Here is a 57,671-nt window from a genome sequence, read left to right on the forward strand (position 1 = left end):
GTCGTAGTAGAAACCGTCGTCGATGGGCGGCCCGATGCCCAGGCGTGCCTTCGGGAAGAGCTCCTGGACCGCCTGGGCGACGACGTGCGCGGTGGAGTGCCGGACGATCGCCCGCCCGGCCGGCGAGTCGATCATGATCGGCTCGACGACGACCCCGTCGGCGAGAACATGAGCGAGATCACGCTGCTGACCGTCAACCAGAGCCGCGATCACGTTCCGGTCGTCGGCGAACAGCTCGGCGGCCGTCGTCCCGGTCGGCACCACCCGCGGATCGCTGCGCTGGGCGTGCTGAACGGTAACGCGGACGTCGGACACCGAATCTCTCCTGTTGCGCTGGGAACACGGATGCGGGGATCGCGTCGCCGGTGCGTCGCCGGCCGGCAGGCGGCCCCGCGGCGGGCCTTCCTGGCCCGTTCGCGATGCTACTCGCGGACGCATGGTGCCCCCGGCGAGCGGGATGCTCAGCGTGACGGGTGCGGCTCAGCGTGACGAGCGTGGCTCAGCGTCACGCGGACGCCTCCGCCGTCGGCCGCGCACCCTGCCGGCAGCGGATGCCACCGAGGATGGTGTCGACGATCTTCGCGATCCGCGTTCCGCTCACCTCGCAGTCACCACTCATGTACTGCCGATAGGCGACCGGCCCGACCAGCATGTCGACGACGAGGTCGACGTCGACGTCCGCGGCGAGTTCCCCCGATTCGATGCCGCGCCGGAGCATGGCGGCCGCTTTCTCCCGCGACGGCTCGATCACCTTCTGCGAGTAGGTGGCGAACAACTCCGGGTGCGTGCTCCGCTCGGCGACGAGCTTCGGCATGATCCGCCCGGACAACGACTGGAGGTTGTGCCGGCGCAGCGCGTTCAGCCAGGCCACCAGGTCGTCGCGCAGGGAGCCGGTCTCGACCGCGTCGAGGCTGTCGGCCAGGGTGTCCAACGCGTCCCCGATCAGGGCGTCCTTCGTTGGCCACCGGCGATAGACCGTCGCCTTGCCGACCCCGGCGCTGGTCGCCACCGCCTCCATCGACAGGCTCGCGAAGCCGACCGTCGCGAGCTCGTGCAGCGCGGCATCGATGATCGCCTCATCGCAGCGGGTGTCCCTCGGACGACCGGGAGCGCGGGAGACGCGGACCCCGGAGGGCACCCGGTCGGACGGTCGCCGAGGATGCGCAGCGCGCACGTCCCGGGTGGCCATCAGGCGGGACACCGGCCTGATCCCCCGCCCGCTCCGTCGCCGCCGTGCCGATGCATCCGCATGGAAAGGCCACCCGCCACCTTGATCGCGCCGCACGTTCTCGCCGCACTTCAAGATCAGCATACGTCCCAGCCGGTCAAGACGCATCCGTTTGCCATGGCAGCGGCGTGGCGTGCGTCGCGTTCCACCCCGATCGGGCCACGGTCCACCACGAAACCACCGCCCGAACGCCCCAGCCCGAACAGCCACCTCGGGGCTGGGTGGATCTGCTCCACCACGGGCTCTCCGCGTGGCGGCCGTTGGTGGCAGCATGAGGGGGACGCCGGGACGCCCAGCGCCCGGACGGACGTACAGGAGCGCTCATGGATGCTTCAGACACACCCACCCACCCGGCGCCCCACCCGGCGGACCCGGCGGCGACGCCCTACGGCGCGCCGACCACGCCGCCGCGGCCACTCCGGTCCCGTTTCACAGTGCGCGACGTCGCCGCGGCGAAGAACCGGGGCGAGAAGTGGTCGATGCTGACCGCGTACGACGCCACCACCGCCGCCGTCTTCGACGAGGCGGAGATCCCCGTCCTGCTGGTCGGGGACTCGGCCGCCAACGTCGTCTACGGCTACGACACGACCGTGCCGATCACCGTCGATGAGCTGCTGCCGCTGGTCCGGGCGGTGGTCCGCGGAGCACCGCACGCGATGGTCGTCGCCGATCTGCCCTTCGGGTCGTACCAGGGGGGGCCTGCCGAGGCACTGGCGAGCGCTACCCGCTTCCTCAAGGAGGGCGGGGCGCACGCGGTGAAACTCGAGGGCGGTTCCCGGGTGGTCCGGGCGGTGGACGCCCTGGTCGGCGCCGGCATCCCCGTTATCGGGCATCTGGGGCTGACCCCGCAGAGCATCCACACCATCGGGGGCTACCGGGTCCAGGGCCGCGACGAGGCCGGCGAGATCCTGCTGGCCGACGCGCTGGCGCTCGAGGCGGCCGGCGCGTTCGCGGTCGTGCTCGAGGTGGTTCCCGCCGATCTGGCCACCCGGGTGACGAAGGAGTTGCGCATCGCCACCGTGGGTATCGGAGCCGGCTCGGGATGCGATGCCCAGGTGCTGGTCTGGCAGGACATGGCCGGGCTGAGCGGCGGCCGCACGCCACGGTTCGTCAAGCGGTACGCGGATCTGCGCACGATTCTCGCGGACGCCGCCCGAGCCTACCGCGCGGACGTCCGGGACGGCAGGTACCCGACGATCGAGCACAGCTACTGATCAGTCACCCGGCCGGCGGTGCCGGCGGCGCTGTCACCCCGGTCCATCGCCGGTCCGGGCCAGCGCCGCCGCGAGCACGGACCACGCATCGACCAGGGACGGGCCGTACCAGGTCAGCAGGCGGCCGGACACGCAGACCGCGGGCGCGCTGAAGGTCTCGGGCCCGTCCGACGGGCTGAAGGGGTACGGCTCGTCGGGCAGGACCACCAGGTCATGGGGCGGGACGGCCGCGGGATCGATCCGAGGGTAGCGGTCCGGCGAGTCCGCCAGCACGTTGTCGACCCCCAGTCGGCGCAGCACGTCGCCGGTGAAGGTGTCCCGGCCGACCGCCATCCACGGCCGGCGCCAGATCGGCACCAACGCCCGCCGTCGCGGTCCGGCGGCCGGCACGGCCCAGGCCTGCCGGGCGACGTCGAGCCAGCCGGGACGAGCCAACCCGCAGGCCAGGCGCAGCATCCGGTCCAGGCTCACCAGAGCCTGATCGACCGTGGTGGGGGCGGTGACCCACACGGCGAACCCGGCCCGGCGCAGCGCGGCGAGGTCGGGTTCCCTGTTCTCCTCGGCGTTCGCGCAGACCAGGTCCGGGGCCAGGGAGACGATGGTGTCGAGGTCGGGGTTCTTCGTCCCCCGGACCCGAGCGACGGCCAGCCCCGCGGGATGGCTGCACCAGTCGGTGGCACCCACCAGCAGACCGGGCGCGGTGACGGCGATCGACTCGGTGAGGCTGGGAACGAGCGAGACGATCCGTTCCACCCGCGCCGGAACCGCCACCGGGTGGCCCAGGTCGTCCCGGGGGGCCGTCCCCGCCTCTCCTTCCCGCCCATTCGCCACCGCGGCCACATCCAAACGGGCCACATCCAAACGGGCCACGTCCGGACGTAGCCCGTCCGGACGCCGCTCAGACATCGGTGACCCGCAGGCCGGCGTGTGACTTGTACCGGCGATTGACCGAGATCAGGTTCGCGGTCAACGCCTCGACCTGACCGGCGTTGCGCAACGCGCCGGCGTAGATGCCCCGCATGCCGGGAATGCGCTCGGCGAGCGCGGCCACCAGATCGGTGGCGGCCCGATCGTCGCCGAGGACCAGGACGTCCGTGTCGATCTTCGTGACCGCGTCATCGGCCAGCAGCACCGCGGAGACGTGGTGGAAGGCCGCCACGATGGTGCTGTCCGGCAGGACGGCGGCCGCCTGCTGCGCGGCGCTGCCCTCGGGCACCGCGAGCGCGAAGGCACCCCCCTTGTCGAAGCCGAGGGGGTTGACGCAGTCGATCACGATCTTCCCGGCCAATGGCTCCCGCAGGGCGGCCAGGGTCTGGCGATGGCCCTCCCAGGGAACCGCGATGATGACGACATCGGCGCGCTCGGCGACCGTGGCGTTGCCCGCGCCCTCGATGCGCAGGCCGGGGCGCGCGAGCGCGGCCGCGGCCTGCTGGCCGCGTTCGGTCGAGCGGGACCCGATCAGTACGAGATGGCCGGCGGCGGCGAACCGCAGGCCGAGGCCCCCGCCCTGCGGACCCGAGCCGCCGAGGATACCGATGGTCAGCGCGGGGACGTCCGGCCGGACGCGGTCAGTCGAAGCCACCCTGCCATCCTGCCCGATCCGGGCTTTGGCCGCCCGGCTGCGTGACACCCGTGAAAGCGTTCCCAGAACGGTGGGAACCAACCCGTTCACCCTCCGACATGACGATGCATGACAAGTACACCCCCTTGCGGACAGCTCCTTGCAATGAGGGACTATGCAGAGACAACGGGACAGCTACGTGCCCGATTTTTCCGAGCTCGCCCCCCGCGGGGAGATCCGGATCGACCGGGTCCATACACGTCGCCACCGGCAGAGGAGCAGCCCACGTGACTGACAGCTACAGCTCTTGGACCGCGACACTTGGTGAGCGAGTAGACACGAAAAGCGAAACCGCCGGTACTTCCAGGAACCCCGCGCGCGCATTGGTCTCAGATGGGCCGTACCGTTCCGTTTCACACACATCGAGCAGATCTTCGGAGTCAGGCGAGAGAGGTCGAGCAATGGCGGACGTGTCGGTTCGCTTCGCGATGACAAACGACAGCGAAGTGGTGCTGAACCTGTCGCTGCCGCAGGCACTGCGCCTGATGGAAGCGATCGCCCGCAAGGTGGGCGAAACCCTGGCCGAGCGCAGCACGCAGACGGTCGGCGGTGTCGGCGGTGTTCCCGCCTCGGCCCCTTCCAACGGGATGCCCAGCCTGGGGCCGTACACCCCATCCTGAGCATCCACGTGCCGCGCCGGTCCACCTGTCCCCACGCGACGGCATCGCGCCACTTGGCGCGTTCTCACGGGGACAGTCCCGGGTGGACATCCGCCCGGGACACCGACCATCGCTCAGAACCGGGGCGGTGCCCCGGCGAAACTCACGGGTCCGTCATGCACGGGCCCGTCACGCACCGGTCCGTCCGCGGGCCCCAGGTCCGGGAGTGGTGACCGATCGAGCCCAGGGCCGCGCCCAAGGCGCGTGGATGCGAGGCCGCGTACACCTCGCGAAGCCGGTCCACCGTCACCAGGGTGTAGATCTGGGTGGTACTGACCGAGGCGTGTCCCAGCAGCTCCTGCACCACCCGGACGTCGGCGCCGCCGTCGAGCAGGTGGGTGGCGAAGGAATGGCGCAGCACATGGGGTGAGACCCCCTCCACACCGGCCGCGAGCGCCGCCGTACGCAGCACCGACCACGCGCTCTGCCGGGACAGGCGATTACCGCGGCGGGACAGGAAGACCGCGGGCCCCGAGCGGGGGGCGACCAGCGTCGGCCGCCCCACCCGCAGGTAGTCGGCCACCGCGGCGATGGCGTACCGACCGAGCGGGACGATCCGGTCACGTCCGCCCTTGCCATGCAGGCGCACGGAGGCGGCCTCCAGATCGAGATCGTCGACGTCGAGACCGACGGCCTCCGAGATCCGGGCCCCGGTGCCGTAGAGAAGCTCCAGCAACGCGGTCGCTCGCAGACGACGGACGGCCTCGGCCGGTTCCACCGGCTGCGGTCTCCCGGACGGCTGCGGTCTCCCGGACGGCGGCGGGGATCCCGGCGGGGGCGCACCCGCGGCCGCGGCGAGGACGGCCACCACCTGGTCGATGCTCAGGGCCTTCGGTAGCCGCCGGGGAGGCGTCGGCGGTCGAACCGGCCGGGACACGTCCTCGGGGACGTCACCCTCGTCGGCCGCGAAGCGGTGCAGCGACCGGACGGCGACCAGCATCCTCGCGACCGACGCCGCGGCAAGCGGCGGGTGCGTGTCGTCACCGGTGCGCAGCACGGCGGCGAATCCGGCAACCTCCGCCTCACCGACCGCGTCCAACGAGGGCAGACCGCATGCGGAGAGATGATCACAATAGCGGCGCAGGTCGCGACGGTAGGCGAGTACCGAGTTGCGCGCGAGTCCGCGTTCGCCCTCCAGATGGTGGAGATAGCGCTCGATGACGCCGGCAGGCGTGCCACGCAGCTGGGACAGCTGGGACCCGGCTCGATGATCCGCAGGCCGGGGCGGGTCGTCCGGGCCAGCCAGGTCGTCCGGGCCAGCCAGGTCGTCCGGGCCAGCCAGGTCGTCCGGCCCAGCCAGGTCGTCCGGCCCAGCCAGGTCGTCCGGGCCGGGCCGAGGTGCCGACGGACGATGATCCGAGGACCCGCCGACGCCGGATGCCGAGGCCGCGGGGGGGCGCAGCCGGAATACCCGGTCGCCGTCGGTGACTCCCATCATCGAACTGATAGTAGGACCTGCCCCCCGTTCTCCGTTGGTGCCTATCCACATACCGCGTTTCCGCGGCTATCCTGGCGACTTGTGCGGGCGGGCAACGGGTCGTCACGGTACGCCGCACGGCTGGGGGTCGTCATCGCCATGCTCGTCATCCTCACGGGCGCGGGCTGCGGCGGCGACCAGCACGAGCCGTCCGGGGCCGCGATCCCGGCCCGCCCCGGTTCCCAGAACCGGGGCACGGCCGTCTCCGGCGGCCCTTCCGTCTCCGGTTCGGCCCCCGGTTCGGTCGATGACACGCCCGCAGCCGCCACCCGCACGGTCGAGGGCTACTTTCACGAGATCAACGAGGCCGCGCGGGCCGGTCGGGTCGCGGTTATCGCGCCGACGGCGCTCGGTGGCTGCCAGCCCTGCGCCCTCGACGTCGGGGTGACCCGCTCGCTCCAGCAGCGGGGGCTGCGCGCGGACGGGCCGGCCTATCAGCTGAGCGACGTGCTCGCCCGGCCGCGGGCCGGGCTCGTCACCGAGGTGGACTTCACCGTGCGGACCCGGGCGGTGGGGCTGCTGGACCCGGCGGGCCGGCGGGTCTCCGACGCCCCGGCCGTGCCGACCCGGGTCGGCACGGCCGAGCTGTCGCTCACCGACCACGGCTGGCGTATCCAGACCCTGCGCTACGCCCCGGCCCAGGCATGACCACCGGCCCGGGGACGACCGGCCCGCACGCGACCACCGCCGCCCGCACGACCACCGCCGCCCGCACGACCACCGCCGCCCGCACGACCACCGCCGCCCGCACGACCACCGCCGCCCGGCGCCGCACGATCCCGCGCCCGGCGCTGATCGCGGTCGGCGCGCTGCTACTGGTCGGCCTGACCGGCCTCGCCGGCGGCGCGACGCCCGCCGCCGCGGCGCCCGGACGCACCGTCCCGGTGCCCTGCGTCGGCGCGCTGTGGGGTACCTGTGACACTCGGGCCACGGACAACGGCTACCAGTACCGCTACCACGACGGAGCGCTGGAGCGCGTCGGGATCCCGACCGGCTCGGGGGCCCGGCGGAGCGCGGCCTGCGGCCAGGACTGTCCGGACGACCCGGCGGCCGTCTGTGACCTGCTGACCGCGGTCGGGCCGGATCCGGCGATGGACGCGCAGGCGCGGGCCCAGTACGACCAGGCGGTGGCGGGCTGCTTCAACTACCTGCTGCCCGCCGGCGCGGTGCCGATCGCCCAGGTGCAGGCCGCGCTCGCCAACTACCTGCGCGAGAGACTCCTGCCGAAGCCGTCCATCGTCATTGCGCCGTCCGGCCGCAGCTTCGCGAACCTGGCCACGATCCTCTACACCCCGGTGCCCGACTCGTTCACGTTCAACGTCGACCAGCCGGTCGTGGCGACCATCAGTGCCGTTCCCCACTATCACTGGGAGTTCGGCGACGGCGAGACCGGCCCGGACGCTCCCGGCCGGCCCTACGACCCGGCGATCTCACCGCGCGATCATCCCGAGGCCTACGTGGCGCACGGCTACGCCCGGCCGGGCCGGTACCAGGTGACCCTCGCGGTGACCTGGGATGGCACGTTCACCGTTCCCGGGGTCGCGCAGGCGTTCCCGATCGCCGCGGTGACCCTCGCCGCCGCGGCGGGCCTCGTCGTCGACGAGGCCGCCGGCGTGCTGGTCCACAACGACTGACGCCACCGCGGGACCGACGCCACCGCGGAGAAACGGGGGCCGCGGCGCGGCGGTGGCTCAGCCGCGGTGGGCGGGACGAGCGGGCCAGGGTGCGTCGGGTGGGCGCAGACCGGCGTAGTTCTCGGCGCGTGCCCGGGCCGTGGCCAGCAGCCCGATGACCGCCATCGCGTTGGTGATCTCACCGCGCAGGACCCGTTCGACGGCGTCGGTGAAGTCGATGCGGGCGAGACCCATCTCGGCCTCCTCGTGCACCGGCACGTACCGCTCGGCGGCCGGGATCTCGTGCAGCCCGCGGGCCAGGAAGAGGCGGTAGGCCTCGTCGGTCATCCCTGGCGAGGCCCACACGTCAACCAGCAGATCGTAGCGGTCGGCGCGCAGCCCGGCCTCCTCGGCCAGCTCCCGCGCGGCGGCCGAGGACGCCGGCTCGCCCGGCACGTCGAGAATGCCGGCGGGCAGCTCCCACAGCGGACCACCGACGGGATGACGGTACTGATGGACCATCACCACCCGATCGGCCTCGTCGAGGGCGACCACCCCCACGGCGCCGGGATGCACCACCACATCACGCTGCGAGATGTCGCCATCCGGCATCCGCACCTGATCGCGGCGGACGGAGATGACCCTCCCCTGGTAGGCCAGGGTGCTCTCGGTGACCTCGTACCGGTGCGGGGTCGCCGTCACGGGGACACCAGCGCGGCGGTGCCGTTGGAGCTGACGCTCGGCCGGGACGCGCTCGCGCCCCGGCGGATACTCCCGCCGGATCGACCAGCCGTGACGCCGCGGGTCTGCGCGGCGCCGTTCTCCGGGACGCCGTTCTCCGGGGTGGGGGCGTCCTCGCTCGGCAGGTCCACCGGCAGCATCCCGCGGCGGCGGTCCGCATGCGCGACCGCCGCGGCGACGAGACCCCGGAACAACGGATGGGCCCGGGTCGGCCGGGACCGGAACTCCGGATGTGCCTGGGTGCCGACGTAGTACGGATGCACATCGGCGGGCAGTTCGACCACCTCGACCAGGCGGCCGTCCGGTGACGTCCCGGAGAAGACCAGCCCGGCGGCGGCCAGCCGGTGCCGATAGTCGTTGTTCACCTCGTACCGGTGCCGGTGGCGCTCGGCGACCTCGGCGGCGCCGTATTCACGCTGGGCGAGCGTGCCGGGCGCCAGCACGCACGAGTACAGGCCCAGTCTCATCGTGCCGCCCATGTCCCGGGTGCCGGCCACCACCTCGTGCTGGTCGGCCATCGTGGAGATCACCGGGTGGGGGGTCTCGGGGACGAACTCGGTGGAGTTCGCCGCCTCCAGGCCGGCGAGACTGCGGGCCGCCTCGATGACCATGCACTGCAGGCCGAGGCAGATACCGAGGGTCGGAATGCCGTTCTCGCGGGCGTGCCGCAGCGCGGTGAGCTTGCCCTCGATGCCCCGCACCCCGAAACCACCGGGAACGATGACCCCGTCGATCCCGTCGAGCAGGGTGGCCGTCGCATCCGGGGAAGAGCACTCGTCCGAGGTGACCCACCGCAGGTCCACCCGGGTGTCGGTGGCGAAGGCGCCGGCGCGCAGGGCCTCGGTCACCGAGAGGTAGGCGTCGGGGAGATCCACGTACTTGCCGACGATCGCGATCGTCGCCGTGTTGGCCGGGTGGTGCACCCGCCGCAGCAACGTGTCCCACTCCGTCCAGTCGACGTCGCGGAAGGACAGCCCGAGCCGACGCACCACGTAGGCGTCGAGGCCCTCGCGGTGCAGCACCCGGGGGATGTCGTAGATGGAACTCGCGTCCGGCGCCCCGACGACGGCCTCGTCATCGACGTCGCACATCATCGCGATCTTCTTCTTGAGCGAATCGGGCAGCGGCCGGTCGGACCGGCAGACCACGGCGTCGGGCTGCAGGCCGATGCTGCGCAACGCCGCGACCGAATGCTGGGTCGGCTTGGTCTTCAACTCTCCGGAGGGGGCGAGGTAGGGGACCAGGCTCACGTGCACCGTCAGGGCGTTGTCCCGACCGACCTCGTGGCGTACCTGACGGATCGCCTCCAGGTAGGGCAGCGATTCGATGTCCCCGACGGTCCCGCCGACCTCAGTGATCACCACGTCGACGGAGTCATCGGCCAGCCGCCGGATCCGGTCCTTGATTTCGTCGGTGATGTGCGGGACGACCTGGACGGTCTGGCCCAGATAGCCGCCGCGGCGTTCCCTGGCGATGACGGCCGAGTAGACCTGACCCGTCGTCACGTTGGCGCTGCCGTCGAGGCTGACGTCGAGGAACCGCTCGTAGTGGCCGATGTCGAGGTCGGTCTCGGCCCCGTCGTCGGTCACGAACACCTCACCGTGCTGAAACGGGTTCATCGTTCCCGGGTCCACGTTGAGGTAGGGGTCGAGCTTCTGCATCGTGACACGAAGTCCACGAGCCTTGAGTAGTCGACCAAGGCTCGACGCGGTCAGTCCCTTGCCGAGACTGGACGCAACCCCGCCGGTGACGAAGATGTGTTTGGTGATATGCGCCTGACCCACCCGAAGCTCCCGTGGTTACGCCGCCGGTCCGGCCCCGGCGCCTCCACGGGACTTCACGGTAACAGCTCCCCCGCGCGACGCCTCCAGCGCAATGCGGGGACTCTGCCATAAGGGTGAGTCATGGCCCTCGGTTATCACCTTCGGTGACTGCCTGGACCACCGCAGGATGTCCGACCTCCCGACCGCGGTGGCACTACGGCAGCGCCTTGTCGGCCTCCGCGGCGGCGAGCAGCTCCTCGGCGTGCCCACGGGCCAGCGGGCTCTCCTCCTGGCCGGCGAGCATCCGGGAGAGCTCCCGCACCCGGCCGGCGTCGTCGAGCGTGACGATCCCGCTACGGGTGACCGATCCGTCGTCGGCCTTGTGGACCACCAGATGACGGTCCGCGAAGGCGGCGACCTGCGGCAGATGAGTGATACAGATCACCTGATGGGTGCGGGCGAGGCGGGCGAGGCGCCGGCCGATCTCCACCGCGGCCCGGCCGCCGACCCCGGCGTCCACTTCGTCGAAGACCATGGTCGAACCGGTGTCGGCGGCGGCGAGGACGACCTCGATCGCGAGCATGACCCGGGACAGCTCACCGCCCGACGCGCCTTTCTGGACCGGCCGCGGCGGCGCCCCGGGATGCGGTATCAGCCGCAGCTCCACGTCGTCGACGCCGAACGGTCCGAACGCGACGACCCGCAGGCCGACCGGCAGACCGGCTGGATCGTCGCGCTGCGACACGGCGGCCTCCACCCGGGCCCGGGGCATCGCGAGCCCGGCGAGCTCGGCGGCGACCGCCGCACCGAACCGGGCCGCCGCCTTGGTCCGGGCCTCGCTGACCTCCTCGGCGAGCCGGGCCAGCTCGGCGGTCAGGCTGTCCCGCCGGGCGGTGAGCGCCTCGACGCTGTCCCCGGCGCCGTCGAGTTCCAGCAACCGGCGCCCGGCCTGGTCCGCCCAGGCCAGCACGCCGTCAATGCCGGTGCCGTGCGCCCGGGTCAGGCTGGTGAGGGCGGCCTTGCGCGCCTGGGCGTCGGCGAGGCGCACCGGGTCGGCATCGATGCCCTCCGCGTAGGAGGCGAGGTCCGCGGCGACGTCGGTGAGCAGCATCCCCACCTCCGTGAGCCGCGTGCCGAGGGCAGCGAGCTCGGCGTCAAGGGCGGACTCGCCGGCGATGACCCGCTGGGCCGCGGCCACCAGATCGACCGCACCGGGCTCGTCCGACCCGGTGGCCGGATCGCTCATCAGCGCGGCGTGCGCGGTCCGCGCCGCCCGCACCAGGGTCTCCGCGTGCTCCAGCTTGGTCAGCTCGGCGTCGAGGGTGACGTCCTCACCGGGGCTGGGGGCGATCCGTTCCACCTCGTCCAGGCCGATGCGCAGCAGCTCCGCCTCCTGCTCGCGTTCACGCACCCGGTCGGTGATCTCGGCGAGCTGCCGACTGACCCGGGTCAGCTCCCGGTACACACCGCCGTAGCGGGCCAACGGCCCGGCGACGGCGGAACCGGCGAACCGGTCCAACGCGTCACGCTGGGTGGACGGCTTGAGCAGGCGCTGCGCCTCGGACTGGCCGTGCACGGCGATCAGCTCCTCGGCGATCTCGGCGAGGACACTCGCCGGAACCGAGCGGCCCGCGACCTGCGCCCGGGACCGGCCCTCCGCGGTCAGGGTCCGACCGACGACGAGGACGGCGCCCCCCGGATCCTCGTCGAGGTCGCCGCCGACTTCGCGGACCCGGGCCGCGACAGCCGACTCGGCACCGATGACGAGCCGACCCTCGACAAAGGCGCGATCGACCCCGGGCCGGACCAGACCGTAATCCGCCCGCCCGCCGGTGAGCAGTCCCAGCCCCTGGACAATCATGGTCTTGCCGGCTCCGGTCTCGCCACTCACCACGGTGAGGCCGGGAGCGAGGTCGAGGGCGGCATCGTCGATGACCCCGAGGCCGCGGATGCGAATCTCCTCGAGCACGCCCCGAACTCTAGCGTCACCAGGACGGAGGCCGATATCGCAGAGGCGGAAGATCCGACATCGCTGTCCCCGCGTCGCGGCGAAGCCCCCCGACAATCACCCCAGGAAGCTCGCCGAAGGCGAGCTGACGGAAACCCCGAACGGCGCCCAGGGCCAGGGGTCCCCGCGTCGCGGCGAAGCCCCCCGACAATCACCCCAGGAAGCTCGCCGAAGGCGAGCTGACGGAAACCCCGAACGGCGCCCAGGGCCAGGGGTCCCCGCGTCGCGGCGAAGCCGCTACGCGGGGGAGGCACGCTGGTTGCGTCCCCGCCAACCTTCCACCGGAAGGCCGAACTTGGCAACAAGACGATCAGTGAACGGCAGCGGGTGCACCACGGCGAGCCGCACCGGTCGGCGGCCGCGGACCACCTCGACCCGCGACTCGGGGGGCACCTCGACGGACCGCCGGCCGTCACAGTAGAGGACCGCGGGCACCGGCGGCAGGATCTCCACGGCGACCGCGGAGGTCGGCGCCAGCACGAGCGGCCGGGCGAACAGCGCGTGCGCGCTGATCGGGGCGACCAGCAGGGCCTCGACGCCCGGCCACATCACCGGACCACCGACCGAGAAGGCGTAGGCGGTGGATCCGGTGGGCGTCGAACAGATCACCCCGTCGCAGCCCCACCGGGACAGCGGACGCCCGTCAATCTCCAACACGCATTCCAGCATCCGAGCGCGCTCGGCCTTCTCCAGGGACATCTCGTTGAGCGCCCAGCCGGTATAGGTGACCTCGCCACGCCGCCGGACCGTGACGTCTACCGTCATGCGTTCCTCGACCGTGTAGTCCTTGCGGACGACGTGCTCGATGGTGGATTCCAGCGCGTCGGGTTCGGCCTCGGCGAGGAACCCGACATGCCCGAGGTTCACGCCCAGCAGCGGGGCGTCAGCGGTGCGGGCCAGCTCCGCGCCGCGCAGCAGGCTGCCGTCGCCGCCGAGGACCAGCACCAGTTCCACCCCGACGGCCGCGTCGGCGTCGTGCGGCACGCTGTTGGCGGCGGTCAGGTCGAGCATCTCCGCCTCGTCCCGCAGCACCCGCGGCGACACCCCGGCGGCGGCCAGGCCCTCGATGACCCGATGGGCGCTCTCCCGGACCACCGAGCGGCGGGGATGGGTGACGACGAGGATCTCCCGCGTCATGCCCGGCGCCCCGGTCCCGCGGGGCCGGCGGCGATCGCCCCGGCCAGGACGTCCGCGTCGAGCGGTGGGGCCCCGGCGGCCAGCCACAGCAGGTACTCGACGTTGCCCGCCGGGCCGGGCAGCGGACTCGCCGTGACGCCACGCACGCCGAGATCCAGCATGGCCGCGGACGCCGCCACGTCGTGGACCGCCTCGGCGTGCAATGCGGTGTCACGCACCACCCCGCCGGGCCCGAGCCGCTCCCGGCCGACCTCGAACTGGGGCTTCACCAGCAGCACGAAATCGGCATCCGGGACCGCGCAGGCGCGCAGCGCGGGCAGCACCAGGGCCAGCGAGATGAACGACAGGTCCCCGACGACCAGGTCGACGCGGTCACCGATCTCGGCGGGCGTCAGGTTCCGGGCGTTGGTACGGTCGAGCACGCGGACCCGGGGGTCGCAGCGCAGCCGCCACAGCAACTGCCCGTAGCCGACGTCCACGGCCACGACGGTCCCCGCCCCGTACCGCAGCAGCACGTCGGTGAAGCCGCCGGTGGAGGCACCGACGTCCAGGCACCGACGACCGGCCACGACCAGCGTGGGGCCGGTCGAACGCGGGATTTCGGCACCCGGCCCCGGTTCCGGCCCCGGTGCGGGGACCCCGAAGGCCTCGAAGGCACCCAGAAGTTTGTGCGCGCCGCGGGAGGCGTAGCCGGGATCGTCCCCCTTCGTCACCGCGATGGAGGTGGATCCGTCGACCACCGTGGCAGCCTTCGTGGCAGGAATGCCGCCGACCAGCACCCGACCCGCGGTGATCGCCGCAACGGCCTGCTCCCGGGACCGGGCGAGACCACGACGGACAAGTTCGCTGTCCAGACGTGTCCGGCGGGACATCGCGACCCCGGAGCGACTCACCGCGCCGGCCGGATCATGCCCGGCCCGGGCCGCGGCCCTCCCGTGGGACGCGCCCCGCAACGCGCCGGAACGGGCACGCCCGGCCCGGCCGCGCCCCCGACGCCCTTGACCTGGTCAGCACCCTTGACCTGGTCAGCGCTCCCGTCCAGGTCCGCCAGTGCCCCGGCCAACCGGCGGTTTATCTCCTCGAAGACCTCGACATGCGCGGCCGTCGGTAGGACGTCGAGCATGTCCAGCCGGCCGAGGGCGCCGCGAACCTCGGCAGGCAGATTCTCGGTGTTCACGTTGTCAGCCTCCCGCACTCACGGCCGCTGACGCGACGGACCCTGGCGACGTGCGTCATGCGACGAATCTCATGTCCTGTCCACTCCTCGTCCGGCCGGATCCGCCCTCGGCCGGCCCGGGACCTCACCCCGGGTCCGTCAGGACCACCGGAGATCGGCTCGCAACCGGTGTAAACTCGCCCACCACGCGGGTCGTCCCGCCCGGAACACCTACTCTCACGCTAGTGTCCCGGCACGCCGGGCCGAGAGGGGCGCAGGTCGAACAGGCCGACCGGAACACCTACTCTCACGCTAGTGTCCCGGCACGCCGGGCCGAGAGGGGCGCAGGTCGAACAGGCCGAGAGGAGGACCGGCCGGGATGGCCGACAGGTCGCAGTGCGAGGCCGCGCTCCATGCTCTCGCCGCCCGCCTGGATGGGCTCTCCGCCGACGGCCGTCCCCCGCGCGCCCCGGATCGCGTCATCGTCTGTCGTATCCCCGATCTCGGCGCTGTCTTCTCCGGGGAGCTGCGCGACGGCTGCCTGCGGCACATTGGCGAAGGCAGCCGCGACGACGCCCAGATCACCCTGACGCTGGAGAGCGACGACCTGGTGGCGGTCGCCGAGGGAAGGCTTCCCGCGATGACCGCCTGGGCCAGTGGGCGGCTGAAGGTGGACGCGAGCGTGTGGGATCTGCTGCGGGTCCGCTCGCTGCTGTGACGATGCGCCTGTTCACCGACGATGCTCCAAGGCGCCGGGACTCAGGCGAGCGCCACGGGCTCCGGTGCCCGGGGCGCCGGAGCCATCAGGTCCTCGCAACCCGGTGGGCGTCGCGCCGCGATCGCGTGGACGGCGACGCCGCTGTCCAGGGCGGACCAGACCGTGGCGCAGGCGGCCCGCAGCCCGTCCAGCCCGTCGGTGCCGTCCCCGTTCCACGTGTCGTCACCCGACATATCCCGGTCTGACGCATCCCCACCGGAATGACCGCCGCCTGAACGATCGCCATCCGACGCGTCATCGCCCAGCCCGTAGCTTTCACCCGACCAGTGCAGCGTCCCCTCCTCGACCCGGCTGCTCCAGGCGCCGCAACGATAGGCGTGGTTCCCCAGCTCCGGGACGGCCTCCACCGGTGGCGCCGCCCGGAGCAGCCCGCGCAGGTCCGCGGCGAGGAAGTCGGGACGGTGCGGAGCGGGAGCTGCGAGCAGGTCTCCGGGGGTCGTCACCCCGGTGAAGACGAGCAGGGTCGGCGTCGACGTCCGGTGACCGGCCTCGATGTCGGTGTCGAGCCGGTCACCGACGATGAGGGGTATCCGGGCTCCGCTGCGCCGCATCGACTCGCGGTGCATCGCCGACTCGGGCTTGCCGGTCACCACCGGCTCGCGGTCCGTAGCGGCCCGCAGGAAGGCGATGACGGATCCGTTACCAGGCGCGACGCCCCGCTCGGTTGGCACGGTGCGATCGGCGTTGCTGGCGATCCACAGTGCTCCGGCCCGGATGGCATAGGCCGCCTCGGCGAGGCGGGCATAGGTGAGATCCGGGTCGAACCCCTGGACCACCGCCGCCGGATCGTCCTCGGCCGAGTCCACCGGGACCAGGCCCTCCTCCATCACCGCCTGTCGAAGTCCCCGCCCTCCGGTAATGAGCACCCGGGATCCGGTGCCCAGCCGTTCGGCCAGGACGTGCGCCGCTGCCTGCGCCGAGGTGACGACGTCCTCGGTTTGCGCCGGCACGCCGAAGCCGCGCAGGCGGGCGGCGACCTCGGCCGGCGGGCGCAGTGCGTTGTTCGTGACGTACACCGTGCGCATCCCCCGGCGGCCCGCGGCTGCGATGGTGCCGGCCGCGTGTGGCACGGCGGCGGCCCCACGGTTGACGACACCGTCGAGATCCATCAGGGCGACGTCGAACAGGTCGGCCAGCGGCCGGTCCGTCCCGCGCAACGGCCCGGGGAAGCCGCCGGAAGACACGGAGAAACCAGAGGACACAGAGGACACAGAGGAACCGGACAAGCCGCAGGACGACGAAGCGGAGGAGACCGCGGAAGGGCTGACTGACGAAGGGCTGGTTGACGTGGTCTCGTGCGCCGGCGCGGGCACGGCGGCCGGCCGGGTCATGCTCGAGCCAACGCCGCGCGGGCGCCACGCAGCGCGACACCGTAGTGTCGGATGTCGGGACGCATCGCCACGGCCAGCGCCAGATGCTCCACGGCCGCCCGGAGATCACCGATCTTGCGGGCGGACAGCCCGAGGCCGAACTGGGCGTAGTCGTCGGTGGGATGCCGGTCCACGATCCAGGCGAAAGTCTCCCGGGCCGCGCCGTACTGACCGGCGGTGAACTGTGCCCGGGCCAGCGCCTCCCGCACGCTCGGTGAGGCGGGTTCGGCCGCGACGGCGTGGGCCAGCAGCTGCACCGCGGCATTGGCGTCCCCGTGGCCGAGCAGCGCCATCCCCCGGGTGTACCAGTCGTAGACCTCACCCGCCGGTCCCGGCCGGGACCGGTCCGCACTGTCATCCACCCAGGACGTCACATCGGACGGCACCGAGCTGGATCTATCACGTCGTCTGCGGGCGGGCAGCCCACCGGGCGTCTCGTCCGGTACATCCCCCGGAGGGCCGGTCTCCTCGGACATCTTCACCTCCACGACACGGACGATCATCTGTCTCCTCGCCACACCAATCCTGAGCACCGGGCACGGACCTCGCGCCAGGCCACGCGCCGGACCTCGCGCCGGGCCTCGCGCCGGGCCTCGCGCCAGGCCACGCGCCAGGCCACGCGCCGGACTCCGCCGCACCGTGGCGCCCTCGATGCGCATCACCGCCTCTCACCCGAGGAACACCGCCAGATCCGGAATCACTCCGTCCGGCTTCGCCACCGCGGGCGCCAAGCGCCAGGCACATCCTCGAGGTCCGCAGCTCCAGTGTCGCCGCAAAGCCGCCCAACGTACCTCGAGATCCCCATAACGATCAGGTGTGCGCTGTCCACCGTCCCGCCGCTCCGATGGCACGCTCGCACTACGGGAAGGTGGTGAAATGTTCCTCTCGCCCGGTCGGGCCGGCCGGAACACGGGCGGTCAGCAGCGAGGGCACTCCCGGGTCACACCGGGTCCGCACTCTCGGGGCCCTACGATGCGGCTCATGGTTGACGCCGATCGTCCCGTTCCCGCTCCGGCGGGTCTCGTGCTCGCCCCGTTCCGGGCCGCACGATTTCCGTCCTCCGGGCCGGACCTCGCCCCGCTGACCTCCCCGCCCTACGACGTCATCGACGACGCCGAACGGGCGGAGCTCCAAGCGCGCGACGAGCGCAACGTGGTCCGGCTCATCCTCCCCGGGGAGGACTACGACGGGGCCGCCCGCACGCTGCGGGCATGGCTGGACAGCGGAGTGCTGCGTCGCGACGAGAAGGCCTCCGTCTACGTCTACGAGGAGGAGCGGGCCGGCCACGCCCAGCGCGGGCTGATCGGGGCGGTCGCGCTGACCGATCCGGATGCGGGGATCATCCTCCCGCACGAGAACACCATGGCGGGCCCGGTCTCAGACCGGTTGGCGCTGACCCGCGCGACCCGCGCGAACCTGGAACCGATCTTCCTGCTCTACGCCGGCGGCGGCGAGACCAGCCGGGTGGTCTCGATGGTGATCGCCACGACGCCGCTGGTGGAGACGTCCACGGACGACGGGGTGACGCACCGGCTCTGGGCCATCGACGATCCGGCGGTCCTCACCGCCATCGCCGCGGACCTGTTGCCCCGGCGCGCGGTGATCGCGGACGGCCACCATCGGTACGCCACCTACCGCCAGTACCAGGCGGAACGGCACGCCGCCGGGGATGGTTCGGGCCCCTGGGACTTCGGTCTGGCCTTCCTCGTCGACGCGACCGTCTCGGGGCCCCAGGTGCACGCCATCCACCGGGTAGTGCGTGGTCTCGGGCTCACCGAGGCGGTGCGGCGGGCCGCCGAGGTGTTCACCGTGCGTCAGCTCGCCGGGCCCGGCGAGGGTGGTACCGCCGCCGGGGATGCCGGTGGCGTGGGGCCGGCAGGCGCGGACCCGGACGCGCTGGTGGAGGAACTGGCCAAGGCCGGGCAGGGCGGGCACGCGTTCGTGGTCACCAACGGCACCGCGGCCTACCTGCTCACCGAGCCCGACGCCGACCTGCTCACCCGTAGTCTGCCCCCCGAACGGTCGGCGGCCTTCCGTGGACTCGACGTCACCGTCGCTCATCTTGCGTTGATCGTGGACGTCTGGGGGTTGACGGACACGGTGGGCGTGGTCGACTACCACCACGACGCGCCGGCCGCGATCGCCGCGGCGGCTGCGGCGGGAGGTACCGCGCTGCTGCTCAACCCCACCCCGATCGCCGGTGTGACGGCCGTCGCCGAGGCCGGCGAGCGGATGCCGCGCAAGTCGACGTTGTTCACCCCGAAGCCGCGCACCGGACTCGTGCTGCGTCCACTCGACGACTGACCGGCGTACGTAGGACCGGCGTACACACGGTCCGTCTCCCCGCGGACCCACGGATACCGGGCGGAGTGGTCCTCGGCCGAACGGTCCTACCTCCCGGTCTCCGTCGCCTCGGCCTCGGGAGCAGCCTCGGTGCCGGTGCCGGTGCCATGATCAGTAAGATCATGGCCGGTGATGTCCTGATCGACGTTCGCCTCGGTCCCGGCGTCCGCGTCGGGATCGGCCCGATCCGAGAGCAGGAGATCCGCGCCGTCCTGGGCAGCCTCCTCGTCCTCCTCGGGGAGAGGCCGACCAGTCATGATCAGATACGCACGGGCGTCGGCGTCGGTCTCTCCCTCGTCGATCGCAGCCGTGGAGGTGAACCAGCGTGCGGCCTCCTCTGGACGACCGGCGGCAAGCAGCGCCTCGGCATAGGCGTACCAGAGGCGGGCGGTCCACGGCGCGGGCGGCGTCTTGGCCGTGGCCAGATCCCGCAGCAACACGACGGCGGCCTCCGGCTGACCGAGGTCCCGGCGGGCCCCGGAGACGACGATGAGCATCTCCGCCCGAGCGGCCGGATCAAGCTGGTCGATCTGCGGATCCCGCAGGTAGGCGACGGTACGCTCCGGCCGGCCCAGTCCCCGTTCGCTGTCCGCCATCAGCGGCAGGTTGTGCGCGGAACCGTCCATCCGACGAGCGGCCCGAAGTTCCACCAGGGCCGTCGCGTACTCCCCCGCATGGTAGGCCGCGATACCGACCGCCTCGCGCACCGCAGGCAGGCGCGGCACCCGATCGGCGGCGGCGCGGGCGTGGGCGAGCGCGCGGGCGGGATCGTCGTCGAGCAGCAGGGCGGTCGCGACGAGATGGCGGGCGATCGTGTCGGCGAGCGACGATGGCAGCCCCCGAAGGGACCGGCGCACGTCGTGGTCCAGCAGGTCCGCGCGGGCCTCGTCGGGAAGTGGCGGAGCCGGCACCCGGGCCCGCCGGCTGCCCTGCTCAGTCTGATCAGTCCGGCCAGCCCGGTCGGTTCTGTCAGTCCGGCCAGGCCCGGTCGGACGGCCGCCGCGGGGGCCGCCGCGGGGGCCGCCGCCCCCGGGCCTGGAAGCCTCGGTGAACGGCCGGCCACGGCGCTCGGCGCGAGCGGCGCCGTCGCGGCGGTCCCCTCCACCGCTGGTGTCCCGGGGCCCCCGGGACTCCCGGCCTCGATCGCCGCCGGGCCGCGGGCCGGCCGAGCGCGTACCCGCGGGACGGTCGCCATCGGAACGCCAGACTCTGCCGTGAGTCGGCCGTTCAGGGCCGTCGTGCCGGGGCCGCGGGCCGTCGCTGCCGGCCCGGGCCTGCCCGGGCCGATGGGATACCGAGGAGTCGCGCCCCGGTCTGCCGTGGTCGGGACGGCTACTCGGCCTTCCGGACCGGCCGGTCTCCTCCGCTCCCGGCCGACCCCGACGCTCGCGCCAAGCCGCCTCGGCGGCGACCCGGTTGCGGGCGGAGGCTCCGCTCGCGCCCCGGTCACCGCTCGCGCCCCGGTCACCGCGCGGGCCGCCGGCTCGGGAAAAGCGCTCACCGCCAGCCGCCGGAGCACGCCCACCGCCGGTCCCCGTCCCCTCCGGACGCCGAGCCCCACCCGGGCGGCGGTCGACGAACGAGGCGGCCGAGGAGGAAGAGGAAGTGGCGGATCCCGCATCGCCCGCACGCGGCGATGCGCCGTACCGGGCGTTGCCGTACCGGGTGTTGGAGTCCGAACCCCTGGAGCGGTCCGGCCGGCCCTGGCCCTCCGGGCCGCGGCGGAACTGGCCCGCCCCGCCCCGCGTTCCTCCCCGCGCACCGCCCTGCCCGCCGCCGCGCGCACCCTGGCGCGCGCCCTGAGAGGGACCCCCCTGTCCGCGCGACGCGCCGGTCTCGGATCCGCCGCCCCGCCTTACGCCCGGGGCATCGCCACGCACCGGGCGCCCGGCGCGACGTCCCTCTGCCGGCGTGCCACGATCACCTGAAGCGTCCCGATCACGCCGCTGCGGGTGTGGGGACGTGAACGGCGTCGTCCCGCCTCGCTGACTGGATCTGTCTTCCCTCGGCATGACCGGCAACTTCCCTTTCATCCCGCAGGTACCGCGGTTGCGGCTGCGGGTCCCTCGTGATCCGGAGGCGCCCTCAGGCCGCCGGGCTTCCGACGCGGACACCACGGCGCCCGAGATCGTCGGCTGTGCTTCGGATGTTGCGTAGGTACGTCGGTCCGGGTTCACCCGGGTCCACGACGTTCACCCGGGTCCACGATGGTGCGGTGATGCCACAACCCTCAACGATACGACGTCCGGACCGGTGATGACCGGGTCCACCCGGTGACCATGCCGAAAAAGGGCGTGACAAAGGGTGTGGGGCTGTCTCCCTAGGGAGACAGCCCCACACTCGTATACGTCCGGCGGCGTCCTACTCTCCCACACAGTCCCCCATGCAGTACCATCGGCGCTGAAGAGCTTAGCTTCCGGGTTCGGAATGAGACCGGGCGTTTCCCCTTCGCCAAAACCACCGAAACACTATCCAGATATACCAGCCGAACCGGCCGTACACCCGAGAACCGCACAGTGGACGCGTAGCACCTTCGAAGACAAGCCCTCGGCCTATTAGTACCGGTCAGCTCCATGCGTCACCGCACTTCCACCTCCGGCCTATCAACCCGATCATCTAGTCGGGGGCCTTACCAGGCTACCCTGTGGGAGACCTCATCTCGAAGCAGGCTTCCCGCTTAGATGCTTTCAGCGGTTATCCCTTCCGAACGTAGCCAACCAGCCATGCCCTTGGCAGAACAACTGGCACACCAGAGGTTCGTCCGTCCCGGTCCTCTCGTACTAGGGACAGCCCTTCTCAAGTCTCCTGCGCGCGCGGCGGATAGGGACCGAACTGTCTCACGACGTTCTAAACCCAGCTCGCGTACCGCTTTAATGGGCGAACAGCCCAACCCTTGGGACCTACTCCAGCCCCAGGATGCGACGAGCCGACATCGAGGTGCCAAACCTTGCCGTCGATATGGACTCTTGGGCAAGATCAGCCTGTTATCCCCGGGGTACCTTTTATCCGTTGAGCGACGGCGCTTCCACAAGCCACCGCCGGATCACTAGTCCCTGCTTTCGCACCTGCTCGACATGTCTGTCTCACAGTCAAGCTCCCTTGTGCACTTGCACTCAACACCTGATTGCCAACCAGGCTGAGGGAACCTTTGGGCGCCTCCGTTACCCTTTAGGAGGCAACCGCCCCAGTTAAACTACCCACCTGACACTGTCCCTGATCCGGATCACGGACCCAGGTTAGACATCCAGTACGACCAGAGTGGTATTTCAACAACAACTCCACCAGAACTGGCGTCCCAGCTTCACAGTCTCCCACCTATCCTACACAAGCCGAACCGAACACCAATATCAAGCTATAGTAAAGGTCCCGGGGTCTTTCCGTCCTGCCGCGCGTAACGAGCATCTTTACTCGTAATGCAATTTCGCCGAGTCTGTGGTTGAGACAGTGGGAAAGTCGTTACGCCATTCGTGCAGGTCGGAACTTACCCGACAAGGAATTTCGCTACCTTAGGATGGTTATAGTTACCACCGCCGTTTACTGGCGCTTAAGTTCTGAGCTTCGCCCCGAAGAGCTAACCCGTCCCCTTAACGTTCCAGCACCGGGCAGGCGTCACTCCGTATACATCGTCTTACGACTTAGCACGGAGCTGTGTTTTTAGTAAACAGTCGCTTTCCCCTGGTCTCTGCGGCCACTCCCCGCTTCGGAGGTAAACCCCTACACGGAGAACGGCCCCCCTTCTCCCGAAGTTACGGGGGCATTTTGCCGAGTTCCTTAACCACAGTTCACTCGAACGCCTCGGTATTCTCTACCTGACCACCTGTGTCGGTTTAGGGTACGGGCGGCCCTGACACTCGCTAGAGGCTTTTCTCGGCAGCATAGGATCACCCACTTCGCCGCAATCGGCTCGGCATCAGGTCTCAGACACACAAGACGCGGATTTACCTACGCCTCGTCCTACACCCTTGCCCCAGGACAACCACCGCCTGGGCTGGACTACCTTCCTGCGTCACCCCATCGCTTGCCTACTACCAGCCGGGATCCCACCCTCCCGAACACACCTCCGAAGAGACACATCCGATCAGATGGTTAGCACAAACCAGGTTCAGCATGGCCGCGTCAACGCCGGTACGGGAATATCAACCCGTTATCCATCGACTACGCCTGTCGGCCTCGCCTTAGGTCCCGACTCACCCTGGGCGGATTAGCCTGCCCCAGGAACCCTTGGTCATCCGGCGGACGGGTTTCTCACCCGTCATTCGCTACTCATGCCTGCATTCTCACTCGTATGGCATCCACGGCTGGGTCACCCCGCCGCTTCACACGCCACACGACGCTCCCCTACCCACACACAAACCTGGACACCAAAGTGCCGGGAAATTTTGTGCATGCCGCAGCTTCGGCGGTGCGCTTGAGCCCCGCTACATTGTCGGCGCGGAATCACTTGACCAGTGAGCTATTACGCACTCTTTCAAGGGTGGCTGCTTCTAAGCCAACCTCCTGGTTGTCTATGCGACTCCACATCCTTTTCCACTTAGCGCACGCTTAGGGGCCTTAGCTGGCGATCTGGGCTGTTTCCCTCTCGACTACGAAGCTTATCCCCCGCAGTCTCACTGCCGCACTTCACTTACCGGCATTCGGAGTTTGGCTGACTTCAGTAAGCTTGTGGGCCCCCTAGGCCATCCAGTGCTCTACCTCCGGCAAGAAACATACGACGCTGCACCTAAATGCATTTCGGGGAGAACCAGCTATCACCGAGTTTGATTGGCCTTTCACCCCTACCCACAGCTCATCCCCCAGGTTTTCAACCCTGGTGGGTTCGGTCCTCCACACGGTCTTACCCGCGCTTCAACCTGGCCATGGGTAGATCACTCGGCTTCGGGTCTTGGACATGCGACTCAACGCCCTCTTCGGACTCGCTTTCGCTACGGCTACCCCACACGGGTTAACCTCGCCACACACCGCAAACTCGCAGGCTCATTCTTCAAAAGGCACGCGGTCACCAGACCACAGTCCAGCTCCCACGGATTGTAGGCACACGGTTTCAGGTACTATTTCACTCCCCTCCCGGGGTACTTTTCACCTTTCCCTCACGGTACTAGTCCGCTATCGGTCACCAGGGAGTATTTAGGCTTAGCGGGTGGTCCCGCCAGATTCACACGGAATTACACGGGCTCCGTGCTACTTGGGAACACGTCCGGGAGGAACACTGCTTTCGGCTACAGGGCTATTACCCTCTATGGCGGCCCATTCGCATGACCTTCGCCTAACAATGCTCTTTCTGACTCCCCGATGGAACGGCAGCTCCACCTGGACGATCCCACAACCCCAGCATCGCAACACCTGCCGGCTCTCACACGACACTGGTTTAGCCTGTTCCGCTTTCGCTCACCACTACTCGCGGAATCACGGTTGTTTTCTCCTCCTGCGGGTAATGAGATGTTTCACTTCCCCGCGTTCCCTCCACATGCCCTATGTGTTCAGGCACGGGTGACAGGATTTAAAGCCCTGCCGGGTTTCCCCATTCGGAAATCCTCGGATCACAGCTCGGTTGACAGCTCCCCGAGGCATATCGCAGCCTCCCACGTCCTTCATCGGCTCCTGGTGCCAAGGCATCCACCGTGCGCCCTTAATAACTTGGCCACAAAGATGCTCGCGTCCACTGTGCAGTTCTCAACGTACGGACGGCCCCAGCCGACCCGGCGAAACCCACCCCCACCCAACGGGAAGGCAGTCCTCCACCACGACCGGTCCGTTCCACCAGCAGACCCCCCCACCACGATCCCCACCAGGACCACAGCACAGGAACCCACCAGCCGAGAGAGCCTCACTCCCTCAGGACCCAACAGCGTGCCACGGACCCCAGCCACCCACCCGGACCGTTCCACCCCCCACCCCACCCGAAGATAAGGACAGAGGAGTACTAGACCCCGGACAACCAGCCGAAACCCCATCGTCAGCGTTCCACCCACGAGCAACCAGACCGGCATCCACAGCCGGCCCTGGCTCTGCACCAGCCCACCCCACTACAGGACAGACCAGCCAGACGCTCCTTAGAAAGGAGGTGATCCAGCCGCACCTTCCGGTACGGCTACCTTGTTACGACTTCGTCCCAATCGCCGGTCCCACCTTCGACGGCTCCCCCCACAAGGGTTAGGCCACCGGCTTCGGGTGTTACCGACTTTCGTGACGTGACGGGCGGTGTGTACAAGGCCCGGGAACGTATTCACCGCAGCATTGCTGATCTGCGATTACTAGCGACTCCGACTTCACGGGGTCGAGTTGCAGACCCCGATCCGAACTGAGACCGGCTTTTTGGGATTCGCTCCACCTCACGGCATCGCAGCCCTTTGTACCGGCCATTGTAGCATGTGTGCAGCCCAGGACGTAAGGGGCATGATGACTTGACGTCATCCCCACCTTCCTCCGAGTTGACCCCGGCAGTCTCCTATGAGTCCCCGACACGACTCGCTGGCAACATAGGACGAGGGTTGCGCTCGTTGCGGGACTTAACCCAACATCTCACGACACGAGCTGACGACAGCCATGCACCACCTGTGCAGGACCCTTACGGACCCCGTATCTCTACGAGATTTCCCTGCATGTCAAGCCCTGGTAAGGTTCTTCGCGTTGCATCGAATTAAGCCACATGCTCCGCCGCTTGTGCGGGCCCCCGTCAATTCCTTTGAGTTTTAGCCTTGCGGCCGTACTCCCCAGGCGGGGCGCTTAATGCGTTAGCTGCGGCACGGAGGCCGTGGAAGGTCCCCCACACCTAGCGCCCAACGTTTACGGCGTGGACTACCAGGGTATCTAATCCTGTTCGCTCCCCACGCTTTCGCTCCTTAGCGTCAGTTCCGGCCCAGAGACCCGCCTTCGCCACCGGTGTTCCTCCTGATATCTGCGCATTTCACCGCTACACCAGGAATTCCAGTCTCCCCTGCCGGACTCTAGCCTGCCCGTATCGACTGCAGGCCCGGAGTTGAGCCCCGGGTTTTCACAGCCGACGCAACAGGCCGCCTACGAGCTCTTTACGCCCAATAATTCCGGACAACGCTTGCATCCTACGTATTACCGCGGCTGCTGGCACGTAGTTGGCCGGTGCTTCTTCTGCAGGTACCGTCACTCTCGCTTCGTCCCTGCTGAAAGAGGTTTACAACCCGAAGGCCGTCATCCCCCACGCGGCGTCGCTGCGTCAGGCTTCCGCCCATTGCGCAATATTCCCCACTGCTGCCTCCCGTAGGAGTCTGGGCCGTGTCTCAGTCCCAGTGTGGCCGGTCGCCCTCTCAGGCCGGCTACCCGTCGTCGCCTTGGTAGGCCATCACCCCACCAACAAGCTGATAGGCCGCGGGCCCATCCCGAGCCGATAAATCTTTCCACACCACCAGATGCCCGGCAATGTCATATCCGGCATTAGCCCCGGTTTCCCGAGGTTATTCCAGAGCTCGGGGCAGGTTGCCCACGTGTTACTCACCCGTTCGCCGCTGAGAGCCGAAGCTCCCCGCTCGACTTGCATGTGTTAAGCACGCCGCCAGCGTTCGTCCTGAGCCAGGATCAAACTCTCCATCAATGCATTGAGAGCGCCGATGCAAAAACATCGACAGACCCCGACATCGACAGCAGACCCTCACAGGCCCACCACCGTGTCCAAAGGAATCCCTCACAACCCAACCAGACAGCCACCCCACCACGTGGGACACCACCCAGCCAGGCCATGAACGGGGTAAAACAATTGGCACTGACAATCGGCACGCTGTTGAGTTCTCAAGGAGCAGGCGCTACTGAGTAGACGTCGCAAGACGTCGCCCTCAGGCGGCTTGCTGGCTTCTTACAAAATTCTGGAGGATGCTCGTCAGTTACTCCCCAGACGGGGGCTGCCGTACATCTGCCACACGCGCCCCTCGGGGGGGCAGTCACCGACCGCATCCGTGGTACTCGGCGGATCCGGTGTCTCGCTGACAGAGAGAACATTACGGGTGGATGACGGGGGACGTCAAATCAATCCCTTACCAAGATATGTGATGTACGTCACACCTTCTCAAGACCAGTTCGTTGTGATCTTCTGATATGGGACGCTTGATGGTCTGGGCCGGAAGACTGACACCCGGAACACGGGCCAGAGCATCACCGGGTCGACTCACCTGGGTCGACGCGGCGGCCGCGGGCCGCTGACCGTCGCCTCGCCAGCGAGCCAGAATCGCCAGGGCCATTCGGTCGCCACCCGAATCCCCGCCCGGGGGCCGCGGCGGACCCGGCCGCCGGAGATACCGGGCGGGCCGGGAGGACGGATCCCCCGGCCCCCGGCCAGTGCCACCGTGACCGGCCCCGGGCCGGTGATCGTGGTTCCGCTCAATGCGCCGGTCACGGCGAGCGCCCGTCCCAACCGGCCGGGGCCACGCGCCAGGTCCGCCTCGACCAGGCGCGGGAAACGGCCCGCCACGAGGTCACGACCCGCCACGACCTCTCCGGAGCGCAGGAGCACGGCCGACGCCGAACCGACCGGTCCGCACACTACGTTCAGACACCAGTGGACGCCGTAACTGAGGTAGACGTAGGCCCGTCCCGGCGGTCCGAACATGACGGCCGCGCGCGGCGTCGGGCCGCGGTAGGCGTGCGAGGCGGGATCGTCCAGCCCCCCGTACGCCTCGACCTCGGTGATCCGAACGGCGACCGGCCCGTGCCAGACCGTCGCACCAAGAAGAGCCGGTGCGACGGCCAGAACGGGCCGGTCATAGAAGTCCACCCCGTCCGGCGCGGCACCGTCCGTCGGTGCCATGCCGGGCGAGGATTCGGGTAGTGCCGTCAGCCCACCGCCCAGGCCTGGTCCCGGTCCAGCACCGGACGCAACGCGGCGATCTGCTCGCGGACCCGGTCGGGAGCGGTCCCGCCGGGGGCCGAGCGGGCCTCCAGCGCTCCCCGCACCGACAGCACCTCGCGCACGTCCGGGGTGAGCAGGGGGTTGATCATACCGAGATCGTCGTCCGACACCTCGTCGAGATCGACGTCGTGGGCCACGCACCACGACACGAACTGGCCGACCGCCTCGTGCGCCTGACGAAACGGCACCCCTCGGCGCACCAGGTACTCGGCGACATCCGTGGCCAGCGCGAAGCCGTCGGGCGCCGCGGCGACGAGCCGCTCGCGACGGACCCGCATGGTCGCAACCGTGCCGGTCAGCGCGGGCAACACCAGCAGCAGGGTGTCGACCGCGTCGAAGACCGGCTCCTTGTCCTCCTGCAGATCGCGGTCGTAGGCGAGCGGCAGTCCCTTGAGGGTGGCCAGGAAACCGGTCAGATCCCCGATGAGCCGGCCGGACTTCCCCCGGGCCAGCTCCGCGACGTCCGGGTTCTTCTTCTGCGGCATGATCGAGCTACCGGTCGCGAAGGCGTCGTCCAGTTCGACCCAGCCGAACTCCCTCGTCGTCCAGAGCACGATCTCCTCGCCGAGCCGCGACAGGTGCACCCCGATCAGGGCCGCCACGAACAGGAACTCGGCGGCGAAGTCCCGGTCGGAGACCGCGTCGAGGGAGTTGGCGAACGCCCGGTCGAACCCCAGCTCCGCGGCCACCCCCTGCGGGTCGAGCGGCAGCGAGGAACCGGCCAGTGCCCCGGCCCCCAGGGCGCTCACCGACGCCCGGACGTCCCAGTCGCGCAACCGGTCGATGTCCCGGACGAACGCCTGCACGTGTGCCAGCAGCTGATGACCGAAGGAGATCGGCTGGGCGTGCTGCAGGTGGGTCATCCCGGGGGCCGGGGTGTCGACGTGCTGCTCGGCAAGCACGACCAGCGCGTGGGACAACTCGGTCAGCCGCGCGGCCACCTCGCGGGCCGAGTCCCGCAGGTAGAGCCGCAGGTCGGTGGCGACCTGGTCGTTGCGGCTCCGGCCGGCCCGCAGCTTTCCGCCCAGCGTTCCGAGCCGTTCGAGCAGACCACGTTCGAGGGCGGTGTGGACGTCCTCGTCCTCGACGGTCGGGCGGAACCGGCCCTGGGCGACCGCGTCGGAGAGCTCGTCCAGGGCGGCGAGCATCGCCGCGAGCTCGTCGGCGTCGAGCAACCCGGCCCGGTGCAGGACCCGGGCGTGCGACTTCGACGCGAGCAGATCGTAGGGCGCCAGCCGCCAGTCGAACTGGACGCTTATCGACAGCCGGGCGAGCGCCTCCGCCGGGCCGCCGGCGAAGCGCCCGCCCCACAGCCGCATCGGCGCCCCGTCACCGGGCGCCCCGTCACCGGGCCCTCTGCGCGTCGTGTCGTTCCCGCCGGGCGGGTGCGTCGCGGTCACGGGTTCAGCCGCTGCTCGCGCGCCGCCCAGACCTTCGTCGGCAGACCCCAGAGCTCGATGAACCCGCGGGCGTCGCGCTGGTCGAACTGGTCGCCGGCGTCGTAGGTGGCCAGTGCGTGGTCGTACAGACTGGCCGGGCTGCGCCGGCCGACGACCTGGGCGACGCCACCCACGAGCCGGATCCGCACCTCCCCGGACACTCCGGCGCTGGCGGAGTCGACGAAGGCGTCCAACGCGCTCTTCAGCGGCGAGTACCACAGACCGTCGTAGACGATCTCACCCCACCGCTGGTCGATGCCCCGCTTGAACCGGGCGACGTCCCGCTCAAGCGTGAGGTCCTCGAGGTCCCGGTGGGCCGTTAGCAGCGTGATCGCCGCCGGGCACTCGTAGATCTCCCGGCTCTTGATGCCGACGAGCCGGTCCTCGATCAGGTCGATCCGGCCCACGCCGTGGGCGCCCGCCCGGACGTTGAGCTCGGCGACGAGATCGGCGAGCGGGAGGGAGCGCCCGTCCAACCCCACCGGGACACCGTCGATGAACGAGATGGTCACCTCGTCGGGGATCCGCGCGACGGTGGGGTCCGCGGAGTAGACGAAGACATCCTCCGGCGGCTGGGCCCACGGGTCCTCGAGGACGCCGCACTCGGCGGTGCGGCCCCACAGGTTCTGGTCGATGGAATACGGCGATTTCTTCGACACGTCGATCGGCAGGCCGCGTTCCTCCGCGAAGGCGATCGCCTTGTCCCGGGTCATCCCCGAGTCGCGCACCGGGGCGAGCACGCTCAGCCCGGGGGCGAGCGCCGCCACCCCGACCTCGAAGCGCACCTGGTCGTTGCCCTTGCCGGTGCAGCCGTGCGCGATGGCGTCCGCCCCGTGCTCGCGGGCCGCGGCGACCAGATGCCTGACGATGACGGGTCGCGACAGGGACGAGATCAACGGATACCGGTCCATGTAGAGCGCATTGCTCTTAATCGCCGGAGCGACGAAGGACTCGGCGAACTCCTCACGGGCGTCGACGACGATCGACTCGACCGCGCCACAGGTGAGGGCGCGCTGCCGGATGGCCTCGAGGTCCTCGCCGCCCTGGCCGACGTCAACCGCCAGCGCGACGACGTCGGCGCCGGTCTCGGCGCCGATCCAACCGATGGCCACGGACGTGTCGAGGCCGCCCGAGTAGGCAAGCACGACGCGTTCGGTCACAGTACTTATCTCCTTATGTCGTTTTATATCAGAATCATGTTGAATTATTGAAAATCACGCCAGGCTGGTTAAAGAAAAACCGATGAGTGCTATTTTTAGCAAAAATTAGCGCTATGTTCATCAAGGATGCCGGGAAGGCCGGTTCACGGCGTCGCCGGCGCACCGCTACGCATCCTGGTCTGGCACGGCGGACGATCCCGTCGACGCTCCCCGCGCCCGGCCGTCGGCGAGCCACAGGAGATGAGCGGCGAGTGCCGGACCCCTCGGACCAGCATGCCCTCCCTGACCAGCGGGATCTCCCGGACCGACCGAACTCTCCGGACGGACCGAGCTCTCCGGACGGACCGAGCTCTCCGGACGGACCGAGCTCTCCGGACGGACCGAGCTCTCCGGACGGACCAGGGCCTCGGCTGCGGGAGCCGACCGGCAGACGACGAGCACCGTGTCATCCCCCGCGATCGTGCCCATGACCCCCGGAAGCGCCTCCCGGTCGAGCACCGAGGCGAACAGCTGCGCGGCGCCCGACGGTGTGCGCAGCACGACCAGGTCGCCGTTGGCCTCCGCGGAGACCAGCAGTTCCTCGCAGAGCCGGGTGAGCGACAACCGGACGATCTCCGCCGGCGCGAGGTTCGCCTCGACCGCGTAGACCAAGCCGCCGTCCGGACCGCGCACCTTGGTCGCCCCGATGTCCTCCAGATCACGGGACAGGGTTGCCTGGGTAACCTGGACGCCCTCGGCGGCCAGCAGACGCGCGAGCTCGGTCTGTGAACGCACGCCGCGCTGACCGATCAACGCCGCCAGCCGAGCCTGGCGGGCGTGCTTGGTCAACGGCGCGGCACGCGCGGCCTCCGCGCCTGCTTCCGAGGTCATCGCCCGGTGCCCCCCACCGACGATGCGCCCCCCACCGACGATGCGCCCCCCACCCCGGACGCGCTTCCGGCGGTGCCGGTCGGACCGACGCCCTCGGACAGCAGGATCGACAGCAGGGCCTTCTGGGCGTGCAGCCGGTTCTCGGCCTGGTCGAACACGACCGAACGGGGTCCGTCGATCACCGACGTGGTGATCTCGAGCTCCCGATGCGCGGGCAGGCAGTGCATGACGATCACGTCGGGCGAAGCGGCCTCGACGGCCTTCTCGTCGAGGCGGTACGGCTGGAACACCAACGCGCGGCTGTCCGACTCACTCTCCTGACCCATCGACGCCCACACGTCGGTGTAAAGCACGTCTGCCCCGGCGGCGGCCTCCAGCGCGTCGTGCATCACCAGCGCCTCCCCCCCGGTCACCATGCCGATCTCATTGGCGTGCCGCACCACCTGCTCGAACGGCTCATAGCCGGGCGGCGAGGCCACGTGCACCCGCATGCCGGCCGACGCGCCGGCGAGCAGCAGCGAGTGCGCGACGTTGTTGCCGTCGCCCAGGTAGGTCAGGGTCAGCCCGGCCAGGCGGCCCCGCCGCTCCCGGATCGTCTGCAGGTCGGCCAGGGCCTGGCAGGGATGGGCGTGGTCGGACAGCGCATTGATCACCGGAACGGTGGCCGCCGCCGCCAGCCGCTCCAGCCGCTCCTGCGCGAAGGTACGCACGACGATCGCGTCGACGTACCGGCTCAGCACGGCGGCGGTGTCCTCGATGGTCTCCCCCCGGCCAAGCTGCGCGCTCGCCGCGTCGATCACCACCGGGTGGCCGCCGAGCTCAGCGACGCCCACGTCGAACGACAGTCGGGTGCGCGTCGACGGCTTCTCGAACAGCAGCGCCACCGAGCGCCCGGCGAGCGGACGCTCCGTCAGCCGGGTGACGCGGCGGCGTGCCTTGAACCCGTCGGCGAGGTCGAGCAGAGCGGTCTGCTCCGCGGGGGTCAGGTCGGTGTCGAGAAGGAAGTGTCGGACCGTCATGCGCTGACCCTAGAGCCCGGGGCTGACGCGGACTGCGCCGACGCGGACTGCGCCGACGGAACCCGGGCGGCGAGCGCGTCGCCGACGATGCCGGGCAGGGCCGCGACGAAGGCGTCCACCTCGGCGGCGGTGAGGATCAGCGGTGGGGCGAGCCGGATGGCGTCGGGGGCGACGGCGTTCACCAGGTAACCGGCCTCGCGGGCGGCCTTCTCCACCGCCGGCGCGAACGGGCCGTCGAGCTCGATCGCCCGCCACAGCCCCTGTCCCCGGACCCCCGCCACGCCGGGCACGCCCGCCGCCCGGATCGCCGCGGCCAGCCGCTCCCCGAGCCGCGACGCGTGTTCAAGCAGGCCCTCGGCGGCGATCGTGTCGAGCACCGCGAGCGCCGCCGCGCAGACGATCGGGCCGCCGCCGAAGGTGCTGCCATGATCCCCCGGGCGCAACAGCGTCCCCGCCGCGCCGATGCCGACGCAGGCGCCGACGGGCAGGCCACCGCCGAGTCCCTTGGCCAGGGTGATCACGTCGGGCAGCACGCCCTCGGCCTGGTGAGCGAACCACGAGCCGGTCCGGCCGATGCCGCTCTGTACCTCGTCCAGGACCAGCAGCGCGCCGGCGGAGTCACAGACAGCCCGCGCGGCGGCGAGGTAGCCGGTCGGCGGCGGCACGACACCGCCTTCACCGAGGGTCGGTTCCAGGAACACCGCCGCGGTCGCCTCGCTGACGGCGGCGCGCAGGGCCGCGCCGTCTCCATAGGGCACGAACCGGACGCCGGGCAGCAGTGGCTCGAACGGTGCCCGCTTGGCCGGCTGACCGGTAATGGACAGCGCGCCCAGGGTCCGACCGTGGAACGAGCCCTCGGTGGCGATAATCTCCGGACGGCCGGTCCGGCGGGCGATCTTGATTGCTGCCTCGTTGGCCTCCGCCCCCGAGTTGCAGAAAAAGACCTTCGCCCCCTCGGGCGGAAGCCCGGGGCTCGGCGCGCCGACCCGCAGCAGCTCGACGAGCCGTTCGGCCAGCAGCACCTGAGGCTCGTTGGCATAGAGGTTCGACACGTGGCCGAGAGCGCCGAGCTGGCCGACGACGGCGTCCCGGACCGCCGGGTGGCAGTGACCGAGCACGCTGACGGCTACCCCGCCGACCAGGTCGAGATATTCGCGGCCGTCATGGTCCCACACCCGGCTGCCGGCCCCCCGGGCCAGGGAGATCGCGGGTCGGCCGTAGGTCGCCATCACGACGGCGTCCCGCCGGGCGATCAGATCGGCGTCCTTAGCGATCTCGGCGTTCACTGGGTTCACTGGGTTCACTGGGTTCTCAGCGATCTCGGCGTTCATGGCGTTCCTCCGGTCGGTTCGCCGGCCGGAACGATCCCGGCCGGGCGCGCGGCGGGTGCGGGGGGCGTACCCGGCTCAGGCGAGGTGCCCGACTCGGCCATGATCAAGGTGCCGATGCCATCGTCGGTGAAGATCTCCAGGAGCACCGCGTGCGGCACCCGTCCGTCGAGCACGTGCGCCTGCGGAACACCGCCACGCACCGCCCGCCGGCAGGCCTCCATCTTGGGAATCATGCCGGCGGTGAGCGAGGGGAGGAGCTGTTCGAGCTCGGTGATGCTCAGCTCACTGATCACCTCGTCGCTCGCCGGCCAGTCCGCGTAGAGGCCCTCGACGTCGGTCAGGACGACGAGCTTCGTAGCCCCGAGCGCGACGGCGAGTTCGGCGGCGGCGGTGTCGGCGTTGACGTTGTAGACCCCGCCGTCGACGCCGCGGGCGACCGACGCGACCACCGGCACCTTCCCGGAGCCGAGCAGGGCGTTGATCGTCTCCGGTCGGACCTCGACGATGTCGCCGACCAGGCCGACGTCGACCTCCCGGCCATCGACGATCGCCGGGCGGCGCCGCGCGGTGAAGAGGTTGGCGTCCTCACCGGACAGCCCGACGGCGAACGGGCCGTGGTCGTTGACGAGCCCCACGACGTCCCGATTGACCTGGCCGAGCAGGACCATCCGCACGACGTCCATGGTCTGTGGGGTGGTGACCCGCAGGCCGCCGACGAACGTTGAGGGGACACCGAGGCGCTCCAGATGCGCGGTGATCTGCGGACCGCCGCCGTGCACGACGACCACCCGCAGCCCCGAGTGGCGCAGGAACACGACGTCGGCGGCGAAGGCCTCGCGCAGCGCCGGCTCCGTCATCGCGTTGCCGCCGTACTTGACGACGATGGTCGCGCCCTGGAACCGCGACAGCCACGGGAGCGCCTCGATGAGGACCTGGGTCTTCGCGAGCGCCGCATGGCCGCGGGCGGTGGCGGCCGGGCCCCGCCCGGTGCCCCCGCCCGGGGCGGCGTCGCCGGTGCTGCCGGTGCTGCCGGTGCTGCCGTGCCCACCGTTCGAAGGCGGCGGCGTCCGGGTCGGGGCGTTCATGTCGAGTACGCCGAGTTCTCGTAGACGTACCCGTCGGTCAGGTCGTTCGTCCAGACGGTGACCTCGGCATCGCCGGCGTGCAGATCGACGCCGATGCGCACCTCACGGCCGGACAGGTCGACGAGGTCGCGGTCCTCGCCGGGGGCCCCGGCCCGGCAGACCCGCACCTCGTTGATGGACACGTCCAGCGCGTCGGGCTCGAAGACGGCCTTCGTGGTGCCGATCGCGGCGAGCACCCGTCCCCAGTTCGGGTCCTTGCCGTACAGAGCGCACTTGAGCAGGTTGTTGCGGGCGACGGCCCGGCCGACCTCCAGCCCGTCGTCCTCGGTCGCGGCTCCGGTCACGGTGATGGCGATGGTCTTCGTCGAACCCTCGGCATCGCCGAGCATCTGCTGGGCGAGGTCGATGCACACCTCGGTGACCAGCCCCGTCAGCTCCGCCTCGGGCAGGCTCACCCCGGCGGCGCCCGAGGCCAGCAGCAGCACGGTGTCGTTGGTGGACAGGCAGCCGTCGGAATCGACCCGCTCGAAGCTGACCCGCGAGGACGCCCGGATCACCCGATCGAGGGTGGCGGCGTCCGCGACGGCGTCGGTGGTGACCACCACGAGCATCGTCGCGAGCGACGGCGCCAGCATCGCCGCGCCCTTACCCATCCCGCCGATGGTGACACCCGGGGTCGTTGACGAGGTGCGGACCGCGGCCTTCGCGACGGTGTCGGTGGTGCGGATCGCCTCCGCAGCCGCGGCGCCGGCGGTGTCGGTGTCAGCGAGGTCCGCCACCGCCTTGGTGGCGCCGGCGAGCAGGTTGTCCATGGGCAGGCGGACGCCGATGAGACCGGTCGAGCAGACCGCGACGTCGCCGGCACCGAGGCCGAGCGCCCCGGCGACGTGCTCGGCCGTGGCATGGGTATCGGCGAATCCGGCCGGACCGGTGCAGGCGTTCGCCCCGCCGGAGTTGAGGATGACGGCGCGCAGCCGGCCGTCGGCGAGGACCTGGCGGGTCCAGAGCACCGGAGCCGCCTGAACCCGGTTGGCGGTGAAGATCCCGGCGGCGGCGTCGGACGGCCCGTCGTTGACGACGAGCGCCACGTCCGGACGGCCGGACGGCTTCAACCCGGCCGCCACTCCGGCGGCGCGGAAGCCCCGTGGGGCGGTAACGCTCAACTCAACCCTCTCCTGTCTCCTGGCCGCGTTGCTGATCGATGTTGCTGATCGATGCTCCCGCGTCCTTACCGACCTACCGATCTACCGACCGATCTACCGACCTACCGATCTACCGGGCCGAAAACGGTCAGGGGGCGATGCCCTGAGCGGTCAGCCCGGCGGTCTCGGGCAGGCCGAGCATCAGGTTGGCGCACTGCAGCGCCTGGCCGGCCGCGCCCTTGCCGAGGTTGTCGATCGCGGTGACGACGATCGCCCGGCCGGTCTCCGGGTCGAAGGTCCCTTGCACATGAACGGCGTTCCCGCCGAGCGTCGCCGCGGTGTGCGGCCAGCGCCCCGGCGGCAGCACCCGGACGAACGGCTCCCCCGCGTAGGCGGCCCGCAGCGTCTCGTACACGGCGTCCGCGTCGGTGCCCGGGGTGGCCCGGCCGGTGCTGGTCGCGAGGATGCCGCGGGGAAGCGGGGCGAGCACCGGGGTGAAGGACACCGTCACGGTCATACCGGCGGCCCGGGAGAGGGTCTGCGTGATCTCGGGTCTGTGCTGGTGGGTGCCCACCTTGTAGGCGGTCAGGTCACCCATCACCTCGCTGCCGAGCAGGTTCACCGTGGCCGAGCGCCCCGCGCCGGACGTGCCGCTCGCCGCGACAACGACCAGGTCGGCGGGCTCCACGAGGCCGCCGACCAGCAGCGGCACGAGCCCGAGAGAGGTCGCCGTGGGATAGCAGCCCGGAATCGCCACTCGCCGGCTCGCGGCGATCTCCGCCCGTGCCCAGGGGAGCTCGGGCAGGCCGTAGGTCCAGGTCCCGGCGTGCTCCCCCCCGTAGGCGCGCCGCCACGCCTCCGGGTCGACGAGCCGATGATCGGCACCCAGATCGGCGACCCGCACGGTGTCGGGCAGGGTGGCCGCCACCGCGGCCGACTGACCGTGCGGCAGCGCCAGGAAAACGATGTCCGCGTCGGTCCCGGCCAGCGCGGCCGCGTCCGTGAACACCCGGCCCTCCAGGTCGGGCAGGTGGGGATGCACCTCCGTCACCGGCAGGCCGGCGGACGCGTTCGCGGCCAGCGCACCGATCTTGATTTCGGGATGGGCGAGGAGCAGGCGCAGCAGCTCTCCGCCGCCGTACCCACTCGCCCCCGCAACTGCTACCGTCACACCCATGATTGCAATTTTATACACGCCAACTCATGATCATGCAATGATGCTGGCGTAACCCGTCTCGGCCTCAGGCGCGCAGGGACGCGCCGGTAAGCTCCGCCGCCCGGGCGACCGCCGCGTCCCGCACCGCGTTCGCCTCGGCGGCCGTCAGCGTCCGGTCCCCGGCGCGCAGCCGCAGGCCGAAGGCCAGCGAGCGCTGACCGACCCCGACCTGGGCGCCCTCGAAGACGTCGAAGAGGGTCAGGGACTCCAGCAGGTCACCGGCTCCGGCCCGCAGTGCCGCCGTCACATCGGCGACCGGCACCTCGATCGGCACGACGAGCGCCACATCCCGGTCGGCGGGCGGATAGGTGGAGATCGTCGGCGCGATCATCGGCGGCGCCGCCGACGCGACCTCGATCAGGGCATCGAGGTCCAGTTCCATCGCGCCGGCCCGAGGCGGAAGCCCGACGTCGCTGAGCACCCGGGGGTGCAGCTCACCCGCGTGGCCCACGACCCGGCCGTCGATCGAGAGCTCCGCGAGGCGGCCCGGGTGCCAGGGCATGACATTGCCGGCTCTGACCGTGAGGGTCACGCCCACCGCCTCGGCGACCACGTGCGCGGCGTCCACCGCGTCCGCCCAGTCCGCGTCCCGGGCCGGCGTGGACCAGCCACCTGGCTCACGGCGCCCGGTGAGGAGCGCGGCGACGTGGCGGGGCTGGCCGGGCAGGGTCGAGTCCAGAGCGGCGATCTCCGCGGCGGAGGGCCGACGATCCACCGGCGGGGTGACGACGTCCGTCGGGATCCGTTCGCGTTCCCGGAACACCAGACCGCTCTCGAACAGGGCGAGATCGCGCTGCCCCCGGCCGATGTTGCGCACGGCCGCCGCGATCAGTCCGGGTAGCAGGGTCGTCCGCAGGTAGCCGGCGTCCTCGGCGATCGGGTTCGCGATCCGGACCGCCGCACGCCGCGGGTCGGCCGCGGCCAGGCTGAGCGCGTCGGCGGCGTCCTCGGGTACGAACGGCAGGGTAAGCACCTCGGCGAACCCCGCATGGGCCAGCGCCCGGCCCACCGCGCGGTGCATCCGCTGCGCGGCGGTGAGCCCGCGCCCCGCGGGCAGCGACGGCAGGGTCACCGGGATGGTGTCGTACCCCTCCAGCCGCATGATCTCCTCGACGAGATCGGCGGGCCGGGTCAGGTCGGGACGCCAGGACGGCGGCGTCGCGATCAGAACACCGGGCAGGTCCTCGGTCGCCGACCCGTCAGCCACCGCGCAGCCGACGTCGACGAGCCGGCGCCGCACCACCTCGGCGGGGTAGGGCCGGCCGGCGAGGCGTTCCGGTTCCGTCAGCGGCAGGGTCACCGGCGCCGGGGCGGGGCGGTGGTCCAGGTCGGTCACGCCGGGCTCGGGACGGGCGGCGGCGAGCTCGGCGAGCAGGTCGACGGCCAGCGCCGCGGCGACCGGCGCGAGTGCCGGGTCGACGCCGCGTTCGAAACGCCGCGACGCCTCCGAGGACAGCCGGTGCCGGCGGGCGGTGCGGGCCACCGTGATCGGGTCGAAGTGCGCAGCCTCGAGGACGATGTCGGTGGTCGTCGCGGACACCTCCGTGCTGGCCCCGCCCATCACCCCGGCGAGCGCGATCGGACCGGTGTCGTCGGCGATGACCAGATCCTCGGGGTCGAGAGTGCGGTCGACCCCGTCGAGGGTGCGCAGCGTCTCTCCGGCGACGGCCCGGCGCACAATGATCGCGCCGGCCAGCTTCGCCCGGTCGAAGGCGTGCAACGGCTGGCCGAGGCCCAGCAGCACGGCGTTGGTGACGTCGACCGGCACCGAGATTGACCGCATCCCGGACAGCGACAGCCGCCGCTGCCACCCCAGCGGGGTGGTGGCCCGCGAGTCGACCCCGGTCACCACCCGGGCGACGTAGCGGTCACACGCCGCGGTGTCCTCGACGACGACCGGATAGGCCTCCCTGGCGGGCCCCGGGACGGCTGCCGGGTCCGCCGGCGCGCCCGGGTCCGTGAACGGCAGCGCGAAGGCGGTCGCCGCCTCCCGGGCGATCCCCCGCACCGACAGACCGTAGCCCCGGTCCGGGGTGACCGCGATGTCAAGCACCTCGTCGGCGAGATCGAGCAGCTCGGCGACGTCGGCGCCGATCGGCGCCCGCGGCGCGAGCACCAGGATGCCGTCGGACTCCTCGCCGAGGCCCAGTTCCCGGGCCGAGCAGATCATCCCCTCGCTGACATGGCCGTAGGTCCTCCGCGCGGTGATCTCGAACCCGCCGGGCAGCACGGCGCCGGGCAGCGCGACCGCCACCCGGTCGCCGACGGCGAAGTTGTGCGCCCCGCAGATGACGCCGCGCACGCCCTCGCCCCTGGATCCGGCGCTCTCGGCTCCGGCATCCTCGGCTCCGGCGCTCTCGGCGACCCGGACCTGGCACCAGCGGACGGCCTTCTTCTTCGTCTCGACGATCTCGAAGTCGACGATCTCCCCGACGACCACGCCGGAGAACTCGCCCCCGACGCTACGCAGTCCCTCGACCTCGAAACCGGCCCGGATCAACGCGTCGGCGACGGCCCGCGTGGGCGGCAGCCCCGCCACATACTCCCGCAGCCAGGACATCACGATCAGCATGGGTCAGTCCTCGATTCCGAACGGCAGGCTGAACCGGACGTCACCGTCGACGAAATCGCGGATCTCCCGGATGCCATGGCGGACCATCGCGGCCCGTTCCAGCCCCATCCCGAACGCGAAACCGCTGTACCGGGTCGGGTCGACCCCCGCGGCCCGCAGGACGTGCGGGTCGACCATGCCGCAGCCGCCGGCCTCGATCCAGCCCTCGTCCGAACAGACCCGACAGGGCTGGCGGGCCGCCTCCCCGCGGCAGGCGAAGCACTGCACGTCCAGTTCCGCGGACGGCTCGGTGAACGGGAAGAACGACGGGCGCAGCCGCGTCGACAGGCCCGCCCCGAACAACGCCTGGGCGAAGACCTCCAGGGTGCCGCGCAGGTCCGCCATGGTGATGCCCCTGTCCACGGCCAGACCTTCGAGCTGGCCGAAGACCGGCGAGTGCGTCGCATCGATGGTGTCGTTGCGGTATGTCCGCCCCGGGCACACGACGTACACGGGCAGCGGGCGGTTCAGCAGGGAGCGGATCTGCACCGGGGAGGTGTGGGTACGCAGCACCCGGCCCGCCCCGGTCGGCGCGACGTAGAGCGTGTCGTGCTCGCTGCGGGCCGGGTGATCGGGCGCCATGTTCAGGGCCTCGAAGTTGAACCAGTCGTGTTCGACCTCGGGTCCCTCGGCGACCTCGTAGCCCATCGCCACGAACACGTCGGCAAGCCGGTCGGACAGGGCGGTCAGCGGGTGGCGGGCACCACGGCGGCGGCGGTCGACGGGCAGGGTCACGTCGACCCGTTCCTCGCGCAGCACCCGGGCGTCGCGTTCGGCGGTGAGTTCGGCCAGCCGGGCGTCGTAGGCGGCCTGTACGGCCGTGCGGGCGGCGTTGTGCCGGCGACCGGCGTCGGCACGCTCCGCACGGGGCAGGGCACCGAGCTCCCGGCGGGCCAGCACCAGCGGTGCGGAGGCACCCTGGATGTGGGCGGTACGGACGGCTGCCAGCGCGTCGAGATCGGCGGCGGCGCGGATCGACTCCCGCGCCGCGTTGACGGCCGCGTCGAGCTGATCGGGGTCGAGGGCGTGGACCCGGGACGGGTCGACAGTCTCTCCAGGGGCGGGCACGATGCTCATCCTCGTCATCGGGTGAAAAGCAGGGTCATCCCGGCGGGAAGCCGGGGTCGTCCGGCCTGCGGCGGGGTTCGTCCGGTCCTGGGGTGTCCGGTCCTGGGGCGGCGGCGCGCGCCTGGCCGCCCGGGGCGCCCACCGGTCGGTTCGCGGTGCTCGGCGTCAGCCGAACACCGGGCCACCGGCGGGCACGAAAAATCGGAACTCGGCGCCGCCACCCGGGGCCCGGCCGACCGAGATGGTGCCGCCGTGCGCCTCGATCAGCGCCTTGGCGATGTAGAGCCCGAGGCCGGTGCCGTTCCCGCGGCTGGCGCCCCGCCAGAACTTCGTGAACACGCGCGCGGCGTTCGATTCGGACACGCCTTCACCCTCGTCGGCCACGCTTACCTCCGTGCCGCTGTCCCTGCCACGCAGCAGTACCGTCACAGTACCCGCACCATGCCGCAGGGCGTTGTCGACGAGGTTGTGCAGTACCTGTTCAATCTTGTCCGGATCGACCCACATCTCGGGCAGTTCGCCCTCCTCGCGGATGAAGAACCGGTCGGCGCCCGCCGCGCCCGAGGCCACCTTGCCGTCCACCACCGAACGCACCCGGGCGGGCAGGTCGACGATCTGCTTGCGGACCTGGATGCGTCCGGAGTCGATCCGAGAGACGTCCAGCACCTCGGTGAGCAGGCGCGTGACCCGGTCGGCGTCGGTGTTGACCGTGTTCAGCATGAGCTTCTTCTGCTCGTCGGTGAACCGGTCCCACTTGGCGAGCAGCGTCGCGGTGAATCCCTTCACACTGGTCAGCGGCGAGCGCAGCTCGTGCGCCACGGTCGCGACCAGGTCCGCCCGGTTGCGTTCCAGCCGCTCGCGGCTGAGGGTGTCGCGCAGGGACAGCGACACCCGCACCAGCCGACCGGCGACCCGGTTGAACCGCACCGTGACGTGGAAGTCACGGTCGTGGACTGGACCCGCGTAGGTCAGGCGCCGCTCCGGCTGCCCGGTGACCCGCGGCAGGTTCCGGCTGGCTGTAGAGCACTCCCACCAGTCGTTGCCCCGCTCGTCCAGCAACGGGAGGACCTCGGTCAGATGCCGGCCGATCGCGGACGGTCCATCCACCCCGGTGAGCTTCGCCGCCGCCCGGTTGAACACCTCGACGACGCCGGCGGCGTCGGTCACGATCACCGAATCCGGTAGCAGGTCGAAGGCGGCGGCAGGCAGTGGGCCGTCCTGCGCGGCCGACACGGCTGAATCGGTGGCATCGGGCGCGCAGCCGGGGCCGGAGGGCGGCACCTGCCCGGATGGCGACGTGACAATGTTCATCACCGTCGACCACCTCCTCCGGTGCCGTCAGTACCGGACCTGCCCGTTCTCTGCGCCCGCGCCGACGCGTAAAGGCACAGGGCGGACGCAACCGCAAGATTCAGGGACTCGGCCTGACCGTACACCGGTACCCGCAGAACCGCGTCCGCGGCGGCCAGAGTAGCCGAAGCCAGCCCATGTGCCTCGTTACCGAACAGCCACGCCGTCGGCCCGTCGAGCTCACCGGCCGCGACGGCGGTGTCAATGTCGCGATCCGCGGCTCCGGACGTCGCCACGATGCGGCAACCCCGGGCCCGCAGCCGGTCCAGCACCCCGGCCAAGGCTGGTTCCACGATCACCGGGAGGTGAAAGTGGCTGCCGGCCGAGGAGCGCACGCACTTGCCCCCGAAGGGGTCGACACCGCTCCCGGTGAAGACGACGGCGTCCGCTCCGGCCGCGTCCGCGCTGCGGATCACCGTGCCGGCGTTACCCGGATCGCCCGCGCCGATGCACACCGCGACCAGCCGGGGGGCGTGCAGGTCGGCGAGCCGATGAGCGGGCAGGGCCGCGACCGCGACGAGGCCCTGGGGGGTCACCGTCTCCGACAGCGACGCCACGGCCTCGTCCGTCACGACCCGGACCGGCACCCGGACCGCCCTCAGCAACTCCTCGTGCCGGGGAGTCGCAGAGACTCCGACGAACACCTCAAGCAGCTCGCCGACGGCCAATGCCGCGCCCACCGCCTGCACCCCCTCGACCAGGAACCTGCCCTGCTCGCGCCGGGCCGCGGGCCGCTTGAGGCGACGCGCGGCGCCGACCCGCCCGGAGCGCGCTCCGGCGATCGGCGCCGGCCCCGGCGAAGGGGCGTCCGGCGAAGGGGCGTCGGTCGTGGAGGACACGCGGGAGGCGGGCACGGGCCGACGTCGCGACGGGCTCAGGCGGCGGTGGGCTCCGGCGCCGCCGCCAGCGCGGCCCGTGCCACCTCGACCAGGGCGGTGAACGCGACCGCGTCGTTGACCGCGAGGTCGGCCAGGATCTTGCGGTCGACTTCGACGCCGGACAGCTTCAGACCCTGCACGAAGCGGTTGTAGGTCAGACCGTTCGCCCGCGCCGCCGCGTTGATCCGAGTGATCCACAGCTGCCGGAAGTCGCCCTTGCGCGCGCGGCGGTCCCGGTAGGAGTAGGTCATCGAGTGGAGCATCTGCTCCTTGGCCTTGCGGTAGAGCCGCGAGCGCTGGCCCCGGTAGCCGCTGGCCTGCTCGAGGACCGTACGGCGCTTCTTCTGGGCGTTGACCGCCCGCTTCACGCGTGCCATGAGGGCACCTGTCTCCTTCGTTCGGGTGCGTCCGGCGGCCCGGGCCGGAGTCGGCCGCCAACGGCGGGCCGACCGCGACCGGCGGGCCCGCCGCAGTCGGGGCCGGAGTCGTCAGCGGGCCACGGTCAGCGGGCGAGCAGGCGCTTGACGCGTCGGTTGTCCGCCTTCGTCAACGGCACCACGCCATCCAGTCTGCGGGTGAGGCGGCTGGTCTTGTGCTCCAGGTAGTGGCGGCGGTTGGCCCGCTGGCGCAGCACCTTGCCGGAGCCGGTGACCCGGAACCGCTTGCTCGCACCGCTGTGGGACTTCTGTTTGGGCATGTTGACATCCTGACGGGTTACGTGGGTGATCGAACAACCGGCGTGGCGAGATCCGGAACCGGTGGCGGCGCCACCGCGCGGACTGCCCGCCCTCGAGTCAGACGTGGCCGGCCGGTTCCGGCACCCGCTGCGGCTTCGAGCCCTTGTGCGGGGCCATGACCATGGTCATGTTCCGGCCGTCCTGCTTGGGCTGAGCCTCGACATAACCAAGGTCGGCCACGTCGGCGGACAGCCGTTGGAGCAGGCGGATGCCGAGCTCGGGCCGGGACTGCTCCCGACCGCGGAACATGATCGTAATCTTGACCTTGTCGCCGGCCCGCAGGAAACGCACGACGTGACCCTTCTTGGTCTCGTAGTCGTGCGGATCGATCTTCGGCCGCAGCTTCATTTCCTTGATGACGGTCTGGACCTGGTTCTTCCGAGCCTCCCGACGCTTCTGGTCGGACTCGTACTTGAACTTTCCGTAGTCCATCAGCTTGCAGACCGGGGGACGAGCGGTCGGCGCGACCTCGACGAGGTCGAGATCGACCTCCTGCGCCATACGCATGGCCTCACCGATCGAGACGATGCCGATCTGCTCACCCTCCGCGCCGACGAGGCGAACCTCGGGGACGCGAATCCGGTCGTTGATACGGGACTCTGTGCTGATGTGTTTCCTCCGTTGCTCGACGCGCGGGCATGACCTCACCGCAGCGGAGCACCGAGCCTGGTACACCAGGCTCCCGGCCGACGACCGCGGAAACGGCTCGGCCGACCGGCGACCCGGCCACCGCGGCCCCCAGCCGGAACTCCGGCCTGAGGACCTGCTGACGTCCCGGGGTGGCGACATCAGTGCTGACATCGGGTGGAGGGCGAACCCCCGCTTGGTCCTGCCGATCAGGCTCCGCGCCGTGCCCTGGCTGCCTGGAAACGGCAACGCCAGCGGACGGAACAAAACCAGCCGGCAGGCGGTCTGCGGCCCAGCGTAGCACCAGACCGGGCGACACGACGATCACATCATCGTCCGGGCGCTCCGAAAGGGCCGGCGGCGCTCACCTCGCGAACCGCACCGGCCATCGGCGCGTCGGGCGCAGGCCCCGCCCCAGATGGCGGCGCACCGCCTCGGCCTCCCGCGCGCTCACGAGCAGCACGGCCGGGCCCGAGGCCCGCTCCTGCTCCCGCGCCGGGGCCGGGGCCGGGGCCGGATCGGTGGCGAGCAGCCGGGACAACCGCCGGGCAAGCAACTCCCCGGACCGCGCGTCCGCATCTCCGCCCTGACGTACCGCGACGGCGAGCACCGGGCGTGGGGCGCCGGCACCCGGGAGGAGCAGTTCCGCCGGCCACACCTCGACCCGCTCAGTCACGGTCCGCAACGCCTCCCGAACCCGCCGCCGGGATAACGGACCATCCGGATCGGACGGACGGCGCAGGGCGGTCACCCTCAGCTTGTCGAGGTCCGCGGCTTCGGTCACGCGCGGCGTGTCGAGGGTTCCGGACGGCGCGTCGGAGCCGGATCCGCCGGGCACCGGCGCGGGACCGCCCGGGCCGACGTCCAGACTGGCCGAGCGCGGACCGGCCACGTCGATCACCACCGCTCCGAGCCCCAGCCGGACCGCCTCCGTGCAGGCGTCCACCGCGGCGACCGGAACCGGCCGGGCCGAGGAGCGCCAGGCGGTGAGCGCGCTGACGCTGGAGAAGATCGGTAGCGCGGTCGCGCCGGACGGGGTGCGCAGGGTCGTCAGCGCCATCTCGCTGGTCTTGTCCGCACCGGTGACGGCGTCGGCGGCGGTGAGCCGAGCCTCGACTCCGACGAAGACCCGGGCCTGGCGCAGCGCGGCGGTCAGAACGGCGGGGTCGACCGGGTTGGCGGCGAGCGCTCGGGTGAGCGACTCGTCGGCGCGGCCGTCATCGCCCTGACCAGACGGAGTCAGCAGATCGCGTGCCATTCTCGCCAGCCTAGGGCCCAGGCGGCGCGGCGGGCCGGTACCGGATCGGGTCCGTGGCGTTCACCATGGCCCGGACGGGCCCGGGCCATGGTTGAGGGCCCCGACCGGGGGCTGCGATGGCGGGCCGGGCCAGCACGGTGGCCGGTTGCGACCCGGGAAGCGGGGCGGTGGCGACCGCCCCGGCGAGACGCTGGAAGGCAAACCTGGTCCGGCGACGCAGGCGGTACCAGCTGATCGGACGGCTGTCGGCGAGCGCCGCGTCGAACGGCACCGGCACCGTCATGTAGGCCCGGTCCTCGAGATGTTCGAGACGCAGCCGCGCCCCGCGGCTCAACCGGGAGGGATACGTCTCGACGACGGCCACGATGACGGTGGCAGCGAGATCTGGCCGACCGGCCGCGGTCAACGCGCTCAACGCGTCGTCCGCACCGGCGATCTCCGTCTCGCCGGCCCGGATCGTCAACACGACGAGGTCCGCCCGCGCCAGCAGGGTGGCCGGCACCGGCTGGCTCCACCCCGGTGGGGCGTCCGCGACGACGACCGGATACCAGTGTCCGAGCAGGTCGAGTGCCCACGCCAGCTCCTCGGGAAGCAACCCCGGCCCGGTAAGATCACGCAGTCCGGCCAGCACCTCCAGGCCACCGGAGCCGTCGGAGGCGACAAACCGGCGCACGTCCTCCAACGAGGACACCGGTGGCCGCGCCGTGGCCAGCTCCCGCAACCCCACGCCCGGTGACATGAGGCCGACCCGGTGCGCAAGCAGCCCGGACTGGTCCGGGGATGCGTCCACGGCCATCACCCGATGACCGTGGTGCTCCGCGATCGCCAGTCCCAGACCCGCGGCGACCGTCGTCCGGCCGCCTCCGCCACCGAATCCCCCAACCAGCACCCGCCGCCCACCGGCCCGCGCCCGCGCGACCGACGAACCGCCCGTTCCCGCGACGGCCGGGACCACCGCCCGACCACCGGACGGCGTCACCGCGGCCACCGCCGCCCGGACGGGCAGGGAAGGGGCCAAGCCGGACCGCCGCGCCGGCAGGTTCGCGGGGACCGGGATGGACCAGGCTGGCTCCAGACCAGGCGTTTCGACCGCCTGTCGGCCGACCGTGGGTCCGCCCAAGGAGTCGGCGTCGGGCCACGCCTCCGGCACCGGCCAACCCGGGTCAGCCGCCGCGGACGGGGGAAGCCGCCCGGATACGGGCCCGGCACCGGGCGAGCCGTCGGGGGGCGGCGCGGTGGCGGCCCGGGAAACGGGGACGACCGGCGTTCCATCCGGGAGGTTCACCGGCTGCCCGGCCGCGGGGACCAGCACCGCGATGTTCTCCCAGGTCTCCCCGGGCGGCGGGACGGCCGGGAGCGGTGGGGAAACCGCCGGGGGCGGCGGCGCACCGGGCGGTGGATCCGGTGGCGTCGGGTACGGGTCCACCGGGTACGGATCCGGACCGGTCGGGTCCGGGTCCGGCGGCCCGGCCGCCGACGTCGCGGCGGCGAGGTCGGGCGTCCACCCCGCTCCGCCGGACACGGTGAGCGAGGCACCGGGCCAGGCGGAGCTCGGGCCGGGCGGCGCGGTCAATGGAAGGCCCACGGGGGGCGCGCTCCGGCCCGGCGGGAGCAGTGGCGCGGGCGGCGGGAGCAGTGGCGCGGGCGGCGGGGCCGGTGGCACGGGGGTGGGCGGCGGGGCTGCCGTGCTCCCGCGCCCCCCGGAGGGGCCCCCTGTCCGACCGGTAGCGGGCTCCGAACGGGTCCCGCCCGGACGTGATCGGGCGGGACGACGGGTAACCAGCGCGTTATGGGGCGCCTGAGGCTCGGTCAGTCGTAGGCCAAGCAGCGAGATGGGGCGCGCGTCCCCGCCACCACCCGGTTCGGTCGCGTCGGGATCCCGCCGGCCGGGGCCGGCCGCGACCCGTTCCCCGGCCTCCGGATTCCCCCCGACCGGGCCGGTCGACGCCGACGCCTCGTCACCGTTCCAACTCCCACCGTGACTTACCATCCGCGCCACCCCCGCCCCCATGTGTGCCGGCCGACGGGACCTCCGCCGATCCCACCGCGAAGTATGACGCCAGAGCGCAAGGGCACCGATACGACGTGAGACCACAGTCTCGTGTAACCGGCCGTCCCGACAAGAGCACCGGACTGATCGGGACAGCCGGAATCAGAGCCACGAGCAGCGAACACACGACCGGCACACCCGATCCACTTCGAATCGCCATGTGACGGCAACACCATACCGAGAGCATGTCACGCGGACGGATCGGCCTCGCACCGTGTGTGTGAACTCCTGATGCGGAACGTTTCGGTCGGTGACGGCGTGGGAGCTCAGCCGGCGAGTTCCAGATCGCGCAGCACCGCGGCGGTGTCCAGCGCGGCCAGGGTCGCCTCCCGGCCCTTGTCCTCGCTGGACCCGGGCAGCCCGGCGCGGTCCCGGGCCTGCTCGACGGTGTCGCAGGTGAGCACGCCGAAGCCGACGGGGACGCGGGCGTCGAGGGTGACGCGGGCGAGCCCCGCGGTGACGAACTGACAGACGTAGTCGAAGTGGGGGGTGCCGCCCCGGATGACGACACCGAGGGCGACGACGGCGTCATGCCGCGCAGCCAACGCGGCGGCGATCACGGGAAGCTCGACCGCACCGGAGACCCGCACGACGGCGGGTGCCGCCGCGAGGCCCGCGTCCTTCGCGGCGCGCAGCGCGCCAGCGAGCAGCGCATCGGTGATCTCGGCGTGCCACCGGGTGGCGACCACCGCCAACCGCATGCCCGCGACGGGCGGAAGCACCTCCGCGGGAGCCCCGAGGCCGCTCACAGACCCTCCCCCTCGGCACAGTCGACCCCGGCGGACGTACCCGGGCCCGCGACGGCCGTGCAGCCGGAGGTGACGGGTACCCTCGGCGCCCTCGGCGCCCCCGGGATCCAGCGCGAGCCGGCCGGCTCGTCCTCGCCCACGGCCCTAGGCAGATCGGACAGGCCGGGTGGACCCGGAAGGCCGGGCGGACCCGGAAGGCCGGGCGGACCGGGAATGCTGGGCAGACCGGGAATGCTGGGCAGACCGGGAATGACGTGTCCCATCCGGTCCCGCTTGGTGGTCAGGTAGCGCAGGTTCTCCGGCGTCTGGGTGACCGGCATCCCGATGAGTTCGACGATGCGCAGGCCGTAGCCCTCCAGCCCGGCCCGCTTCGTCGGATTGTTGGACAGCAGCCGGATGCCGCGCACGCCGAGGTCGACCAGGATCTGGGCCCCGGTGCCGTAGTCACGGGCGTCGGCCGGCAGACCCAGCGCGAGGTTGGCGTCGACGGTGTCGTGGCCGGCGTCCTGCAGCTGGTAGGCCCGCAGCTTGTGCATCAGGCCGATGCCCCGGCCCTCGTGGCCCCGCATGTAGAGCACCACTCCGCGTCCCTCGGTCGCGATTATGCGCAGTGCCGCGTCGAGCTGGGTTCCGCAGTCGCAGCGCCGGGAGCCGAAGACGTCCCCGGTGAGGCATTCGCTGTGCACCCGGACCAGCACGTCCGCGCCGTCACCGAGCTCGCCGCGGATCAGCGCGATGTGTTCGACGCCGTCGAGGATGTTGCGGAACCCGACCGCCCGGAACGCCCCGTAACGCGTCGGAAGCGACGCCTCCGCGACCCGCACCACCTGCTTCTCGGTCCGCCGACGGTAAGCGATGAGATCGGCGATGGAGATCAGCAGCAGCCCGTGCTCGCGGGCGAACTCGGCGAGCCGGGGAAGCCGGGCCATCGTCCCGTCGTCGTTCACGATCTCGCAGATCGCACCGGCCGGCCGCAGCCCGGCGAGCCGGGCCAGGTCGACCGCGGCCTCGGTGTGGCCGGGGCGGCGCAGCACCCCGCCGTCCTTGGCCCGCAGCGGGAAGATGTGGCCCGGCCGGCTCAGGTCGCCGGGCGTGGTCCGCGGGTCGGCCAGCAACCGGATGGTGCGGGCCCGGTCGGCGGCGGAGATCCCGGTGGAGACGCCGTCGCGGGCGTCCACGGTGATGGTGAACGCGGTGCCCATCCGCTCCGTGTTGTGCGGGACCATCTGGTCCAGTTCGAGCCGGTCGGTGTCGGCGGCGTCCATCGGCACGCAGATCACACCGGAGGTGTACCGCGTCATGAACGCGACCAGCTCGGGTGTCGCGGCCTCCGCCGCGAAGATCAGATCACCCTCGTTCTCCCGGTCGGCGTCGTCGACGACGACGAGCGGGCGGCCGGCGGCGATCTCGGCGAGCGCGTCCTCGATGGCGGCGAACCGCACGTCGGCGTAGCCGGCGGGAAGGGCACCGGCGGGAAGGGTGGCCGTCGAGGAGGCGCCGGCCGCGGATGTCGTCATCGGTGTCGTCCGTTCGGTTCGATGGGGCCGGCATGCAGCTTCTCGACGTACTTGGCCAGCACGTCGACCTCGATGTTGACCAGGGAACCCGGCGCACGGCGACCCAGCGTGGTCAGTTCGAGCGTGGTGGGGATCAGGCTGACCGTGAAGGTGGCCGGTGAGTCGCCACCGGCCGGCGAGATGTCGACGACGGTCAGGCTCACCCCGTCCACCGTCACCGAGCCCTTCGCCACGAGGTAGCGGTCGAGCCCCTCGGGGAGCGCGACGCGCACGAACTCCCAGCCCTCACCGGGCTGCCGGTCGAGGACCGTGCCGACGCCGTCGACGTGCCCCTGGACCAGGTGGCCTCCCAGCCGGTCCGCCAGCCGGACGGGACGTTCGAGATTCACCCGGTCACCGACGGCGAGCTTCCCAAGAGAGGAACGCACCAGCGTCTCTCGCATCACGTCAGCAGTGAACGCCGACGGGCCGTCCGTTGTGCCGGGTGGGCCGGGTGGGCCGGGTGGGCCGCCGGCCGTACCGGTCTCGGCGCCCCCGTCGAGCCCCGGGCGGGCGAAGGAAGTCACCGTGAGACAGACACCGTTGACGGCGATGGACGCGCCGTGACTCACATCACCCAGAACCGTCTGACAGGCGATGGTGAGTGCCGCCGACTCCGACCGCGCATCCACCGCGGTCACCACGCCAAGTTCTTCAACGATGCCGGTAAACATCCGACCCGTGCCCCTCGCTCCCGGGCACCCGCACCCTGGGCGAGGAAAAACCACGCGGGACCACGCCGGCACGCTCACGCCGACACGCGCCCGCGAGCGGTCAACGACCACCGCGGGCACTCGGCCCGCGCGCGTCCTCCCATCCGGACTTTCACCGTCGGTCCCGGAATTCCACCGGGTCAGCCGTCCCAGTACCTGCGGACGGGTCGCGGACTGTCACCGCCGGTTCGGAATTTCACCGACCCCGGAGCGCGCGTGCTGCTGGTTGTACTGCCTCAAGTCTGGCATATGAAGCCGCCGGACGCCGGTGAAGCCACCGGACGCGGTCACGCCGGCCCGACCGCCGAGCGTGGCGCGGGCGGGGACAGCCGGGGCGCCGCCCGCAGCGCCTGCTCACGCAGCCGCTCGACGGCCTGGCCCGGATCGGCCGCCCCGAAGACGGCCGTGCCGGCGACGAACACGTCCACACCCGCCACCGCGGCCCGCTCGATCGTCCCGGCGTTGACCCCGCCGTCGATCTGCAGCCACAGGTCCAGCCCACGGGCGTCGAGCAGGCGCCGGGCGGCCTCGATCTTCGGCAACACCTCGGTCATGAACGTCTGACCGCCGAAACCCGGCTCGATGGTCATCAGCAGCAGCAGGTCGAACCGGTGCAGGTCGTCGAGATAGTGCTCGACCGGGGTGTTCGGCTTCACAGCGAGGCCGGTGCGGGCCCCGGCCGCCCGGATCGCCCTGGTGGTGCGGGGCAGGTCGGACACGGCCTCGGCGTGAATGGTGACGTTCGCCGCGCCGCGCTCGGCGTACCCGGCCGCCCAGCGGTCGGGATCGTCGATCATGAGATGGCAGTCAAGCGGAGTATCCGTCACCGCGCGCAGGGCCGTCACCGTGTCCGGCGCGAACGCCAGGTTCGGGACGAAGTGGTAGTCCATCACGTCGACGTGCAGCCAGTCGGCCTGCCCCTCGACCGCCAGGGCCGCGTCGGCGATCCGGCCGAAGTCGGCGGCGAGCAGGCTGGGGTAGATCTGCGCGGTGGCCATTTCGCGAGGGTATCGGCTCCCGGGTCCGACGCCTCAGCTGTCGACCCGGCGCAGCAGGGCGACGAACATCGCATCCGTGCCATGGAGATGCGGCCAGAGCTGGACGAACGGGCCGTCACCGAGCCGGTCGACCTCCGGCAGGGTCAGGCGGGCATCGAGGATGGAGGTGTCGGCGCGTTGTCCGGCCACGCCACGCACCACCTCGACGGTCTCGGCCGGGTGCGGGGAACAGGTCGCGTACGCCACCACCCCGCCCGGGCGGACCAGGTCGAGCGCGGCGACGAGCAGCGCACGCTGGAGCGGGACGAGCGCGGCCACATCGGCCGAGGTCCGCCGCCACCGGGCCTCCGGCCGGCGCCGCAGTGCTCCGAGGCCGGTGCAGGGGACGTCGACCAGCACCCGGTCGGCTCCATCGGGCCGCAGCGGCACCGCCCGGCCGTCGGCGCGCACCGTCCAGGCCCGCGCCGCGTCGCCCAGGGACCGGGCCACCATGGCCGCCCGGGTCGCCCGGGGCTCGACCGCGATCAGGGCCGGCCTGTCCGGTGGACCCGGCCTGTCCGGCAGACCCGGCCCGTCCGATGGGGCGGAGCCGCCGAGCAGCGCGGCGAGCAGGGCCGCCTTCCCGCCGGGGCCCGCGCACAGGTCGACGGTCAGCCCGAGGTCACGGCCCACCGTCGCCGCGCGGGCCAGGGCCAGGGTGACGAGCTGGCTGCCCTCGTCCTGCACGGCGGCCGCGCCCGCGGCCACGGCGGGCAACCCCGCCGGGTCCCCGCCGTCGAGGCGTACCGCATACGGCGAGTAGGGGCCGACTCGGGCGGTCAGACCTGCCTGCGCGGCCTCGGCGAGCAGCCGGTCACGGTCGACCCGGCCCGGACGGGCGACCAGGTGTACCGCGGGTCGGACGTCGTCTGCCTCCAGCGCGGCGCGGGTCGCCGTGAGGTCGCCGGCCAGGGCCTCCGCGACGACCTCGACGATCCAGCGGGGATGCGTCGTCACGACCGCCAGGTGACCGACAGGGTCGACGTCGAACCGCGGTGCGGACAGCATCGTGGCGAGATCGCCGCCGGTCTCGGCCACCCGGGCGGCCACCCGACGCAGCACGGCGTTCGCGAAGCGGACCGGGCGCTCGCCACTCGTCGTGCGGACCAGCTCGACGGTGCTGGCCACGGCCGCGTGGGCCGGGACCCTGGTCCGCAGCAGCTGGTAGGCGCCCAGGCGCAGCGCGTCGCGCACCGGCGGGTCGATGGTGTGGACGGGTCGACTCGTCGCCGTGTCGAGCACCCCGTCGAGGGTGCCCTGCGCACGCAGGGAGCCGTAGGCGAGCTCCGTGACGAACCCGCGGTCCCGGGCGGACAGCCCGCTGCCCGCCAACAGGGACGGCAGCAGCAGGTTGGCGTAGGAGCCGCGCTCGTCCACCGCCCGCAGCACCTCCCAGGCCAGCAACCGCGGCCGGTCGACGCTTGACGCTGGCCGGGGCCCACGGGTGCCCGGCGAACCGGCCGATCTCACGACGTTCCTCCACTGACCGGCATCGCGCCGATCGCGCCGAGGGTCTCCCCCTTGGCGATCCGGACCCCGCGGGCCCAGGCCGCGGCCGCCATCGGGCCTCGCCCCTCGGGACGCACCTCACCGAGGAGCACCGGGCTCGTGCCCGTGCCGACCGCCACGTCCCCGCCGGGGAGCACCATGATCTGCCCCGCCGGCAGCCCCCCCGCCGGCAGCCCGGCGGGCAGCGCTACCGGCCCGGCCGGCCGACCGGACACCGCACCGAGGCGCACCGGACCGATCTTGAGCCGCCGGTCGCGAAACGTCGTCCAGGCTCCCGGCGCGGGAGTGGCGGCCCTCGCCAGCCGATCCACCGCGATCGCCGGCTTCGTCCAGTCGATCCGGGCCTCCTCGGCGGTCAGCTTCGGCGCGAAGGAGATCCCCTCGGCGGGCTGGGCCACGGGCCGCACCGTCCCGTCGGCGATGCCGTCCATCACCGCGACCAGCAGCCCGGCGCCGGCCTCGGCGAGCCGGTCCAGCAGGTCACCGGAGGTGTCCGTCGGCCGAACCCGCTCGGTGAGGACACCGTAGACCGGACCGGAGTCCATCGCCGGTTCGATCTGGAAGACGCTCGCGCCGGTCAGGTCGTCCCCGGCGAGCAGGGTGCGCTGCACCGGAGCCGCCCCGCGGTAGGCCGGCAGCAGGGAGAAGTGCAGGTTCACCCAACCGTGGCGGGGAATGGCGAGCGCCGCGGGCGGTAGCAACGCGCCGTAGGCCACCACCGGGCAGCAGTCGGGCGCGAGGCCAGCGAGCGTGGCCAGGAACTCCGGGTCCCGGGGCCGGTCCGGGCTGAGCACCGGGATGCCGGCCTCGTCGGCCAGGACGTGGACGGGGGGCGGCTTCACCTTCCGCCCCCGCCCGGAGGGCCGATCGGGCCGGGTGACAACCGCGACCACGTCATGGCGCGGGCTGTCGATCAACGCCCGCAGGCTGGGCAGAGCCACCGCCGGGGTACCGGCGAAAACAAGACGCATACGCGAAGCACCGATCCGTCGCGACGTCATTGCCGACGCCGTGACCGTCTCCGGGGGTCATCGATCCGAGGTGTCCGACCGGGCCGGGAGCATCCCGCCGTTCTCCGGCCGGGGAGTATGGGCTGACGTCCACAGGCCTGTCGCCGCCGACGACCGTACCCCGCCGACGCTCGGAGGTGGCGGACGGCCGCGGTCCGGACCGGGCCCGCGGCCGAAGATCATGATCCATGACGCGTACCCGGGCCGTGGTATGCGGGGCCACGCCATGCGGTGCGAACCAGACCATGCCGGCGCTACCCGAGGATCAGGGGATCGAGCTGGATCCGTAACCGGCCGGTGGTTCGCCGGGTCGCGAGGACGCCGCGAGCGGATCGCAGCGAGGCCGCGAGGGCCGCACCGCGCTCGCGCCGGACCCGGATCAGGACCCGTTCGATCTCCTCGGGGCCGGAGGTGGCGCCGTCGGGGCCGCGCCGCCCGGCACCCACGGCAGACGAATCGCCCTGGTTCGCGCCGTCGGGAACGGCCCGCGCGGACGGTGCGGGGGGCAGCGGTACCGGCCCGAGCACATCGGCGCCGTCGGGAAGCTCGACGGCGGCCAGCAGCTCCGCGACCGCCGCGGCGGTGCCCGCTACGGACGCCATCCGGGTCGCCGGCGGGAACCCCAGCTCCGCCCGCTCGTCGGCTTCCCGGGCAACGAACGTGCCGGGATCCCAACGGACGAGCGCCTGGACCGGCCCTAGTCCGGCATCGGCCGCGACGATGACCCGCCCCCCGCGAGCGGCGGGCCGGGCGAGCGCGGCGGCGGCGGTCCACCGGCGCAGAGTCTCCTCCCCCGCGCGCAGGTCGGGACGGCCCAGCAGAGCCCAGCCGTCGAGGAGCAGCACCGCCCCGTAGCCGCCGTCCGCCACGGGCTCCGCCCCCGGGGTCGAGATGACAAGGGCCGGTTCTGCGGGCACGGTGGCGAGCACCCCGCCCCGGCCGGAGGTGCGGACCGGAACGCCCGGAAAGGCCCGCCCCAGTTCCTCCGCCGTGCGACGATCTCCCGTTACCGAGGCGCGCAGCCGCGGGCCCGAACAGGACGGGCAGTGCCAGACCGCCGCGGCGACCGGACGGCCGCACCACCGGCAGGAGAGCGCACCGCCGCCCGCCGCCCGGCCCAGCGGCCCCTGACAGTGCGGGCACCGGGCGGGCCGTCGGCAGTCCGCGCAGGCCAGTGACGGCTGGTATCCCCTCCTCGGCACCTGGACCAGTACCGGCAGACCGGCCGCCAGCGCATCCCGGGCGGTCCGCACCGCGAGGGAGGGCAGCCTCGCCGCCCGGGCGGCGGGGTCACGGGCGTGTTCGAGGTCGGAGCCGGTGGCCTCGACCCGGGGAGCCAGCGCGCGCACCTGCTCCCGGGGCGGCACCACCGGGTGCGCCCACCCCGTGCGCACCAGCGCCTCGGCATCCGTCGACGGGCAGAACCCGCCGATCACGAGCGCGCACCCCTGGAGCCGGGAGCGCAGGACGGCGACGTCTCGGGCGTGCGGGTACGGGGCCAACGGCTCGGCATGCAGGTCGTCACCGTCATCCCACACCACCACCAGGCCAAGCTCGGCCACGGGCGCGAACATCGCCGCGCGGGTACCCACCACCGCCCGCGCCTGTCCGCGGCTGACCGCGAGGAACGCGCGATATCGCCGGGCCGGGCCGAGATCGGCCCGCAGTGCGACGGTGGTCTCCCGACCGACCGCGGCGACCATCGCCGCCTCGACCCGGTCGACATCACGATGATCGGGTACGACGACGAGTACGCCGCGACCGGACACCGCCGTGGCGGCGGCCGCGGCGGCGATCATCTCCGGCCAGGCGGGGCCGGGCGGGGCCCACCAGACCGCCCTTGGTGACCTGCCCGCCGCCAGGGCGGTGAGCAGCGACGGCCCCGTGGGATAGCGGCCCCACTCGCCGGGTTCCGGCGGCACGGCCTCAAGCCCCGGTGAGACAGCCGCAGGCCCCGGCGAAACGACCTCGGGCCTCGGTGAGGCGGCCTCCGCCCGGCCGTGGCGGGGAGGCACGGCGAGCCGGAGGACGTCGGCCAGCGTGCCGGCGTAACGATCGGCAACCGCGCGGGCGAGTTTCGCGACGGGCTCGGACAGCACAGGCTCCGGCGAGATCGACCGGGCCAGCGGCGCGAGCTGACCGGAATGGTCGGAACTCTCGCGACGCTCCAGCACGAACCCGTCGACCAGCCGGCCCGCGAACCGGACCCGGACCCGGGATCCCGGCACCGCCAGGTCAGCCAGGTCCGCCGGCACGAGGTAGTCGAAGGGACGGTCGAGATGGGCGAGCGCAGTGTCGACGGCAACCCGCGCCACCGGCAGCCGCGCGGCGAGCGGCCGCGGCGAACCGGAACCCGCGGAGCGCGAAACCCCCGACCGGGCACCCCCCGGCCCGGCCGCTGCCCGGCCGGCCGCTGCCCGGCCGGCCGCTGCCCGGCCGGCCGCTGCCCGGCCGACCTCTGCCCGGCCGACCTCTGCCCGGCCGACCTCTGACGGGCTGAGGCCGGGGAGGGTGCCGGGGTGCTCGGTCATGACGGCATTCGTACCAGCCGCCTACGACATCCTCCATCCCCGTTCCCTCGCCGGAACAGCGACCGGCGGGACAGGGGCCCCGGGAGGGGCCGGGGAGATCCCACGGGGGCCGAGGGAGGAGCGTCGGGTCAGCCCTTGACGGCGCGCTGGAGAGCCTCGGCGCGTGCGGTGGACTCCCAGGTGAAATCGAGCTCGGGGCGACCGAAGTGGCCGTAGGCGGCCGTCTGGGCGTAGACCGGCCGCAGCAGGTCCAGATCCCGGATGATCGCGGCGGGACGGAGGTCGAACACGCTCGTCACCGCGTCCTGGATCTGGATGTCCGGGACGGTTCCGGTGCCGAAGGTCTCCACGAACAGGCCGACCGGCTGCGCCTTGCCGATCGCGTACGCCACCTGGACCTCGCAGCGGCTGGCGAGACCCGCGGCGACGACGTTCTTGGCGACCCAGCGCATCGCGTACGCGGCGGAGCGGTCGACCTTGGATGGGTCCTTGCCGGAGAAGGCACCACCGCCGTGGCGGGCGTAACCGCCGTAGGTGTCGACGATGATCTTACGGCCGGTCAGGCCGGCGTCACCCATCGGGCCGCCGATCTCGAACCGGCCGGTCGGGTTGACCAGCAGCCGGCGACCCTCGGTGGCGATCTCGAGCAGGGCCAGCTCCGGCTCGACGACGTACTCGGCGATGTCCGGCGCGAGCAGGGTGTCCAGGTCGATGTCGGCGGCGTGCTGCGAGGAGACGACGACCG

46 protein-coding genes, 3 rRNA genes and 1 riboswitch (2 of these 50 only partly in view) are annotated in these 57,671 nt (G+C 71.7%); of the genes, 6 read left to right on the forward strand and 43 right to left on the reverse strand.

All coding sequences use genetic code 11. The features are described 5' to 3' along the window. Both thrS and FRANCCI3_RS15825 read right to left on the reverse strand, forming a co-directional pair. Positions 1-315, reverse strand: partial view of a threonine--tRNA ligase gene (gene thrS / locus FRANCCI3_RS15820; protein WP_023841802.1) — the 5' portion only. 1,668 nt of this gene lie to the left of the window's left edge; the window shows 315 of its 1,983 coding nt (coding positions 1-315); it begins with the start codon at positions 313-315; its stop codon lies off the left edge, out of view. Positions 316-505: 190 nt separating this feature from the next. Beyond that, positions 506-1,201 (reverse strand): TetR/AcrR family transcriptional regulator, encoded by a 696-nt coding sequence (locus tag FRANCCI3_RS15825; protein ID WP_011437533.1) that lies wholly within the window; start codon positions 1,199-1,201, stop codon positions 506-508. 350 nt (positions 1,202-1,551) lie between these two features. Between FRANCCI3_RS15825 and panB the strand changes: the two genes are divergently transcribed. Next, the gene (panB, locus tag FRANCCI3_RS15830; protein ID WP_011437534.1) at positions 1,552-2,442 is read left to right on the forward strand and encodes a 3-methyl-2-oxobutanoate hydroxymethyltransferase; all 891 of its coding nucleotides are present in this window, start codon (positions 1,552-1,554) and stop codon (positions 2,440-2,442) included. Positions 2,443-2,475: 33 nt separating this feature from the next. On the opposite strand, the gene FRANCCI3_RS15835 is transcribed toward panB, so the two are convergent. Beyond that, a complete protein-coding gene (locus FRANCCI3_RS15835) occupies positions 2,476-3,348 on the reverse strand; it encodes a helical backbone metal receptor (RefSeq protein ID WP_011437535.1) in 873 nt (290 codons plus the stop codon). Continuing rightward, entirely contained in the window at positions 3,341-4,024 is a 684-nt protein-coding gene (gene npdG, locus FRANCCI3_RS15840) for an NADPH-dependent F420 reductase (protein WP_023841798.1), read from the reverse strand. The genes FRANCCI3_RS15835 and npdG overlap by 8 nt, the downstream gene beginning before the upstream one ends. Before the next feature lie 440 nt (positions 4,025-4,464). Here npdG and FRANCCI3_RS15845 point away from each other — a divergent pair, with 440 nt between their 5' ends. After that, positions 4,465-4,683 carry a hypothetical protein gene (locus FRANCCI3_RS15845; protein ID WP_023841797.1) on the forward strand — a complete coding sequence of 73 codons (219 nt, stop codon included), beginning with the start codon at positions 4,465-4,467 and terminating at the stop codon, positions 4,681-4,683. Positions 4,684-4,825: 142 nt separating this feature from the next. Here FRANCCI3_RS15845 and FRANCCI3_RS15850 read toward each other — a convergent pair whose 3' ends face one another. Further along, the gene (locus FRANCCI3_RS15850; RefSeq protein ID WP_011437538.1) at positions 4,826-6,157 is read right to left on the reverse strand and encodes a site-specific tyrosine recombinase XerD; all 1,332 of its coding nucleotides are present in this window, start codon (positions 6,155-6,157) and stop codon (positions 4,826-4,828) included. Between the two features lie 84 nt (positions 6,158-6,241). Between FRANCCI3_RS15850 and FRANCCI3_RS15855 the strand changes: the two genes are divergently transcribed. Together FRANCCI3_RS15855 and FRANCCI3_RS15860 are read left to right on the forward strand one after the other, a co-directional pair. Further along, complete coding sequence (locus FRANCCI3_RS15855) at positions 6,242-6,847, forward strand: hypothetical protein (RefSeq protein ID WP_011437539.1); 606 nt, start codon at positions 6,242-6,244, stop codon at positions 6,845-6,847. After that, positions 6,844-7,833 carry a PKD domain-containing protein gene (locus FRANCCI3_RS15860; RefSeq protein ID WP_011437540.1) on the forward strand — a complete coding sequence of 330 codons (990 nt, stop codon included), beginning with the start codon at positions 6,844-6,846 and terminating at the stop codon, positions 7,831-7,833. The genes FRANCCI3_RS15855 and FRANCCI3_RS15860 overlap by 4 nt, the downstream gene beginning before the upstream one ends. A gap of 57 nt (positions 7,834-7,890) precedes the next feature. Here the strand turns inward: FRANCCI3_RS15860 and FRANCCI3_RS15865 are convergent, their stop codons facing one another. The 6 genes from FRANCCI3_RS15865 to FRANCCI3_RS15890 all read right to left on the reverse strand — a co-directional run bounded on the left by FRANCCI3_RS15865 (position 7,891) and on the right by FRANCCI3_RS15890 (position 14,638). Continuing rightward, positions 7,891-8,514 carry an NUDIX domain-containing protein gene (locus tag FRANCCI3_RS15865; protein WP_011437541.1) on the reverse strand — a complete coding sequence of 208 codons (624 nt, stop codon included), beginning with the start codon at positions 8,512-8,514 and terminating at the stop codon, positions 7,891-7,893. Continuing rightward, complete coding sequence (locus FRANCCI3_RS15870) at positions 8,511-10,337, reverse strand: CTP synthase (RefSeq protein WP_011437542.1); 1,827 nt, start codon at positions 10,335-10,337, stop codon at positions 8,511-8,513. The genes FRANCCI3_RS15865 and FRANCCI3_RS15870 overlap by 4 nt, the downstream gene beginning before the upstream one ends. Positions 10,338-10,530: 193 nt before the next feature. Further along, entirely contained in the window at positions 10,531-12,285 is a 1,755-nt protein-coding gene (gene recN / locus FRANCCI3_RS15875) for a DNA repair protein RecN (protein ID WP_011437543.1), read from the reverse strand. Between the two features lie 276 nt (positions 12,286-12,561). Further along, the gene (locus tag FRANCCI3_RS15880) at positions 12,562-13,461 is read right to left on the reverse strand and encodes an NAD kinase (protein ID WP_011437544.1); all 900 of its coding nucleotides are present in this window, start codon (positions 13,459-13,461) and stop codon (positions 12,562-12,564) included. Next, entirely contained in the window at positions 13,458-14,333 is an 876-nt protein-coding gene (locus FRANCCI3_RS15885) for a TlyA family RNA methyltransferase (RefSeq protein ID WP_011437545.1), read from the reverse strand. The genes FRANCCI3_RS15880 and FRANCCI3_RS15885 overlap by 4 nt, the downstream gene beginning before the upstream one ends. A gap of 17 nt (positions 14,334-14,350) precedes the next feature. Continuing rightward, positions 14,351-14,638 (reverse strand): hypothetical protein, encoded by a 288-nt coding sequence (locus tag FRANCCI3_RS15890; RefSeq protein WP_011437546.1) that lies wholly within the window; start codon positions 14,636-14,638, stop codon positions 14,351-14,353. 358 nt (positions 14,639-14,996) lie between these two features. On the opposite strand from FRANCCI3_RS15890, the gene FRANCCI3_RS15895 reads away from it, so the two are divergent. Beyond that, positions 14,997-15,335 (forward strand): alkyl sulfatase C-terminal domain-containing protein, encoded by a 339-nt coding sequence (locus tag FRANCCI3_RS15895; RefSeq protein ID WP_011437547.1) that lies wholly within the window; start codon positions 14,997-14,999, stop codon positions 15,333-15,335. A 41-nt stretch (positions 15,336-15,376) separates the two neighbouring features. Here the strand turns inward: FRANCCI3_RS15895 and FRANCCI3_RS15900 are convergent, their stop codons facing one another. Together FRANCCI3_RS15900 and FRANCCI3_RS26330 are read right to left on the reverse strand one after the other, a co-directional pair. Further along, positions 15,377-16,726, reverse strand: coding sequence for an HAD-IIA family hydrolase (locus tag FRANCCI3_RS15900; RefSeq protein WP_011437548.1), 1,350 nt, complete (start codon positions 16,724-16,726; stop codon positions 15,377-15,379). Further along, a complete protein-coding gene (locus FRANCCI3_RS26330) occupies positions 16,723-17,241 on the reverse strand; it encodes a tetratricopeptide repeat protein (RefSeq protein ID WP_308726852.1) in 519 nt (172 codons plus the stop codon). The genes FRANCCI3_RS15900 and FRANCCI3_RS26330 overlap by 4 nt, the downstream gene beginning before the upstream one ends. Before the next feature lie 496 nt (positions 17,242-17,737). On the opposite strand from FRANCCI3_RS26330, the gene FRANCCI3_RS15910 reads away from it, so the two are divergent. After that, positions 17,738-19,069, forward strand: a complete 1,332-nt coding sequence (locus FRANCCI3_RS15910; protein ID WP_011437550.1) for a DUF1015 family protein — start codon at positions 17,738-17,740, stop codon at positions 19,067-19,069. An 86-nt stretch (positions 19,070-19,155) separates the two neighbouring features. Here the strand turns inward: FRANCCI3_RS15910 and FRANCCI3_RS15915 are convergent, their stop codons facing one another. The 30 genes from FRANCCI3_RS15915 to metK all read right to left on the reverse strand — a co-directional run. After that, complete coding sequence (locus FRANCCI3_RS15915; RefSeq protein ID WP_023842160.1) at positions 19,156-20,019, reverse strand: tetratricopeptide repeat protein; 864 nt, start codon at positions 20,017-20,019, stop codon at positions 19,156-19,158. Between the two features lie 1,437 nt (positions 20,020-21,456). Continuing rightward, positions 21,457-21,573 (reverse strand): 5S ribosomal RNA (rrf, locus tag FRANCCI3_RS15920). Positions 21,574-21,643: 70 nt separating this feature from the next. Further along, positions 21,644-24,748: ribosomal RNA gene (locus FRANCCI3_RS15925) — 23S ribosomal RNA — on the reverse strand. 414 nt (positions 24,749-25,162) lie between these two features. Further along, a 16S ribosomal RNA gene (locus FRANCCI3_RS15930) occupies positions 25,163-26,672 on the reverse strand. The 16S, 23S and 5S rRNA genes sit together here, the layout of an rRNA operon. A 567-nt stretch (positions 26,673-27,239) precedes the next feature. Further along, positions 27,240-27,878 carry a DNA-3-methyladenine glycosylase gene (locus tag FRANCCI3_RS15935; protein ID WP_011437552.1) on the reverse strand — a complete coding sequence of 213 codons (639 nt, stop codon included), beginning with the start codon at positions 27,876-27,878 and terminating at the stop codon, positions 27,240-27,242. 26 nt (positions 27,879-27,904) lie between these two features. Beyond that, positions 27,905-29,299, reverse strand: coding sequence for an argininosuccinate lyase (argH, locus tag FRANCCI3_RS15940; RefSeq protein WP_011437553.1), 1,395 nt, complete (start codon positions 29,297-29,299; stop codon positions 27,905-27,907). 77 nt (positions 29,300-29,376) lie between these two features. After that, a complete protein-coding gene (locus FRANCCI3_RS15945) occupies positions 29,377-30,579 on the reverse strand; it encodes an argininosuccinate synthase (protein ID WP_011437554.1) in 1,203 nt (400 codons plus the stop codon). A 165-nt stretch (positions 30,580-30,744) separates the two neighbouring features. After that, the gene (argR, locus tag FRANCCI3_RS23590) at positions 30,745-31,449 is read right to left on the reverse strand and encodes an arginine repressor (protein WP_011437555.1); all 705 of its coding nucleotides are present in this window, start codon (positions 31,447-31,449) and stop codon (positions 30,745-30,747) included. After that, entirely contained in the window at positions 31,446-32,468 is a 1,023-nt protein-coding gene (argF, locus tag FRANCCI3_RS15955) for an ornithine carbamoyltransferase (protein WP_011437556.1), read from the reverse strand. The genes argR and argF overlap by 4 nt, the downstream gene beginning before the upstream one ends. Continuing rightward, positions 32,465-33,799, reverse strand: coding sequence for an acetylornithine transaminase (locus FRANCCI3_RS15960; protein WP_011437557.1), 1,335 nt, complete (start codon positions 33,797-33,799; stop codon positions 32,465-32,467). The genes argF and FRANCCI3_RS15960 overlap by 4 nt, the downstream gene beginning before the upstream one ends. After that, positions 33,796-34,884, reverse strand: coding sequence for an acetylglutamate kinase (gene argB, locus FRANCCI3_RS15965; protein ID WP_011437558.1), 1,089 nt, complete (start codon positions 34,882-34,884; stop codon positions 33,796-33,798). Before argB ends, FRANCCI3_RS15960 begins: the two co-directional genes overlap by 4 nt. Then, entirely contained in the window at positions 34,881-36,047 is a 1,167-nt protein-coding gene (gene argJ / locus FRANCCI3_RS15970) for a bifunctional glutamate N-acetyltransferase/amino-acid acetyltransferase ArgJ (protein ID WP_011437559.1), read from the reverse strand. The genes argB and argJ overlap by 4 nt, the downstream gene beginning before the upstream one ends. 127 nt (positions 36,048-36,174) lie before the next feature. Beyond that, positions 36,175-37,203, reverse strand: a complete 1,029-nt coding sequence (gene argC, locus FRANCCI3_RS15975; protein ID WP_011437560.1) for an N-acetyl-gamma-glutamyl-phosphate reductase — start codon at positions 37,201-37,203, stop codon at positions 36,175-36,177. A 64-nt stretch (positions 37,204-37,267) separates the two neighbouring features. Beyond that, on the reverse strand, positions 37,268-39,814 hold the full coding sequence (gene pheT, locus FRANCCI3_RS15980; RefSeq protein ID WP_011437561.1) for a phenylalanine--tRNA ligase subunit beta: 2,547 nt from the start codon (positions 39,812-39,814) through the stop codon (positions 37,268-37,270). Positions 39,815-39,817: 3 nt separating this feature from the next. Then, a complete protein-coding gene (gene pheS, locus FRANCCI3_RS15985) occupies positions 39,818-40,921 on the reverse strand; it encodes a phenylalanine--tRNA ligase subunit alpha (RefSeq protein ID WP_011437562.1) in 1,104 nt (367 codons plus the stop codon). A 165-nt stretch (positions 40,922-41,086) separates the two neighbouring features. Next, complete coding sequence (locus tag FRANCCI3_RS15990) at positions 41,087-42,232, reverse strand: sensor histidine kinase (RefSeq protein WP_011437563.1); 1,146 nt, start codon at positions 42,230-42,232, stop codon at positions 41,087-41,089. Continuing rightward, a complete protein-coding gene (locus FRANCCI3_RS15995; protein WP_011437564.1) occupies positions 42,232-43,125 on the reverse strand; it encodes a TrmH family RNA methyltransferase in 894 nt (297 codons plus the stop codon). Before FRANCCI3_RS15995 ends, FRANCCI3_RS15990 begins: the two co-directional genes overlap by 1 nt. A 20-nt stretch (positions 43,126-43,145) precedes the next feature. Then, a complete protein-coding gene (gene rplT / locus FRANCCI3_RS16000) occupies positions 43,146-43,526 on the reverse strand; it encodes a 50S ribosomal protein L20 (RefSeq protein WP_011437565.1) in 381 nt (126 codons plus the stop codon). Positions 43,527-43,651: 125 nt separating this feature from the next. Then, entirely contained in the window at positions 43,652-43,846 is a 195-nt protein-coding gene (rpmI, locus tag FRANCCI3_RS16005) for a 50S ribosomal protein L35 (RefSeq protein WP_011437566.1), read from the reverse strand. A gap of 97 nt (positions 43,847-43,943) precedes the next feature. Next, the gene (gene infC / locus FRANCCI3_RS16010) at positions 43,944-44,534 is read right to left on the reverse strand and encodes a translation initiation factor IF-3 (RefSeq protein WP_070982428.1); all 591 of its coding nucleotides are present in this window, start codon (positions 44,532-44,534) and stop codon (positions 43,944-43,946) included. 343 nt (positions 44,535-44,877) lie between these two features. Then, positions 44,878-45,771 (reverse strand): SseB family protein, encoded by an 894-nt coding sequence (locus FRANCCI3_RS16020; protein WP_011437568.1) that lies wholly within the window; start codon positions 45,769-45,771, stop codon positions 44,878-44,880. Positions 45,772-45,781: 10 nt separating this feature from the next. Then, a complete protein-coding gene (locus FRANCCI3_RS25390; RefSeq protein WP_023841501.1) occupies positions 45,782-47,356 on the reverse strand; it encodes a MinD/ParA family ATP-binding protein in 1,575 nt (524 codons plus the stop codon). Between the two features lie 731 nt (positions 47,357-48,087). Then, positions 48,088-48,570 carry a 6,7-dimethyl-8-ribityllumazine synthase gene (ribH, locus tag FRANCCI3_RS16030; RefSeq protein ID WP_011437570.1) on the reverse strand — a complete coding sequence of 161 codons (483 nt, stop codon included), beginning with the start codon at positions 48,568-48,570 and terminating at the stop codon, positions 48,088-48,090. Then, positions 48,567-50,087: a bifunctional 3,4-dihydroxy-2-butanone-4-phosphate synthase/GTP cyclohydrolase II gene (locus tag FRANCCI3_RS16035; protein WP_011437571.1), complete on the reverse strand. Its 1,521-nt coding sequence runs from the start codon at positions 50,085-50,087 to the stop codon at positions 48,567-48,569. Before FRANCCI3_RS16035 ends, ribH begins: the two co-directional genes overlap by 4 nt. Next, positions 50,084-50,800: a riboflavin synthase gene (locus FRANCCI3_RS16040; RefSeq protein ID WP_011437572.1), complete on the reverse strand. Its 717-nt coding sequence runs from the start codon at positions 50,798-50,800 to the stop codon at positions 50,084-50,086. The genes FRANCCI3_RS16035 and FRANCCI3_RS16040 overlap by 4 nt, the downstream gene beginning before the upstream one ends. A gap of 127 nt (positions 50,801-50,927) precedes the next feature. Next, a riboswitch (FMN riboswitch) is annotated at positions 50,928-51,057 on the reverse strand. 69 nt (positions 51,058-51,126) lie between these two features. Further along, complete coding sequence (gene rpe / locus FRANCCI3_RS16045) at positions 51,127-51,837, reverse strand: ribulose-phosphate 3-epimerase (RefSeq protein ID WP_011437573.1); 711 nt, start codon at positions 51,835-51,837, stop codon at positions 51,127-51,129. A gap of 33 nt (positions 51,838-51,870) precedes the next feature. Then, positions 51,871-53,346, reverse strand: coding sequence for an RsmB/NOP family class I SAM-dependent RNA methyltransferase (locus tag FRANCCI3_RS16050; RefSeq protein ID WP_011437574.1), 1,476 nt, complete (start codon positions 53,344-53,346; stop codon positions 51,871-51,873). After that, positions 53,343-54,356 carry a methionyl-tRNA formyltransferase gene (gene fmt, locus FRANCCI3_RS16055; RefSeq protein WP_011437575.1) on the reverse strand — a complete coding sequence of 338 codons (1,014 nt, stop codon included), beginning with the start codon at positions 54,354-54,356 and terminating at the stop codon, positions 53,343-53,345. Before fmt ends, FRANCCI3_RS16050 begins: the two co-directional genes overlap by 4 nt. Positions 54,357-54,649: 293 nt before the next feature. After that, a complete protein-coding gene (locus FRANCCI3_RS16060) occupies positions 54,650-56,926 on the reverse strand; it encodes a primosomal protein N' (protein ID WP_011437576.1) in 2,277 nt (758 codons plus the stop codon). A gap of 128 nt (positions 56,927-57,054) precedes the next feature. Continuing rightward, on the reverse strand, positions 57,055-57,671 hold the 3' portion of the coding sequence (gene metK, locus FRANCCI3_RS16065; RefSeq protein ID WP_011437577.1) for a methionine adenosyltransferase. The gene runs 580 nt beyond the window's last position; the window shows 617 of its 1,197 coding nt (coding positions 581-1,197); its start codon lies beyond the right edge, outside the window; it ends in the stop codon at positions 57,055-57,057.

The organism is Frankia casuarinae, from assembly GCF_000013345.1.
Taxonomy (GTDB): Bacteria; Actinomycetota; Actinomycetes; order Frankiales; family Frankiaceae; genus Frankia; species Frankia casuarinae.

Coding starts and splice junctions, on each gene's coding strand:
- panB (WP_011437534.1), top strand. CDS start 1,552: ATGGATGCTTCAGACACACCCACCCACCCGGCGCCCCACCCGGCGGAC.
- FRANCCI3_RS15835 (WP_011437535.1), bottom strand. CDS start 3,348: ATGTCTGAGCGGCGTCCGGACGGGCTACGTCCGGACGTGGCCCGTTTG.
- FRANCCI3_RS15845 (WP_023841797.1), top strand. CDS start 4,465: ATGGCGGACGTGTCGGTTCGCTTCGCGATGACAAACGACAGCGAAGTG.
- FRANCCI3_RS15850 (WP_011437538.1), bottom strand. CDS start 6,157: ATGGGAGTCACCGACGGCGACCGGGTATTCCGGCTGCGCCCCCCCGCG.
- FRANCCI3_RS15860 (WP_011437540.1), top strand. CDS start 6,844: ATGACCACCGGCCCGGGGACGACCGGCCCGCACGCGACCACCGCCGCC.
- FRANCCI3_RS15880 (WP_011437544.1), bottom strand. CDS start 13,461: ATGACGCGGGAGATCCTCGTCGTCACCCATCCCCGCCGCTCGGTGGTC.
- FRANCCI3_RS15885 (WP_011437545.1), bottom strand. CDS start 14,333: ATGTCCCGCCGGACACGTCTGGACAGCGAACTTGTCCGTCGTGGTCTC.
- FRANCCI3_RS15895 (WP_011437547.1), top strand. CDS start 14,997: ATGGCCGACAGGTCGCAGTGCGAGGCCGCGCTCCATGCTCTCGCCGCC.
- FRANCCI3_RS15900 (WP_011437548.1), bottom strand. CDS start 16,726: ATGACCCGGCCGGCCGCCGTGCCCGCGCCGGCGCACGAGACCACGTCA.
- FRANCCI3_RS26330 (WP_308726852.1), bottom strand. CDS start 17,241: ATGTCCGAGGAGACCGGCCCTCCGGGGGATGTACCGGACGAGACGCCC.
- FRANCCI3_RS15910 (WP_011437550.1), top strand. CDS start 17,738: ATGCGGCTCATGGTTGACGCCGATCGTCCCGTTCCCGCTCCGGCGGGT.
- FRANCCI3_RS15935 (WP_011437552.1), bottom strand. CDS start 27,878: ATGGCACCGACGGACGGTGCCGCGCCGGACGGGGTGGACTTCTATGAC.
- argH (WP_011437553.1), bottom strand. CDS start 29,299: ATGCGGCTGTGGGGCGGGCGCTTCGCCGGCGGCCCGGCGGAGGCGCTC.
- argR (WP_011437555.1), bottom strand. CDS start 31,449: ATGACCTCGGAAGCAGGCGCGGAGGCCGCGCGTGCCGCGCCGTTGACC.
- argF (WP_011437556.1), bottom strand. CDS start 32,468: ATGACGGTCCGACACTTCCTTCTCGACACCGACCTGACCCCCGCGGAG.
- FRANCCI3_RS15960 (WP_011437557.1), bottom strand. CDS start 33,799: ATGAACGCCGAGATCGCTGAGAACCCAGTGAACCCAGTGAACCCAGTG.
- argB (WP_011437558.1), bottom strand. CDS start 34,884: ATGAACGCCCCGACCCGGACGCCGCCGCCTTCGAACGGTGGGCACGGC.
- argC (WP_011437560.1), bottom strand. CDS start 37,203: ATGGGTGTGACGGTAGCAGTTGCGGGGGCGAGTGGGTACGGCGGCGGA.
- pheT (WP_011437561.1), bottom strand. CDS start 39,814: ATGCTGATCGTGATGTCCTGGCTGCGGGAGTATGTGGCGGGGCTGCCG.
- FRANCCI3_RS15990 (WP_011437563.1), bottom strand. CDS start 42,232: ATGAACATTGTCACGTCGCCATCCGGGCAGGTGCCGCCCTCCGGCCCC.
- rplT (WP_011437565.1), bottom strand. CDS start 43,526: ATGGCACGCGTGAAGCGGGCGGTCAACGCCCAGAAGAAGCGCCGTACG.
- rpmI (WP_011437566.1), bottom strand. CDS start 43,846: ATGCCCAAACAGAAGTCCCACAGCGGTGCGAGCAAGCGGTTCCGGGTC.
- FRANCCI3_RS16020 (WP_011437568.1), bottom strand. CDS start 45,771: ATGGCACGCGATCTGCTGACTCCGTCTGGTCAGGGCGATGACGGCCGC.
- FRANCCI3_RS16035 (WP_011437571.1), bottom strand. CDS start 50,087: ATGACGACATCCGCGGCCGGCGCCTCCTCGACGGCCACCCTTCCCGCC.
- FRANCCI3_RS16040 (WP_011437572.1), bottom strand. CDS start 50,800: ATGTTTACCGGCATCGTTGAAGAACTTGGCGTGGTGACCGCGGTGGAT.
- rpe (WP_011437573.1), bottom strand. CDS start 51,837: ATGGCCACCGCGCAGATCTACCCCAGCCTGCTCGCCGCCGACTTCGGC.
- fmt (WP_011437575.1), bottom strand. CDS start 54,356: ATGCGTCTTGTTTTCGCCGGTACCCCGGCGGTGGCTCTGCCCAGCCTG.
- FRANCCI3_RS16060 (WP_011437576.1), bottom strand. CDS start 56,926: ATGACCGAGCACCCCGGCACCCTCCCCGGCCTCAGCCCGTCAGAGGTC.